Below are 56,655 nucleotides of genomic sequence, written 5' to 3'. Positions count from 1 at the left end.
GCGCCTCCCTCGCGCGGTGGATGGCGGGAGGCACTGTCATGCTCGAGGTTCTGTTCATCGGTCTCAGCCTGGGATCGATCCTGCTGCTGGTCGCGCTCGGCCTCGCCATTACTTATGGCGCGATGGGCGTCATCAATATGGCGCATGGCGAGATGGTCATGGTCGGCGCCTATGTGACCGTGCTGTCGGGCCTGTGGTTCGGCACCAACATCTTCATTGCTATCCCGCTCGCCTTCATCGTGACAGCGCTGCTCGGGCTGCTGATCGAGCGCGTCGTGGTCCGCAAGCTCTACGGCCGGCTGCTCGACACGCTGCTCGCGACCTGGGGCATTGCGATCCTGATCCAGCAGGCGGTGCGGCTCGAGTTCGGGCTGTCGTTCCTCGGCATCCACATTCAGGGCCTCGGGCCCGGCCTGCAGAACGTCAGCGTCCCCGACATCCTGCAAGGCACGTTTCGTTTCGCCGGCGCCGACATCAACCGCTATCGCGCCTTCATCATCCTGGTGACCGCCATGCTCGCCATCGCCACCTGGTTCGTGATCTATCGCACCGTGGCCGGCACGCAGGTTCGCGCCATCATCCGCAACCCGAAGATGGCCGCCGCCTGCGGCATCGACGTCACCCGCGTCAATGCGCTGACCTTTGCGTTCGGTTCGGGTCTTGCGGGTGTCGCCGGCGTGATGATGTCCGGCTTCAAGACCGTGTTCCCCGACATGGGGACCTCGATGGTGGTCGACGGCTTCCTCGTGGTCGTCATGGGCGGCGTCGGCAGCCTGCTCGGTTCGGTGCTGTCGGCCGGCATTCTCGGCGAGATCAACGGCCTGGTCGCCGCCGCGACCAACGACATCCTCGCCCGCGCCGTCGTGTTCGGCGTCGTCATCGCCATCATCGTGCTCAAGCCGAAGGGCCTGTTCGCCCTGAAGGGACGCTGACCATGATGTCGAAGCGCCGCATCGACTGGGCGATCTACGCCGCCTTCATCGTCCTGATCATGCTCGTGCCGCTGATCATGGACTCGTTCTGGCTCAACCGTCTCGCCAAATATCTCGTGTTCGGGATGCTGGGCATCGCCGTGGCGCTGTCCTGGGGCTATGCGGGCATTCTCAACCTGGGGCAGGGCCTGTTCTTCGGCGCCGGCGCCTACATGCTGGCGATGTCGCTGAAGCTCGCGAGCTCCACCAGCCTGCAGCAGGGCTCGGACAAGCCCGTGCCGGACTTCATGCTGTGGAACGCGGAGCCCGGCGCCAAGACCGAGCTGTGCTGCATCAACAAGGCGTCGTTTCTCTGGTTGCCGTTCCAGAGCCAATGGTTCGGCGTCGCCATGGGGCTGATCCTGCCGGTCGCCATCGCCTTCGTGCTCGGCTCGATCGTGTTCCGCAAGCGCATCGCGGGCGTCTTCGTCTCGATCATCACGCTGGCGCTGGTGCTGCTGGTCCGGCTCGTGATGATCGACGCCCAGCCGGTGACCAACGGCTTCAACGGCCTCACCGATCTCGGCTGGTTCAAGCTCGGCGGCTTCGAGTTCGATCCCTATGTGGTGCCGACTTATTACCTGATTGCCGTCTCGCTCGGCGTCGTGCTGATCGCGGCGCGGCTGATGGTCGAGACTAGGGCAGGGGTCATCCTGCAGGCGATCCGCGACGATCAGAACCGCGCGCGCTATCTCGGCTTCGATGTACCGGCCTACCAGACCTTCTTCTTCGCGGTGTCGGCGCTGATCGCGGGCTTCGCGGGCATGCTCTATGTCATCGTCTCGGAGTTCGCTTCGCCGACCTTCATGGATCTGAGCTTCTCGATCACCATGGTGGTATGGGCGGCGGTCGGCGGCCGCGCCTCGATCTTGGGCGCCTGTATCGGTGCGATCCTGATCAACATGATCTCGGCAACTGTCAGCGAAACCGAAGGCTTCGCGGAAGCGTGGAAGGCGATCATCGGCCTGATCTTCGTGCTGGTCGTGCTCTACATGCCGCGCGGCATCGCCGGTCTCGCTCATGACCTGATCGATCGGTTCATCACCCGGAGGCCGTCGACGCCGGCCCCGGCGGTGCGCGTCAACGATCCATCCTCGCAGCCGGCGGAGTAGCCCATGGCCCAGGCAGCGCTCACCATCGACGGTCTCAGTGTCGATTTCGAAGGCTTTAAGGCTGTCAACGGCGTCTCGATGATCGTCGAGGACGGCGAATTGCGCGTGCTGCTCGGCGCCAACGGCGCCGGCAAGACGACCTTGATGGATCTCATCTCCGGCAAGACCAAGTCGACCGGCGGCCGCGTCTTCGTGCACGACACCGAGATCACCAATTGGGAGGAGCACAAGATCGCCCGCGCCGGCATCGGCCGCAAGTTCCAGATCCCCAGCGTGTTCAAGGAGCTCACGGTCCGCCGCAATCTGGAGGTCGCGAGCTGCAAGAATCCCGGCGTGTTCGCCAATCTCGGTTTCGGCTTCTCGGCCAAGGCCAAGATCGACGAGGTGCTGGAGCTGATCGGGCTGACCGAGGAGGCGGGCCAGGTCGCCGCCTATCTCAGCCATGGCCAGACGCAGTGGCTCGAGCTTGGCCTGCTGATCACCCAGGATCCGAAGATCATCCTTCTCGACGAACCGACCGCGGGCATGACGCAGGCCGAGACGCACAAGACCTCACTGATCGTCAACAATCTCAAGGGCCGCCACACCATCATCGTGGTCGAGCACGACATGGCCTTCGTGCGCGAGATCGCCGAGCGCATCACGGTGCTGCATCTCGGCCAGGTTCTGGCGGAAGGCAGCGTCGCCGAGATCGAGAACGATCCCAAGGTGCGCGCGGCCTATCTCGGGTCGAAGGGGATCACCTGATGCTCGCTCTGTCCCATGTCGACAGCTTCTACGATCGCAGCCATATCCTGCACGACGTGTCGCTGGATGTGCCCGATGGCCAGGTGACGGCGGTGCTCGGCCGCAACGGCACCGGCAAGACCACCCTGCTCAAGACGCTGATGGGACTGACCGACCGCATGGATGGGCAGATCCGGCTGGGCGATCAGGAGATCGGGCGGGAGCCGACGTTCAGGCGTGCACGCGCCGGCATCGCCTATGTGCCGCAGGGCCGCGAGATCATTCCCGACTTCACCATTCGCGAGAACATCCTGATGGGCTCGTTCGCGCGCGCCGATGGCAAGCGCGAGATCCCGCCTTTGGTGGCCGAGCTGTTTCCGTATCTGATGAACAATCTCGATCGCAATGGCGGCGTGCTGTCCGGCGGTCAGCAGCAGCAGTTGGCGATCGCGCGCGCGCTGGCTGCAAACCCCAGGATCATCCTGCTCGACGAGCCCAATGAAGGCATCCAGCCATCGATCGTCGAGGAGATCGAGCAGGTCATCATCCGGCTCAACCGCGAGATCGGGCTGACCGTGATCCTGGTCGAGCAGAACGTCTCGTTCGCCCGCAATGCGGCGCATCGCTTCGCCATGATGGAGAAGGGACGCATCGTCGCAGCAGGCGAAATTTCGGAACTCACCGACGCGATGGTCCATCGCCACATGGCGGTGTGACGATCCGACGTCGTGGAGAAAGCTGGTGCGCAAGCCAGCGCGCCGGAACGCGAATGGCAGGTTTTTGACGGGTTGGTAGCAAGGAGAGCAAGATGCTGCATGGTGATATCACTTCGAGCAACGACACGATCGGCGTCGCCGTCGTGAACTACAAGATGCCGCGCCTTCACACCAAGGCGGAGGTGCTCGACAATGCCTGCAAGATCGCCGACATGATCGTCGGGATGAAGACCGGCCTGCCGGGCATGGATCTCGTGATCTTCCCGGAATACTCGACGCACGGCATCATGTATGACTCCAAGGAGATGTACGAGACGGCCTCGACCGTCCCGGGCGACGAGACGGAGATCTTCGCCGAGGCCTGCCGCAAGGCCAAGGTGTGGGGCGTGTTCTCGCTGACCGGCGAGCGGCACGAGGAGCACCCGAAGAAGGCGCCCTACAACACCCTGATCCTGATGAACGACAAGGGCGAGATCGTGCAGAAATATCGCAAGATCATGCCCTGGGTACCGATCGAGGGCTGGTATCCCGGCAACTGCACCTATGTCTCGGAAGGCCCGAAGGGGCTGAAGATCTCGCTGATCATCTGCGACGACGGCAACTATCCCGAGATCTGGCGCGATTGCGCCATGAAGGGCGCCGAGCTGATCGTGCGCTGCCAGGGCTACATGTATCCGGCCAAGGACCAGCAGGTGATCATGGCGAAGGCGATGGCCTGGGCCAACAACGTCTATGTCGCGGTCGCCAACGCTTCCGGCTTTGACGGCGTGTACTCCTATTTCGGCCATTCCGCGATCATCGGCTTCGACGGCCGGACGCTCGGCGAATGCGGCGAGGAGGATTATGGCGTGCAATATGCCCAGCTGTCGAAGTCGCTGATCCGGGACGCGCGCAAGAACGGCCAATCGCAGAACCATCTCTTCAAGCTCGTGCATCGCGGCTACACCGGCCTGATCAATTCCGGCGATGGCGATCGCGGCGTGGCGGCCTGTCCCTACGACTTCTACGCCAAGTGGGTGGCCGATCCTGAAGGGACCCGCGAAATGGTCGAGTCGTTCACCCGGTCCACGGTCGGCACCGAGGAATGTCCGATCGAGGGCATTCCCAACAAGAAGGTTGCCCACCGCTGATCCGAATGCTGGCCGGCGGCGGGCCTTGCCGCCGCCGCGCCCCCTCTTGCCATCGAGTGAACGGAGGCCTCTGCGATGCGACGTATCGAGCACGTGCTGGGGAGCAGGCTGGAGCCGGACATGTCCGAAGCGCTGCATCGTCTCGAACATCGGGGGGGAGTCGATATCGTCGCCGTGCCGGCGGCCGATCTCGCCCGCCGCCGGCTGTTGATCTCGACGCGCAGCGGCGAGGAACTCGCGATCGCGTTGCCTCGGACCGAGAAGTTGTTCGATGGTGCCGTGCTGCTCCTGGAGCGCGACCGCGCGATCGTGGTGCGGGCTGCGACCGAACGATGGTTGCGGCTCGAGCCGCGCTCGATTTCGGATGCCGTCGAACTCGGCTACCAGGTCGGAAATCTGCACTGGCGTGTCAGATTCGGCGGCGAGGTGTTGCTGGTGGCCCTGGAGGGCCGACCCGAGGACTACACCGCCCGGATCGAGAACCTGATCGCGGCGCGGCGGGTGGCCGTCACCGTGCTCGACGAGGAGGCCGTTGATTCACCGCCTTCCCACGAGGCCGCGCCGTCTCACAGTCACGGTGCGAGCCATGATTCCCACCCTCATCACCACCGCGACCACTGACCCATGCTCCCGTTGTTGCGCGCGATCTGGCAGGCCGATGCGGCGTTTCCAAGCGGTGCCTTTGCCTTCTCCTACGGCATCGAAGGAGCGCTGGCGTTGCGCCCCGACATGAGCCTGGGCGAGTTCGAACGTCTCTGCGCCGCGGTGCTGCAGCAGCGCTGGGCAGGCTATGATCGGATCGCGCTGCAACGGGCGTTTCGCGCCGGCAGGGATCTCGATGCGTTGGCCGCGGTGGATCGGGAGATCGAGGCCTCCACCATGATCGAGGCGCTGCGCGCCGGTTCGCGCCGCAATGGCGCGTCATTTCTGGCGGCGCATGCGCGGCTCGGACAGCCGCTTGCGCTCAAGCTGCGCGCGCAGGTGAAGGCCGGTGACTGCCTGGGGCATATCGCCGTGATGCAGGGCGCCATATGGGCGGCGCTGCAGCTCGATGAGCAGCACGCCGCCTTGTGCTCGGCCTACACGGTGGCGTCCGGCCTCATCACCGCGGCGGTACGGCTCGGCGCCGTCGGCGCCCTGCAGGGGCAAAGCGTGCTGCAGGCGCTGCTGCCGCTGATCGATGCCCTGGTCGCAACTCCGCTCGACGACGACGCCGAGCTCGAAAGCTTCATCCCCATCCTGGACATTGCGGCCGCGCGCCATGTCCACGCCGAATTGCGGCTGTTCGCCAATTGAGAGTGAGATCGCATGCTGCTGACGCCAACCGAACTCGAGCGCCTCACCATCTTCAACGCCGCCGAGCTGTCGCGCCGCCGCCGCGCCCGCGGGCTCAAGCTGAACTATCCGGAAGCGGTGGCCATCATCACCGACGAGATCCTCGAAGGCGCGCGCGACGGCCGCAGCGTCGCCGACCTGATCAGTCACGGCTCCACCATCCTGACCACCGATGACGTGCTGCCGGGCATCGCCGCGATGATGGACATCATCCAGGTCGAATGCGTCTTCCCGGACGGCACCAAGCTCGTGACCGTGCATGAGCCGATCCGGCCGGCTGCAGGTTCGGCTGCCGATCCCGAGCGCCCGGGCGAGATCAAGGCGCAGGCGGGCCAGCTTGCGCTCAATGCCGGCCGCCGCAGCATCACGCTCACCGCCGTCAACACCGGCGACCGGCCGATCCAGATCGGCTCGCACTTCCACTTCTTCGAGGTCAACAAGGCGCTCGAATTCGATCGTGCCGCCGCCTTCAACATGCGGCTCGACATTCCCGCCGGCACCGCGGTGCGCTTCGAGCCGGGCGCGTCCAAGCAGGTCTCGTTGGTGGAGTTCGGCGGCCGGCAGCATCTGTCCGGCCTCAACAATCTCACCGATGGCGCGGCTGCAGATCCTGCGGTGCGCAACGCCGCGCTGGCGCGCGCCAAGGCGCGCGGCTTCCGCGGCGCCTGACAGCTTCAAGGGAGACACCACGTGGCGACGATCGACCGGCGTGACTACGCCGCACTCTACGGCCCGACCACCGGCGATGCGGTCCGGCTCGGCGACACCTCGCTGTTCGCCGTGGTCGAGAAGGACCACGCCGTCTATGGCGACGAATGTCTGCATGGCGGCGGCAAGACCTTGCGGGACGGCATCGGCATGGCCGGCCTCACCAGCGCGGAAGGCGCGCTGGATTTCCTGCTCTGCAACGTCACCGTGATCGATCCCGTCATCGGCATCGTCAAGGGCGATCTCGGCATCCGCAACGGGCGCATCGTCGGCATCGGCAAGGCCGGCAATCCGGCGATCATGGATGGCGTCGATCCGCGCCTGATCGTCTCGACCGGCACCACGGTGCGCGATTGCGAGGGATTGATCGCGACACCTGGCGCGATCGATGTGCACGTCCATTTCGACAGCGCCGGCCTGGTCGAGCACGCGCTGGCGAGCGGCATCACCACGATGATCGGCGGCTCGCTCGGCCCGATTACCGTGGGCATCGACTCCGGTGGTCCCTTCAACACCGGCAAGATGCTGCAGGCGGCCGAAGCATGGCCGATGAATTTCGGCTTTCTCGGTCGCGGCAACTCGCATCGCGAGGCGCCGCTGATCGAGCAGCTGCAGACCGGTGTGATGGGCCTCAAGCTGCACGAGGATTGGGGCACGATGCCGGCGGCGATCGACACCTGTCTCAGGGTGGCCGATGCCCAGGATTTCCAGGTCCAGATCCACACCGATACGCTGAACGAGTCCGGCTTCGTCGAGAACACGCTGGAGGCGATCGGCGGCCGCACCATCCATATGTATCACACCGAAGGCGCGGGCGGCGGCCACGCGCCCGACATCATCCGCGTGGCCGGCGAGATGCATTGCCTGCCGTCCTCGACCAATCCGACCAATCCTTACACGGTCAACACCTTCGACGAGCATCTCGACATGACGATGGTGTGCCACCATCTCAATCCGGCGATTCCGGAGGACGTCGCTTTCGCCGAGAGCCGCATCCGCGCCCAGACCATTGCGGCCGAGGACGTGCTGCACGACATCGGCGCGATCTCGATGCTCGGCTCCGACAGCCAGGGTATGGGCCGCATCCACGAGGTGATCTGCCGGACCTGGCAGCTGGCGTCGAAGATGAAGGACCAGCGCGGCGCGTTGCCGGAAGACAGACCCGGCTTCGGCGACAATGCCCGCATCCGCCGCTACATTGCCAAGTACACGATCAATGCCGCTAAGACCTTCGGCATCGCCGATCACATCGGCTCGCTCGAGGACGGCAAGATCGCCGACATCGTGGTGTGGCGCCCGGCGTTTTTCGGCATCAAGCCGGAGCTCGTCATCAAGAGCGGCTTCATCGCCTGGGGCGCGATGGGCGACAGCGCGGCGTCGCTGATGACCTGCGAGCCGATGCTGCTGCGGCCGCAATGGGGCGCCTTCGGCCGCGCGCCAGCGGCATTGTCCGCCTGCTTCGTGCATCCGCTCGCGATCGCGCGCGGGCTGGCGGCCGAGCTCGGCCTGTCGAAGCAGCTCCTGCCCGTGAAGGGCACACGTGGGCTGACCAAGCGGGACATGGTGTGGAACGACACCTGTCCCACCATCCGGGTCGATCCCGAGACCTTCGACGTTTTCGTCAATGGCGAGCTCGCAACCTGCGAGCCGGCCCGCGAGCTGCCGCTGGCGCGCCGCTATATGCTGAGGTGACATCATGCTTCATGCGTTGAGGCAGGCCAAAGCGCAGGCGACGGTGGCGGCGCGGGTCGGCATTGGCGGTCCGGTCGGCTCGGGCAAGACCGCGCTGATCGAGGCGCTGATTCCAGTGCTGCAGCGTCGCGGCGTCGACTTCGCCGTCGTCACCAACGATCTCGTCACCAAGGAGGATGCCGAGCGGCTGCGGCGGTCCGGACTGATCGATCCCGACAGGGTGTCGGCGGTCGAGGCGGGCGCCTGTCCGCACACGGTGATCCGCGAGGATCCGACGCTCAACATCGCCGCCGGCGATGAGCTCGAGGCGCGCTTTCCGGGTGTCGAGCTGATCCTGTTCGAATCCGGTGGCGACAATCTCGCTTCGACCTTCTCGCTCGATCTCGTCGACTGGTGGATCTTCGTCATCGATGTCGCCGGCGGCGATGACATTCCGCGCAAGCGCGGGCCGGGTCTGCTGCGCTGTGATCTCCTGGTCGTCAACAAGATCGATCTCGCGCCGCATGTCGGCGTCGATCTCGATCGCATGCTCGCCGACGCACGGCAGGTGCGCGGCGGCAAGCCGGTGATTGCTACCAACTTGAAGGCCGGCACTGGCGTGGAGGCGGTCGCCGATGCGATCTCCGCAGCTGTCCTGTTCCGCATCTGAGGGCCGCGCGGTCGAGGCCGCGCTGTCCGTCGAGCATGCTGGCGGCCGCAGCATGCTGCGCCGCCAGCATGTCGGCTATCCGCTGCATGTCACGCGCGGATTCTATCTTGATGCCGCAAGGCCCGACCTGCTGACGCTCTACCTGCAATCGGCCTCCGGCGGGCTGTATGCCGGCGATCGGATCGGGCTCGATCTGAGCGTCGCGCGCGGCGCGGCTTTTCACCTGACGACACAATCGGCGACTGTCGTTCACGACGGCCGCGGCCGCGGCGCCGTGCAGCGCCTGGCAGTGAATGTCGAGGCCGGCGCATTCTGCGCCGTGACCTCCGATCCCTACGTGCTGTTTCCCGGCGCGGAGCTGGCCCTCGCAAGTGAAGCGACCGTCGCCGACGACGCGGTGCTCTGCATGGCGGACGGCTTTGCCGTGCATGATCCGCACGCGCGCGGCCGCAGCTTCACCGAGTTTTCCAGCCGCCTGCGGATCCGCCGCCCCGACGGCCGGCTCCTGCTGCAGGATGTCGGTCGCATCAGCGGCGAGGATCTGCAAGGCGCGCTGGGGCGGTTTGCGGCGGCGGCCAATCTCGTCCTCATTGCGCCGCCGGATCGGCTGCCGCCGGTCAAGGAACTCCAGCAGGCCGCCGATCGCTGCGGCGCGCTTGCCGGCGCCTCAGCGGCGCCGAACGAGTCCGGTCTCGTGCTGCGCGTCCTGGCTTCCGACGGAGGCACCTTGTCGCGCGCGATGGAGGCTGCATTCCATGTCGCCGCGGCGGGCGCGCTCGGTGTTGCGCTGGCGCGCCGGCGCAAATAGCCTCATCGTCGCGCCAGCCTGAAATACAGCTCCGACAGCCGCGCCGGCAGATCCTCGACACGGTGCACCAGCATGGTGTTGCGGCGGCCGAAGATGCGCGTTGCTGCCTCGACGCCGGCGCGTCCGAGCACGACACCATAAGCATCGATGCCCTGCGCATGCAGCCCAATTGCGGCGCGGCGGGCATCCTCGATCAGGTCGAAGGGATCCGGGACGTCGATATCGGACGGTTCGCCGTCGGTCAGGACGATGAGCAGCTTGCGGCTGGTCGATGCCTTGCCGAGGACGCCACCAGCGTGACGCAGTGCGGTGCCGAGCCGGGTGGACAGACCCGCAGACAGGCCGGCGAGTCGCGCGCGGCAATCGCGGTCATAGGCCTCGCTGAAGCGCTTGATGCTGGTCATCCGCACATCGTCGCGCCCGTCCGAGGAGAAGGCGAGAAGACCAAAGGTGTCGCCGAGCTCCTCCATCGCTTCAGCCAGCAGCGCGACCGCCAAGCGTTCGACATCGAGCACGGTGGCGCCGGACGCGAGACGGTCACGGGTGGATTCCGAGGTATCGATCAACAGCAGCGCCGACAGGTCGCGATGCAGCGCCTTGGCCGAGCGGAACACGCGCAGATCGGGCGTCTCGCCGCTGCGCAAGGCGATGCCGGCGTCGAGCATGGCATCGAGATCGAGGTCGTGACCATCCTGCTGGCGCTTGAGCCTGACGGTGCGGCCGAGGCGCACGCTGCGCACCAGCCGCGCCACGCGGCCACGCAGCACGCTTGCCTGCTCCAGCGCCTGGTCGATGCTGCCGGCATCGCCCAGGCTGGCGGCAACCTCGCGCACGGTGGTCCAGTCGGCGCGCTCGATCGCATCGACGCGGTCCCATTCCGGATAGCGGGCGATGACTACGCCACGCTCGTCGGGCCCCGCCGGCCGCGCCTTGCCGGGCTCGGCGGCCGCGTTCGCGGCATCCTGTTCACGTGGTGGGCCGTCGCTGCTCTCCTGCTGCTCCGGCCTGAGCGCCTCGATGAACAGCTCCAAGGTCTCTGCGGAAGACGTCGTGTCGTCGCCAAGGTCCCATAGCCCCAGGCCGTCGTCGCGATACAGCGGCTCGACCACATAGGTCTTGGCGTTGAACTGCACCCGCATCTGGCCGAGATCATTGCCGAGCAGCATGCCGATCTCGCGGCTGATGGCGTGCTCGTCGAGCCGCGGCAGCGCCGCGGCAAACAGTGCGCGGCCCTTGCCGACGAAGCCGTCAGCGTCGACGTAGTCCGGGTCGAACAGCGCTCGCGCCAGCCGCGCCAGCAGCATCGGCGCAGTGGCGACACCGGTCGGAGTCGCGACATGATAGGGCGCCCATAGCCGCCGCAGCCCGGGCAGGCGGCGCATCGCCAGCGTCTCGACGCGGGCATCTTCGATCAGATTGACCAGCGCGACCTGGAGCGGTTTAAGCTGGCCGATGGCAAAGCGGGCACGTCCGAGCGCAAGATGCGCCTGAGCATGGGCGGCCGCGGCACGGAACAGCGCGCGCGCCGCATCGTCCTGCACACCACGATAGATCTCCGGCAGCCGGATGAGGGGGCCTGCGATCGCCGCGCGCCGCTGCGGTGTCTGTGCGCTCTCGTCGGTCGAAATGCTCCGCAGCAGTGGCACCTCGCCATAAAGCGCGGTGAGGAACGCCTTCAGCTCGGTCTCCACGTCGCTGAACGTCACCGCACCGGGATCGCGGGCGACCATCCGTTGCGCCAGCTCATCCTGCAGCGAGAAGAAGGCAAGCCGTTTGCGTCGGTCACCGGCCGCGGTGCGCAACCCGGCGGCGACGAAACTCTCGAAGGCGGCGATCGTGCCCGGCCGCAGGATCTCGGCCATGTGGTGCGCGGTCGCTGCGAGTGACTCCGGGGCCTGTGTCGCCAGCTTTTCCATCGTGCGCCACCAGCGCGACAGAGCGGCGCCGGAGCCGAGCATGCGCCGCGCCGCGGACAGCGCCTTGAATGCGTCGGTCGCGGCCTGCGCGCCGGCGTGACGGCAGATCTCAGCGCCGGATCGCGCGGCGCCGAGCAGCGGTGCGATCTCCGTCGCGCCGTCGCTCGTGCTCGCGTCCCAATAGGCGATCAGGCAGGATGGTCCAGCATTGACATTGGCGAGATCGAGCACTGCGCCGGCCCAGGCGTCCATCTCGGCGGCATCGAATCGTTGCGACAAGATCTCCCACGTGGCGGTGAAGAGTGGCCGCAGCCTGTCGCGCTGGCGCATCCACAGATGCAACGTCCGGGTCGGCCCCTCCACACCGCTGACCAATTGCAGTTGCGCCGCGCTCACGGCAGGCACGCCTCGATCGCGTCCGACAGCGCGGCGCGGATGTCGGGATTGTCGGTGATCGGCAGCACGATTCCGGACTGCACCGCGACCGGCAGCGGCAGCCCGGCGCGCACCATGCGGCCGGTGTGGATCAGCATCCGCGTCGAGGCACCTTCGTCGAGTCCGTGGCCCTGCAGGTTGCGCGAGCGCTCGGCGATGGTGACGAGCAGACGTGCGAGATCGGCATCGGCGCCGCTCTCGCGCGCCACGATCGCGCTCTCGGTGGCCGGCGGCGGATAGCCGAAATCGATGGCGATGAAGCGCTGCTTGGTCGATTCCTTGAGGTCCTTGACCGCGCTCTGATAGCCCGGATTGTAGGAGATCGTGAGCTGGAAATCCGAATGCGCCGGCACGATCTCGTTGTGCTTGTCGAGCGGCAGGATACGGCGGGCGTCGGTCAATGGATGGATCACGACGGTGGTGTCCTGCCGCGCCTCGACGATCTCGTCGAGGTAGCAGATAGCGCCGTGCCGCACCGCGAGCGTCAGCGGACCATCGTGCCAGACGGTGCCGGAGGGCTCGAGAAGATAGCGGCCGGCGAGATCCGCCGCCGTCATGTCCTCATGCGCTGCGACCGTGATCAAAGGCTTTCCGAGCCGCCAGGCCATATGCTCGATGAAGCGCGTCTTGCCGCAGCCGGTCGGCCCTTTCAACATGATAGGCAGCCGCTCGTGATATGCGGCCAAGAAGGTCGCGATCTCCTGACCTTGCGGCTGGTAGTAAGGTTCCGTGGCGATGCGATAGGAGTCGAGGATCATGCTAATCTCCGCGTCCTTCGCGGAGACCGGCCAAGCACCGCCGTTCTCCGTGAAGGAGATGTGGCGATCATTGCCGTGGGAACACGCTGCGACCTCGGAGCGTGCAGAAGGCAGCTGTGCTGCGAGACGGATTAGAAACGAAAACGAGAGGTCCGACAAGACGAAATCAGGTGCGGCGGCGTCCTTGCCTGCATCAGTTACATGTAGCGAGCCACCATGGCCGCGATGTCCGGAGCGTGCTGCCGCAGGGCCTGCAGGCCGCGCTCTTCCATCGACATCGCATGGCCGGATCGGCGGCTGGCATGAGCGGAGACCGCTGGCTTGCTGCCCCCGCGCGTCTTCTGCGGTGCCTCATGACGCGCCGGCGGCGTCACCTTCGCGGTGGGCGTGGCGGCGATGGGAGTGGGCGCTGGCGGTGCAAGGTTCGGTACGACGGGCTGTGGCGGCTGCTTGGACGCGGGTTCGGTCGGTTTCGGCTCGTCGCGCTCCTGCATACGCTGGGCGGCGGCGACAACGGTTGACGCCTGAACCGGCTCTTCGGCAGCGGGCTTGACCGGAAGCGATGGCGGCACCGTCTCGATCGGCGCCGACGCCAGCACCGCGGCGACACTGGCATCGCGCTCTGCGGGTGCTGCGTCTTTTCCGACCGAAACCGGCCGCACCGTCGTCGGCTGCGCGCCCGCCACGCTGTGCTGCTCAGCCGGCGACTGGTCGGTCGCCACGATCGACGGCGCTGTTTGAGCTGCGGCCGGGGGCACTGCGCCGGACTCCTGGGAGAGCCGGCGCTGGATCACGGCATCGCGGGCCTTGGTCGCGAATTCGGACTGGGCCTTGGCCAGCCAGTCCTGCGATGAGCGCGCCGGCTGCGCCCCCCAGGCCATCGCGGCGACCGCTGCGATGCTTGCGACGCTGCTCATCATCCAGATCTTGCTCATTCTGCATCTCCCGCTCAGCTGCCGGGAAGATCGTCCGGCTCTGCGGCGGTGACTGTGACATGGATCACGCGACCATCATCCGCGTGCGCGGCCCCTCCCGCCACCGATCGCTCAGGCTTGCGCGAAAGCGAGCCCGCGGGCCTGAGAGACGGCGAACACATCCTGCGATGCAGCCCCTTCGCTCAACGCGAGCACCTCGCAGGATGATGCGTCGACGCCGGCGTGGCGGAAGATCGTCGGATCCGCCAGCAATTGCGTGCCACGACGCTCGGCCTGTGCCGCCAGGTCCGAGGCCACGTCGATGGCGACGCCGACCGCCGTCAGCGGCTTGGCCGGGCCGGCGCCAATCCGGCCGATATAAGCGGGTCCGCAGGCGAGACCCATCGCGGCTTTGACGGGACCGCCGAGCTCCGCGGCGAAGCGCTCGTTCAACCGGTCGAGCGCCACATCCATCACCGCGCTCGCCGCGACGGCAGCGCGGCAGGCGGCAGCCAACTCGCCGTCGCGGCCGAACACCGCGATGATGCCGCCGCCGGTCATGCCCGCGATCCAGCCGCCATGACTGGAGACCGCATCATGCGCCGCGTCGAGAAATGCGTTGAGCAGGAAGATCGCGTCATAGGCCGCGCGGCTCCGCGTCAGCACGGCGTGATCCTGCAGCTGGATGCGGAGTGCGGCGATCTGGCGCTCGATGCCGGCGGCGTCGATGTCGGGCTCGGCGACGGCGGCATCGCTGCGGGTCGCGAGGCGGGTGATGGTGAGCGAGGCGCTCGGCCTGATCTGGCAGGCCAGACGAATCCGGCTGTCGTCGGATCCCAAGAGGGCGCGCTCTGCTGCATTGGCGGGGGGCAAGGTGGCCGCGCTCTGCTCGATCCGGACACTGCAAGCGGTGCAGCGTCCGCGGCCGCCGCAGCCATCGCCATGGGCGACGCTGTTGCCATGGCTGATCTCGAGCAAGGTTGGTCCGATCGCCGTCTTGAGCGTCGGTCCGTTGACATAGGCCACCTCGATCTTCGGCGCGACGACGAGGCGAAGCAGCCGCACGACAAGCGCGGCGACGGCCGCCAACAGCACGATGCCGTAGCCCGCCAGGACGATCCACCGGACGCGCCCCAACGTGCTCTCGGCATCGCCCGACGGCCAGTGACCCAGGCTGCGGATCTGGGCCGCGACCGAGTCGTCCGCCATCAGCACGCCGGCAACGCGCGCCGAGGCGATCAGTCCGGCGATGGCCGCGATCGGCAAGGCGAGGGCGATGACTCCGAGCAGCGGCGCGAACCGCGCGTAGCCGGCGCGCGGCCGGAGCCATTGGTGCACCCCGAGACAGCCATGGGCCCACAGCAGCACGATCAGCGCAACGTAGAAAGGGGCGCGCTCCGGCCACAGCTTCGCCAGCCGGTACAGCGTGTCATCGGTGACACCGAACAGCATGGCGGCGCCGGCCGTATCGACCAGCGCGGGCAGCAGCAGGAGGGGGACGAGAATGCCGCTCAGGATTTCCGCAGCATCCGACCACGACATCCGCATGGTCGCGCGGCGGGCCGTCAGGGCCAACGTCGCGCCGATGTGGCACGCCAGCGCCAAGGCCAGGATCGCGAGGCCGGCGGCTGAGTGCAGGAGAGCGTCGCGCCAATCCGCAATGCGGCCCATCGCCTCGAGCGATACCACTCCGACGGCGTCGGTGCCGAGCTCGACCAGCGCAACGGCAAAAAGCACCAGGCCGGACCCGAGAGCCGACAGGCGCAGGGCCTGCGCAAATCGTTCGGCAGCTTGGCTCACGAGGCGCGCCGCCTCGTCGCGAATGCGGCGGCAATCGGTTCGGGACTGGCGTGGTCAAAGGCCATGGGCGCGACAAACAACCGGTGCGGTGCGGGTCAAAGGACGATCTCGATCACAATATGTGCGGCCAGCCATGCGTCACGTTCGACGATATTTCGTCTTGCCGGGAGACGAAAAATGCTCCTGCGGGGGCGGATCGGCCGCCACCGATATCTATTCCTTCCGATCGGGAGCGGATGCAAGCGCGGCCTTCGACTGGTCGTCGCGCTACCGTCAAGCCATCGCGGTCAAGCTGCGCCTCAGGACCGCAAGCCTGTCTCGCGCATGTCGTGCAGCAGGCTCGACGCGACCGCCTCCGCCTGGTCGGCGATGAAAAAGTGGTCGCCTGGGAACATTCTAACCACGCATGTGCCGCTCGTCTCGGACTGCCATCCACGAAGGGCCGCGATATCGGCGTCTTCATCATCGACACCACCATACACGGCAATGGGCACCGCGAGCTTCCGGTTCCAAGACGGCTCATATGTCTCGCACGCACGGAAGTCGGCGCGGAGCAGCGGCAGCAGAAGCTCCATCAATTCGCGGGTGGCGAGGATTTCGGGAGGGGTAGCGCCGAGTTCCCGAAGATGCGCGATAAACTGGTCGTCCGGAACGGCATGCATCGGCGGAGACGAGCGCGGCACTCTTGGCCCGCCATGACCGGACACTGCCAGCAATTCCGGGAGCTGCGCGCCATATCGCGCGAGTTGATGACACGCTTCAAATCCGACCAGGCTGCCCATGCTGTGTCCGAACAGAACGTAACGGGCGTGGCTTCTGGAGGCGATCTCCCGGGCAAGCCCATCGGCGATCCGATCAATCCGATCCAATAATGGTTCGCTTCGTCGTGCGCCATGACCGGGATAGTCGATGCAGCAAACCTTTATCTCAGGAGGAAACAGCTTCTGCCAATTGGCGAACACACGTCCGCTTCCTCCAGCATAGGGCAAGCAATAGAGATGAAGCGGCTCTTTGACGGAACCAGTGTGAGAGGTCGGCGCAGACGGTACGCCAAGCATCGACATTGCATACTTCCTGAGATGATTTCTGCGGGCTGAGAGATCACCCTATAGTAGTTGGTTGCGTCGCGGACGTTAGAAAACGGGACGGTGATTGATCAAAAAAAAGTTAGACCAACAATACAACCATAAGTAGAGAATTGATTTCTCGCGGCATTGCTGGAGGTAAGATGGTCGTGTATAAGTCGAAATACAACAACGGTCTCGTTGCATCCGGTTCGACGGGCAAGCTCGATGTTGGCGAAGACGTCGCTCACGGATGTTGGCTGCATGACCAAGGCGATGCGGCTCCGGAATGTCCCGAATGTCGAAAACCTCGTCGGATTTTGCGCGAACCTCCTGCTGCGGCTGATCAGGCCGATCGATGAATTGTCCGTCGCGAATTGGCCGTCGGATCCGCAGTCACTGCAGGCTGAGGGCCAGGCACACGACCGCTATCAGTGGCTCGATCTGCACCGATGGCTCGGTCTGCACAGATGTCTCGGCCTCCCCATGGATAAGCGGCTGCGCGATGCCGTCATCGTGTTCGAAAACGTTCCGGCCGCGGACGCGCCCGCAAAGCACGATGCAAAGAACAGACACGATGCGAAGGGCCGCGGCGGCATCGATGTCGTTTCGTTCGATCGTTTCGGGGCAGATGATCCGTTGTGTCTTGCCGTCGCTGGCGAGACAGGCCTCGGTCTCAGCCTGACCTTCGGCCGTCAGCGCTTCGATGCGCACGACCTCGCTCGTCTGCTTGACGACGTCGTTGAACTGATACGTGCCGTCGTTGCGGATCCCGAGCGACGGGAGAGCAGTTGTGGTCCGACCGTGAGCATCGCGGCCTACCGTGAAGCACGTTCTGATGCGAGGGAGGATGCTGTGCGCGCGGCATCGCGATGAGAACATGTCGATGGTCCGCACCGCGATAGCCAAGGCACAAATAGTAAAGGCACACATAGCCAAGATAAAAATAGCCAAGATAAAGATACCCAAGGCACAAGCCAGAGTCTCCCGCGCAACACCCGAGGCCCTGTCCGATGGGGTGCCCGAGCCGGTCGCGGCAGCTCCAGCGAAATCGCACCGGCCACCGCCGTCGCTGTGGTGGCCCATCCTGCGCTTCGCCCTTCCGCAAGGGGCCAGTGCGGCATTGCAACTGCTGTCGGGAACGGTGACCGCGGTTTATTTCGGCCAGCTCCTCGGCGTGTCCGCACTCGCCGCGGCATCGGTGTTCTTTCCGGTCTTCTTTCTCCTGATATCGTTCCTGATCGGCCTGATTTCAGGCGGCATCGTTCTTGTCGCGCGCGCTTACGGCGCCGGTGACATGCTGGCGGTCAAGGATGTCGCCGGAACGACGCTCTGTGCCAGCGTCTCGCTCAGTCTCGTCATGTCGATCATCGGCTACGCATTTGTCCCGGAACTCCTTGGTGTCATGTCGACGCCGGCCGACATTCTCGCGTCGGCGGTCGACTATGCGCGGATCACATTCGTATCCCTGCCAGCGCAGATCATCCTGCTCTCCTATGTCTTTCTGCTCAGAGGGACGGGAGATGCGAAGACGCCGTTCATCCTGATGGCCGTCTTCTTCGGCATTTCCCTGCTGCTGATGCCCGCCTTGATCCTGGGGTGGGGCGGTCTGCCCAAACTCGGCGTGACCAGCGCGCCATGGGCCAGCATCGGGGCCACCGCGATCTCGCTGCCCGGACTGATCCTGTATCTGCGCCGGAAGCAGCATCCGCTGGTCCTCGACGGCGAACTGATCCGGCGGCTGCGGATCAATCGCGAGGTGATCCGACCGTTTCTGGTGATCGGCATTGCCGGTGGCATCCAGGCCACGGTGGCGTCGCTGGCCGAGGTGGCGGTCGTCACGCTGGTGAATTCGTTCGGATCGAACGCCACCGCAGCCTATGGCGCCATCAACCAGGTGATCGGATATCTGGTCGTGCCGATGCAGGCGGTGGGGCTCGCGGCGAGCGTGATGGCGGCGCAGGCGATCGGAGCAAAGCGGCTTGGCCAGCCGCACCTCATCGCGCAAATCGCGGCGATCATGAATGTCCTGATCGGCGCGGTGAGCGTGGCGGGGCTGCTCGGCTTCGCGGACGGCATCCTGTCCTGGTTTGTCACCGACGCCACGACGTCGGCAGTCGCGGAGCGAGCCCTGCGCATGATGCTGTGGAGCTACATCCTGACCGGCATCTCGGACGTGCTCGCAGGCGTGATGCGCGCGTCAGGTACGGTGGCGTGGCCGACCCTGATCTCGCTGGGCGGGATTTGGCTGGTGCAGGTCCCCGTCGCGTATCTGCTGGCCGGAACAGCCGGGTTGGATGGCGTCTGGATGGGCTATCCTGCCGGCTTTCTCGCGGCGCTCCTCGCCCAATCGGCGTATTACGGCCTGGTCTGGCGGTCCCGCAAGATCGGGTGACTTCTCTTTCTCTCCAGAGCAGGCCCACGCCGGCCTCACCTCCTGCGCCGCAGCAAGCTACCGCGAGACGCGCTGTCGTCATTCTGCATGGCAGTGATTGGCGTGTACGCGCGCACGCCAGTCACCGCCGCCGCGGTCTGCTGGCGACGCCGATCAGCCCGGCCGCAAATGCTGGTGACGGGCATGGCGGTGATGTGCAATCTGCGGCCTGTGATAGGAGACCGGCCTCGGCCCGGCTCCGGAGAGAGTTGAGAGCGTGGTCGAAGCGATCGAGCGCATGGATCGAAAGCCGCTGGCGGCGATCGCGGGGGGAGAGCCGATGGGCGTCGCGGCTGGTCGAGGTCGCGCCCGATCTCTGCCTGTGAGGTCGTCCGCATCGTGGTCTCTGCCGGGGCGAACAGCTGAAGTCGCCGGGACATCGCGACAATCGAGAGAAGTTGGAGAGCTGCCATGAATGCCAATGTGAAACTGCCTGCCGCAAAGGGTGTCTTCATCGACAACAAATGGCAGCCCGCGCAATCCGGTCGTACCATTGCGATGCTGGCACCGGCGACCGGACAGATGATTGCCTCGATCGCGGCTGGCGATGCGGCGGACATTGATCTCGCCGTCGCGGCGGCGCGCCGCGCGCTCGAAGGATCGTGGGGGCGGCTTGCTGCGGTCGAGCGCGGGCGGCTGCTGTCGAAGCTGGGCCGGCTCGTCGAGGACCATGCGGAGGAGCTGGCGAAGCTCGAGGCCGCCGACACCGGCAAGCCGATGAAGCAGGCCAGAGCGGACGTGGTCGCGGTGGCGCGCTACTTCGAATATTATGGCGGCGCCGCCGACAAGGTTCATGGCGACACCATTCCATTCCTTGACGGCTTCTTCGTCACGACGGTCTATGAGCCGCTCGGCGTCACCGGCCACATCATTCCCTGGAACTATCCGGGACAGATGTTCGGCCGCACCGTTGCGCCGGCGCTGGCGATGGGCAACGCCACGGTGATCAAGCCCGCCGAAGAGGCCTGCCTGGTGCCGCTGCGGCTCGCGGAGTTGGCCGCGGAGGCTGGCTTCCCGGCCGGCGCGATCAATGTCGTGCCGGGTCTCGGCGAAGAGGCTGGCGCAGCCTTGTCGGCGCATGATGGCATCGACTTCATCTCGTTCACCGGCAGCCCGGAGGTCGGCACTCTGGTACAGACGGCGGCCGCCAAGAACCATATCGGCTGCACGCTGGAACTCGGCGGCAAGTCGCCGCAGATCGTGTTCGCTGACGCCGATCTCGAAGCGGCGCTGACCTCCGTTGCTGCGGCCATCGTGCAGAATGCCGGGCAGACCTGCTCGGCCGGCTCGCGCGTGCTTGTCGAGCGCACGATCTGGGATCGCTTCCTGGCCGATCTCACGCTGCGGTTCGAAAAGATCACGGCTGGCACGCCGGAGATGGATCTCGATCTCGGCCCGGTCATCAGTGCGGTCCAGAAGACGCGCATCGAGAGCATGCTGGCGCGCGCGGAAAGCGGCGGCGCCAGGCGCGTGGCCTCGGGCAGGATCGCCGAGGGCGTCCCGAGCGAGGGCTTCTACGTTGCTCCGGCGCTTTACCAGCACGTCGCGCGCGACTCCGAACTGGCGCGCGAGGAGGTGTTCGGTCCGGTGCTGGCAGCGATGCCATTCGATGACGAGGCCGACGCGATCAGGCTCGCCAATGCCACCGATTTCGGCCTGGTCGCCGGCGTCTGGTCGGGCGACGGCTCGCGCGCCATGCGCGTGGCGCGCAAGGTTCGGGTCGGTCAGATGTTCGTCAATGGCTATGGCGCCGGCGGCGGCATCGAGCTGCCGTTCGGCGGCATGAAGCGCTCCGGCCACGGCCGCGAGAAGGGTTTTGAGGCGCTGTACGAGCTTGCGGCGATGAAGACCCTGATCGTCAAGCACGGTTAGCGCTGCCGGACCGCAGCTCCGAACATCCGCCGGGCGGACGTCACGATGAACATCGCCCGGCAGCATTGTCGTCCGCAAGGCGTGGCGTGAGCTGGGCACGATCCGGAATGGTCCGAAACATCATGTGTCCATGACATCTGACACTGCAGAGAGGGAGACGAGTGAATGAGCGACGACAACGAGTTGTTCGAGAAGGGCCTGAAGGTGCGCCGCGAGGTGCTCGGCGCGGCCTATGTCGATGGCAGCCTCGCCAAGGCCGACGATTTCATGATGGCGTTCCAGCACATCACCACCGAAATGTGCTGGGGCTATGCCTGGACCCGGCCGGGCCTCGATCGGCGCACCCGCAGCATCATCAATCTCGCGATGCTGACGGCGCTCAGCAAGCCGAGCGAATTGAAGCTGCACGTCAAGGGCGCGCTCACCAACGGGGTCACGGTCGACGAGATCAAGGAGATCCTGCTGCACGCGACCGTCTATTGCGGCATTCCCGCGGGTCTTGAGGCCTTCAAGGCCGCGCATGAGGTGCTGCTCGCCGAAGGCGCCATCGCCAAGAAGGACGGCGCATGAGCGCGCCGCAAAGCGCCCTGTTCGTCGGCATCGGCAATATGGGCTGGCCGATGGCCGCGCGCCTGCTCGGCGCCGGCATCGCAGTCGCGGTCAATGACGCAGTGCCGGGCCGCGCCGCCGATTTCGTGCGGCAGGTCGGCGGCGTCGAAGCGGTGGATCTCGCGGCCGCTGCGGCGGCGGCCGATGTGGTCATCACGATGCTGCCGACCAGCAGGCATGTCGCCGACGCCGTCGCGGCGCTGCGTGCCGGCCTGAAGCAGGGTCACGTCGTCATCGACATGAGTTCCGGGGCTCCGGCGGCGACGCAGGCGATTGCGACCGATCTCGATGTGCTCGGCGTCACCATGCTCGACGCGCCGGTCAGCGGCGGCGTGTCGCGCGCGGTGACCGGTGAGCTCGCGATCATGGCGGGCGGCGATGCCGCCGCACTCGATCGCGTCGAGCCGTTGCTGCGCGCGATGGGCACCACCATCCACCGCATCGGCGGCCTCGGCTCCGGACAGGCGATGAAAGCGCTCAACAACCTCGTTTCAGCCGGCGGCTTCCTGATCGGCATCGAGGCGCTGCTGATCGGCCAGCAATTCGGCATCGATCCCGGCCTGATGACGGACGTGCTGAATGCGTCGACGGGCATGAACAATTCGACGCAGAAGAAGTTCAAGCAGTTCGTCCTGTCGCGCAAGTTCAACAGTGGCTTCGGGCTCGATCTCATGGTGAAGGACCTCTCGATCGCGCTTGAGGTCGCGCGCGCCAGCGGCGTCGCCGCGCCGTTCTCCAATCTTTGCCGCGAACTGAGCGCCAGCGCGCAGGCCCTGCTCGGGCCGGGCCAGGACCACACGGCGCTGGCAAGGCTGAGCGAGGCGCTGGCGGGCGTCGAACTCGGTCAGGAGTGATCGGCTGCCGATCGCGGTCGATTTCTGAAAAGTATAAATCTCTTGCGCTTTTTCGGAATTTGTGGTTGTCTTCACTTGCCCCGCCTCGAGCAGAGGGACGGACGCGTCGTCACGAACGTGGAGGTGGGCTGCGATGGACGTGACGGCTGCGCCGGACGAGCGCAGGCGTGACGGACGGCAAAGTCGTGTGGTCCTGGCCTCTCGACGCTGAGGTCTGCGCAACGCGCCACAAGCGCGTTGTCGCAAATGGGGGCAAGAACGCCGATCCCCAGGGAGAGCACGAAGGACACCGTTAAAACCGTCGCGCGGGGAAGGCCGGGTCTGTCCGGCTGGACCTGTGGTGACTGCCGCCTGCTTTCTTTGTTGCAGGCGGGCCACGGGGCATCAGCCGAGGCCCGGCCTTCCCCGCGCCCTCTCATTGTTCAGGAGGGCAAGATCGCTGCATCACCCGGGCATCACATGCCGCGGGACGAAAGACGCCTGTCTCCCACACCTGATGATGAGGCCGAAGATGTTGATCATTTGCCCCGCTGTCGTCCCGGACAAGCGCGCAACGCGCGCGCCGATCCGGGACCCATAGCCCCAGGGAGACGTGCGAGGCACCATTCGCCCAGCCAGGACCGCCAGGGTGTGGGTCCCGGGTCAGCGTCCGCCGCCGCTTTCGCGTTGCCGGGCTTGCCCGGGACGACATCTTCTATGGGGGCGGCTGCGGGGGGGGGGCAACGACAAGGCACGGGATGGACCGCCGGCGCCAATCATGTCCTGCGCTATCATCCCCCACCGGCGGGGAGCGGGCCCCGTTGAGCGGCGCTCTCTTAAGGGGATGGGCGGACGGGCGGCTGCGCGGGGGCGGAGAGACCGTAAAAAATCGGGGTCAGGTCCAAATATCAATAGATCTCAAAGGCTTGTGACTGTCATCTGAGTGTCATTGAACCTTTATAAAAGCGGCACCGAGGCCCCGTAAAGCGGCCGGGGAAGCGCGATCGGGCGCACATGGCGCTTCGCTTCCCGAGCATGGAGACCAGCTATGAATTTCGTCAAAGCTATCGTCGCTGCCGGCTTGGTCGCCGCATCGACGTCGGCATTCGCTGCCGACATCACCGGCGCGGGCGCGACGTTCCCGTTCCCGATCTATTCCAAGTGGGCTGACGCCTACAAGAAGGAGACCGGCAACGGTCTGAACTACCAGTCGATCGGCTCCGGCGGCGGCATCAAGCAGATCCAGGCCAAGACCGTGACCTTCGGCGCCACCGACGCGCCGCTCAAGGCCGAGCAGCTCGAGAAGGACGGCCTGGTGCAGTGGCCGATGGTGATGGGTGGTATCGTGCCGGTCGTCAACCTCGAGGGCGTGAAGCCGGGCGAGATGGTGCTGGATGGCGAGACGCTGGCCAACATCTATCTCGGCAAGATCACCAAGTGGGATGACGCCGCGATCAAGAAGCTGAACCCGAGCGTCAAGCTGCCGAGCGATGCCATCGCCGTGGTTCGCCGCTCCGACGGTTCGGGCACGACCTTTAACTTCACCTACTACCTCTCCGAAGTCAGCGCTGACTGGAAGAGCAAGGTCGGCTCCAACACCGCGGTCGAATGGCCGGTCGGCGTCGGCGCCAAGGGCAATGAGGGCGTGTCGGGCAACATCAGCCAGACCAAGAACTCGATCGGCTATGTCGAGTATGCCTATGCCAAGCAGAACAAGCTGACCTACACCGCCATGGTCAACAAGGCCGGCAAGACCGTGCAGCCGACCGTCGAGGCCTTCCAGGCTGCGGCCGCCAACGCCGATTGGGCCAAGGCTCCCGGCTACTATGTGATTCTCGCCAACCAGCAGGGCGAAAAGTCCTGGCCGATGACGGCCGCGACCTTCATCCTGATGCACAAGGAGCCGACCGACAAGGCGGCCTCCGCCGAAGCCATCAAGTTCTTCAAGTGGTCGTTCGAGAAGGGCGACAAGATGGCTGAGGAGCTCGACTACATCCCGATGCCCGACAACGTCGTGAAGCTGATCGAGAAGACCTGGTCCTCGGACATCAAGAGCTGACGCCTTTCGCGCCAGAACCCCCTCTCCCGTCACCGGGAGAGGGGGCATGATCGGGGTTGAAGCGTGCTGAAAAAACAGGGGGCAGAATTGGCAGACATGGCGGTTCAAACCGAAGTCAGCGATATCGCGGCTGCTGCCGGGCCCTATGACCGGGCGCGCGCGCTGAGCGCCTTCAAGCTCGGTGACGTCACTTTCTATTGGATCACGCGGCTCGCGGCGATCTCGGTGCTGCTGATCCTCGGCGGCATTATCGTCTCGCTCATCATCGGCGCCTGGCCGGCGATGAAGGCCTACGGTTTTGAATTCCTCTGGACGCGGCGCTGGGCGCCGTCGGCGGATCCGCCGGTGCTGGGTGCGCTCGGCCCGATCTACGGCACGCTGGTCACGTCCTTCATCGCCATGTTGATCGCCATTCCGGTCGGTCTCGGCATCGCGATCTTCCTCACCGAGCTGTGCCCGCAATGGCTGCGCCGCCCGATCGGCATCGCGATCGAGCTGCTGGCCGGCATTCCCTCGATCATCTACGGCATGTGGGGCTTCTTCGTGCTGGGCCCGTTCCTGGCCTATAATTTCCAGCCGTTCATGATCAGCCTCTGCGCCAACATTCCGGTGCTGCAGGACATCTTCGCCGGCCCGCCATCCTATCTCAGCCTGTTCAATGCCTCGCTGATCCTGGCGATCATGGTGCTGCCCTTCATCACGGCGATCTCGGTCGACGTGTTCAAGACGGTGCCGCCTGTGCTGAAGGAGGCGGCCTATGGCGTCGGCTGCACCACCTGGGAGGTCGTGCGCAGCGTCGTCATTCCCTATACAAGGGTCGGCGTGATCGGCGGCATCATGCTGGCGCTCGGCCGGGCCCTCGGCGAGACCATGGCGGTGACCTTCATCATCGGCAACTCGTTCCGGATCTCGTCATCGATCTTTGCGCCGGGCACGACGATCTCGGCCGCGATCGCCTCCGAGTTCCAGGAGAGCGACGGTCTGCACCAGTCGAGCCTGATCCTGCTCGGTCTCTTGCTGTTCGTTCTGACATTCTTCGTGCTCGCGGCAGCCCGTCTGATGCTGATGCGGCTCGAGACCAAGGCGGGGAAATAGCTCATGACTGCCATTGACGCTCAGCCCAGTCCCGTCAATCCGATCTACACGCGCCGGCGCCGCACCGACATCGTGGTCCGTGGCCTTTGTTTTGCTGCCGCCGCGTTCGGCGTCACCTGGCTGGCGCTGATCCTGTTCACGCTGTTCTATAACGGTCTGGCCGGGCTCAGCCTGCAGGTCTTTACCGCTGATACGCCGCCGCCGGGATCGAGCGACGGCGGTCTGCGCAACGCCATCGTCGGCTCGATCATGATGACCATCATCGGCGTCGGCATCGGCGCGCCGCTCGGCCTGTTCGCCGGCACCTATCTCGCCGAATATGGCCGCAACGACCGCCTGACCTCGATAATCCGTTTCATCAACGACATCCTGCTGTCGGCGCCGTCGATCATCATCGGCCTGTTCATCTACGGTGCGGTCGTGGTGCCGATGGGCGGCTTCTCGGCGATCGCCGGCTCGCTGGCGCTGGCGGTGATCGTGATCCCCGTGGTGCTGAGAACCACCGAGGACATGCTGCTGCTGGTGCCCAATCCGCTGCGTGAGGCAGCCTCGGCGCTCGGCCTGCCGCGCTCGCTGGTGATCCGGCGGATCGCTTACCGCGCCGCGCGCTCCGGCCTCATCACCGGTGTGCTGCTGGCAACCGCCCGTGTCGCCGGCGAGACCGCGCCGCTGCTGTTCACCGCGCTGTCGAACCAGTTCTGGAGCATGAACCTCTCCAAGACGATGGCGAACCTGCCGGTGACCATCAACAACTTCGTCCAGAGCCCCTATGCCTACTGGAAACAGCTGGCCTGGAGCGGCGCCCTTCTGATCACCTTGACCGTGCTGGCCCTGAACATCGGTGCGCGCATCCTGGGCGCCGAGAGGAGCTCGAAATGACCGACATGTCCGTATCCGTGAGCAGCCCGACGGCCGCCATTCCCGCCAAGTCGCTGCCGGAGGCGCCGGCCAAGGTGATCGCGCGAAATCTGAACTTCTATTACGGCGATCATCACGCGCTGAAGAACATCAACCTGTCGCTCGGCACCAACCGCGTCACCGCGTTCATCGGTCCGTCCGGCTGCGGCAAGTCGACTTTGCTGCGCATCTTCAACCGGATGTACGATCTCTATCCGGGCCAGCGCGCCACCGGCCAGCTGATGCTGGACAGCACCAACATCCTCGATCCCAAGCTCGACCTGAACCTGCTGCGCGCCCGGGTCGGCATGGTGTTCCAGAAGCCGACGCCGTTCCCGATGACGATCTACGAGAACATCGCCTTCGGCATCCGCCTCTATGAGAAGATCTCGAAGTCCGAGATGGACGACCGGGTCGAGAAGGCGCTGCGCGGCGGCGCGCTGTGGAACGAGGTCAAGGACAAGCTCAACGCCTCCGGCCTGTCGCTGTCCGGCGGCCAGCAGCAGCGCCTGTGCATCGCGCGTACCGTGGCTGTCAGGCCCGAAGTGATCCTGTTCGACGAGCCTTGCTCGGCGCTCGATCCGATTTCGACCGCCAAGGTCGAGGAGCTGATCCAGGAACTCTCGGAGAACTATACGATCGCGATCGTCACGCATAACATGCAGCAGGCGGCGCGTGTCTCCGACAAGACCGCCTTCATGTATCTCGGCGAGTTGATCGAGTTCGACGACACCAGCAAGATCTTCACCTCGCCGAGCGATCGGCGGACCCAGGATTACATCACCGGCCGGTTCGGCTGACGCCGACAGCATCATTGCCTTCAGGAGATCATCATGGCCAGTGAACATACCGCCAAGGCGTTCGACAGCGATCTGCAGGATCTGACCCGGCTCGTGTCGGAGATGGGCGGTCTCGCCGAGCGGCTGATTGTCGACTCCGTCGACGCACTGGTTCGGCGTGACGTCGCGCTCGGCCAGAAGGTCGTCGCCGCCGATGCCGAGGTCGACAAGCTGCAGCGCATCATCGAGGAGCGCGCCGTGCTGACCATCGCGCGCCGGCAGCCGATGGCGGTCGACCTGCGTGAGATCGTCGGCGCGATGCGCGTCGCCACTGATCTTGAGCGCATCGGCGACCTCGCGAAGAACATCGGCAAGCGGGTTGCTGCGCTGGAAAGTGATTTCCATCCGCTCAAGCTGATCCGTGGCCTTGAGCACATGACGGATCTCGTGCAGTCGCAGGTCAAGTCGGTGCTGGATGCCTATGCGGCGCATGACCTGCCGGCTGCGATGGCGGTGTGGAAGGGCGACGAGGAGGTCGATGCCATCTGCACCTCGCTGTTCCGCGAGCTGCTGACCTACATGATGGAAGATCCGCGCAACATCTCGTTCTGCATCCATCTGATGTTCTGCGCCAAGAATATCGAGCGGATGGGCGACCACGCGACCAATATCGCGGAGACGGTGTTCTACATGATCGAGGGCCAGGCGATGGTCGACAAGCGTCCGAAGGGCGACATGACGAGCTTCGCCACCACGGTCCCCGGCAACTGAGAGAGACTCGTTCGATATGACTGCGCGCATCCTGGTGGTGGAAGATGAAGAGGCGCTGACCACGCTCCTGCGCTATAATCTGGAGACCGAGGGCTACGAGGTCGAGACCGTGGGGCGGGGCGACGAGGCCGACACGCGGCTGAAGGAGCGCGTTCCCGATCTCGTGGTGCTCGACTGGATGCTGCCGGGCCTGTCCGGCATCGAACTGTGCCGCCGGTTGCGGACGCGGCCCGAGACCAAGCAGCTGCCGATCATCATGCTGACGGCGCGCGGCGAGGAGAGCGAGCGCGTGCGCGGTCTGGCGACCGGGGCGGACGACTATATCGTCAAGCCGTTCTCGGTCCCTGAGCTGCTGGCGCGGGTGAAGGGTCTGCTGCGGCGGGCGAGCCCGGAGCGGCTGGCGACGGTGCTGTCCTATGGGGACATCGAGCTCGACCGCGAGAAGCGCCGGGTGGCGCGCTCGGGCCGGCCGATCGATCTCGGCCCGACCGAATACCGCCTGCTCGAATTCTTCCTCGAGCATCCGGGCCGCGTGTTCAGCCGTGAGCAGTTGCTCGACAGTGTCTGGGGCCGGGATATCTATATCGACGAGCGCACGGTGGACGTCCATATCGGCCGCCTGCGCAAGCTGCTCAATCCCGGCCGCGAGCAGGATCCGATCCGCACGGTGCGCGGCGCCGGCTATGCGCTCGACGACCGCTTCGCCAAGAGCGAGCAGGCGTAAGCGCGGGGCAGCCGTTTTGCGCGCGGCCATGGGGCTGCCGTCTTGATCCGGTCTGCTGGTCTCCCCATCATGATGACCGGGATGCCGCGGACGCGATGATCAGGACAATTGCTCTCGTCTTAGCCGTGTGGCTCGCCGCCATTGTGCCCGGTTCGGCCGCCGAACTCGAGGAGGCCGTGGCCGCGGCGGCCAATGGCCAGCACGCCATGGCGATGCGGCGGCTGATGCCGCTGGCGGCCAAAGGCGATGCGCGGGCGCAGTTCGATGTCGGCTTCATGCAGGCGTTCGGCTGGGGTGTGCCGCGCAACCCTGCCGAGGCGATGGCCTGGTACCGGAAGGCGGCGGATCAGGGCCTCGCCGTCGCGCAGCATTATCTCGGCGTCGTCTATTACAATGGGGAAGGCGTCGCCCGCGATCATGGCGAAGCCAGCCGATGGTTTTCTCGCGCCGCGGCCCAGGGCTTCGCCCAGTCGCAATATATGCTCGGCCTGATGATGCTCGACGGGCGGGTGGTCGCGCAGGATGTCGTGCAGGGCTATGCCTGGCTGGTCATGGCGGGGCGAAATGGCGTGCGGTCCGCGGGCCGCGAGGTCCAGCGTGTCGCGTTGAGTGAGGCGCAGCGGCGACAGGCGGAGCAGGCCATCGCGGCCTGGCGGCCCAAGCCGGAAGCGGCCGATTCAGGCATTGCCAATCCGCGGCCCGAGCAACTGCTCGGGCTCGACCGGCACATCGGCGAGGTCGTGGATCCCACGGCGTGGCCGGCATCATCGATCGGCGTCGTCACCGTGGCCCAATACAGCACGGGCGGTTCGTGCACGGGCACGCTGGTGGCGCCGCGCCTGGTGCTCACGGCCGCGCATTGCGTCTTCAACGGCGTCGCCCAGGTCAGTCCCGGCAACGTCCACTTCCTGGCCGGCATGAACAAGGGCACGCCGGCAGCCTCGTCGATTGCCGACAAGCTGATCGTGGCGCCCGACTTCGCGCCGATCCAGCACGACAAATGGTCGCTTGACCGCTCGCGCGTCGATTGGGCCCTGATCGTCCTGAAGGATGCGCTGCCGTCGCGGCCGGTGGCGGTCACAGCGCTCACGCGCGAGCAACTTGCGGCTGCGACGGCGGCCGGGACGATTTCGGAGATCGGCTACGGCCAGGAGCGGCGTTATTCGCCGACCGGACAGCGCAATTGCAGCGCCGGCATGACTGAGGATGCTCGGCTGCTGACGGTGCATTGCTTGGCGAATTTCGGCTATTCGGGCTCGCCGATCCTGGCCGAGATCGGCGGCGAGACGGTCGTCGTCGGCATCTTCTCGGCGTTCCATGAGGAGACCCGGCTGATGTTCGCCGCGCCGGCCAGCGGGTTCGAGGCCGCTGTCAGGCGCGAGATCGCGGCGCAAAGCGCCTCGGTCCGGTGAGGCGGGGGCAAGCGAAGGTCTTCAGCGGCTGGTCATTGTTTGTGCGTGACCGGACAGCGGATTGCCACAGAGGCTGGCCGATCCAGGCGAGACGGGGGGTGAACGGCGCGAATTCGGCCTGATCTGGGCCGGGCGGAGCAAGGCTTGCCAATTGGCGCGAGACTTGCTCTCCTGCCTGAGTATGACGATTTTCCCAATTGATCATCCCCAGCCTCCGCGCGCAGCGCCGGCCTGGCTGCAGACCGCGGGCGGCCGCAATGTCGCGCTGCTGGCCGGTCTCGTGCTCGCCAACGCGCTTGCCTGGGCCTGGGCGTTTGCGCTCTATGCCGACCGTCCCGCCATCGTCGGCACGGCCATGCTGGCCTGGCTACTTGGATTGCGCCATGCGGTTGACGCCGACCACATCGCTGCGATCGACAACGTGGTCCGCAAGCTGGTGCAGGAGGGGGACACGCCGCGCGCTGCGGGTCTCTATTTCGCGCTCGGACATTCGAGCGTCGTCGTCATCGCCACCATTATCGTCAGCCTGGTCGCCGGCGCCGATCTGTTGAGCGGGGACAGCGCAATTCGGGCGATCGGTGGTGCCATCGGCACCTCGGTTTCGGCCGGCTTCCTGCTGCTGATCGCATTCGCGAACCTCGTTCTGTTCGTCAATCTGTGGCGGCGCCCGGCAGTGTCGCAGCAGTCCGAAATGGCAGACACGGCAAATGCAGGGCGGGGCGTTCTCATTCGTCTGCTGCGTCCTGTGCTGCGCCTCGTGGACCGCGCCTGGCACATGTATCCGCTCGGGTTCCTGTTCGGCCTCGGCTTCGATACCGCGAGCGAGATCGGTCTCCTCAGCCTTTCTGCGACCGAAGCAGCGCGCGGCGCGAGCCTCGCCCATGTGCTGGTGTTCCCGGCGTTGTTCGCTGCGGCGATGGCGACCGTCGATACGGCCGACAGCATGCTGATGGTCGGAGCCTATCGTTGGGCGCTGACGGATCCCGCGCGCAAGCGACGCTACAATCTGGTGATCACCGGAACGTCGGTCGCGATCGCGCTGGTGATCGGCGGCGTCGAGGCGGTGACGTTGCTGGCGCCACGGCTTGGCGCTCAGGGCGGCTGGACGGATGTCGCGGTGGCGCTGGGCGATGACATCGGCAATCTCGGGATCGTCGCGGTCGGCCTGTTCGGACTGATCTGGGCCGGCGCCGTGCTGCTCGGCCGTCGTCGTGGCTCCGAGCGCAGGCCGTGCGACGCGCTTGCCAGTACTCACGCTGCGGCGTTAAACCCGAGAGCACCACCAGGCGGAATGCCCGGCGCGAAATAGCAGCGGAACCCACGATGGTCGGCGCGGAGGGAATGACCAGGATGTTGTGGCTGCAGGGCGCGAGCTGCGGCGGCTGCACCATGTCCATTCTGGAAAGCGGCGCCTCCGGCTGGTTCGACGAACTGCGCCAGTCCGGCATCGATCTGGTGTGGCATCCCTCCGTCAGCGAGGAGACCGGCGAGGAAGCCGCGGAACTGCTCGAGGCCATCCGCGACGGGCGCGAGCGGCTCGATCTGCTGGTGCTCGAAGGCTCGGTCGCCCGGGGCCCTAACCTGAGCGGCCGCTTCAACATGCTGGCGGGCACCAACCGCTCAATCTATCATTGGCTGCTCGATCTCGCCCCGCTGGCCGACTATGTCGTCGCGGTCGGCAGCTGCGCGGCTTATGGCGGCATTCCCGCGGCCGGCATCAACCCGACCGATGCGGTCGGGTTGCAGTTCGAGGGGAGCGACGTCGGCGGCGCGCTAGGGGCGGGTTTCCGCTCGAAGCGCGGGTTGCCGGTGATCAATGTCGCCGGCTGCGCGCCACACCCCGGCTGGATCATGGAAAGCCTGCTTGCGCTCACGACTGGCGATCTCACCGCCGACGGCCTCGACGCCGTCGGGCGTCCCGCCTTCATCGCCAACCACCTCGCTCATCATGGCTGCTCGCGCAACGAGTTCTATGAGTTCAAGGCGAGCGCGGAAGCCATGTCGGAGCGGGGCTGTTTGATGGAGCATCTCGGCTGCCGCGCGACGCAGGCTGTCGGCGACTGCAATCAGCGGTCCTGGAACGGTGGCGGCTCCTGCACCAAGGGCGGCTATGCCTGCATCGCCTGCACCTCGCCTGGCTTCGAAAGCGCGCAGAACTATCTGCAGACTGCGAAGCTCGCCGGCATTCCCGTCGGGCTTCCGACCGACATGCCCAAGGCGTGGTTCGTCGCGCTCGCGGCCCTGTCGAAATCGGCGACTCCGCGCCGCGTGCGCGTCAATGCCACGGCTGATCACGTCGTGGTGCCGCCGAGCCGCTCGGGCGACAAGCGCAGTTCATGACCCGGATCACGGTCGGCCCGTTCAACCGCGTCGAGGGCGATCTCGAGGTCCGCCTGGATATCGAGAGCGGCCGTGTCGCACGCGCCGAGGTGACCGCGCCGCTCTATCGCGGCTTCGAGCAGATCCTGGAGGGGCGACCGCCGCTCGATGCGCTGGTGATCGCGCCGCGCATCTGCGGCATCTGCTCGGTGTCGCAGTCGATTGCGGCGGCCAGCGCGCTGCGTCAGGCCATGGGCGTCGTGCCGGCGCCGAACGGCGTGCTCGCGACCAACATCGCCCATGCGGCCGAGAACGCCGCCGACCATCTGACGCACTTCTACATCTTCTTCATGCCGGACTTCGCGCGCGAGGCCTATGCCGCGCACCCCTGGCACGGCGCGGCGGCGGAGCGCTTCACCGCGACCAAGGGATCGGCGGCGCGCGAAGCCTTGCCCGCGCGCGCGCGACTCCTGGAAATCATGGGCTTGATCGCCGGTAAATGGCCGCACAGCCTGGCGTTCCAGCCGGGGGGCACCACGCGCGCGATCGAGCTTGGTGAGCGTATCCGGCTGAATGCGATTGCCGGCTCGTTTCGCGGCTTTCTCGAACGTGTGGTGTTTGCCGATACGCTTGAGAATGTACTGGCGTTGTCGACGCCGTCCGAGCTCGATCGCTGGCGCGACGGACGCGCGGGCGATTTCGCACACTTCCTGCGACTGGCCGATGCGCTTGCGCTCGCGGATCTTGGCAAGGGGCCGGGGCTGCTGATGAGCTTCGGTGCCTATCACGATGCCGATGGCGCCAACTTCCGCGCCGGCCTGCGCGCCAGCGATGGAATGATCTCAACCTTGCCGTCGGACCTGATCACGGAAGATGTCTCGCATGCCTGGATGCGTGAGACATCGCGCGATCCGGCGGCGAGCCGCTCCGTGCCGGACGCCGACAAGGCTGACGCCTATAGCTGGTGCAAGGCGCCGCGGCTCGCCGGCGAGCCGGTCGAGGTCGGCGCAATTGCGCGACAGGCGGTCGATGGTGAGCCGCTGATCACCGCGCTGCTTGCATCCGATAACAGCAACGTCCGCAACCGCGTGATCGCGCGGCTGATCGAGACGGCGCGACTCGCGCTGTCGATCGAAGGCTGGATCAAGGCGCTGCGCCTCAGCGAGCCGTTCTGCGAGACCAGCGGTGAAATGACGGACGGCCGCTTCGTCGGGCTCGTCGAGGCGGCGCGTGGCAGCCTTGGTCATTGGCTCGCGGTCGGCGGTGGTCGCATCGAGCGCTATCAGATCATCGCGCCGACGAGCTGGAACTTCTCGCCGCGCGATTCCGATGGGGTTGCCGGGCCGCTTGAACAGTCGCTGGTCGGAACTGAGGTCGGTGACGCCGGCGCGCGGGCCGTCAGCATCCAACACGTGGTCCGATCGTTCGATCCCTGCATGGTCTGCACAGCGCATTGAGTGCGTTGCGTCTTGGCGGAAACAAGCTTGTCGGGTGCAAAGCGCTTGATTTCCGATTGTCACCCGCGATCAGGCGCTGAACCGCCTGCGGCGTCGGCTCTCTGAATCCAAGTATCTGGAATCATTATGATTCAAATTCAGAAATGATGCTGGCCCGCATCTTGCTGTCCCTCTTTGCCAGATCGCGATCGGATGATCGCCAACGCGATAGCAGGGGGAGGACTCATGGGCGCGACGACAGAAACCTTTTACAGCGTCATCCGGCGCCAAGGCATCACGCGGCGCAGCTTCCATAAATTCTGCAGTCTCACCGCGACGAGCCTCGGGCTCGGGCCGGTCGCTGCCAGCCGCATCGCCAATGCGCTGGAGACCAAGCCGCGCACGCCGGTCATCTGGATGCACGGGCTGGAATGTACCTGCTGCTCGGAGAGCTTCATCCGCTCGGCGCATCCCCTGGTGAAGGACGTCGTGCTGTCGATGATCTCGCTCGACTATGACGACACGATCATGGCGGCGGCCGGACAGCAGGCCGAGGAGATCCTCGAGGAGACGCGCGCCAAGTACAAGGGCCAGTACATCCTCGCCGTCGAAGGCAATCCGCCGCTCAACGAAGGTGGCATGTTCTGCATCGACGGCGGCAAGCCGTTCGTCGAGAAGCTGAAGGTGATGGCCGAGGATGCGATGGCCATCATCGCCTGGGGCGCCTGTGCGTCCTGGGGCTGCGTGCAGGCCGCCAAGCCCAATCCGACGCAGGCGACCCCGATCGACAAGGTCATCACCAACAAGCCGATCATCAAGGTGCCGGGCTGTCCGCCGATTGCCGAGGTGATGACCGGCGTCGTCACCTTCATCACCACCTTCGGCAAATTGCCCGAGCTCGACCGCCAGGGCCGGCCGAAAATGTTCTACTCGCAGCGCATCCACGACAAATGCTATCGCCGGCCGCATTTCGATGCCGGCCAGTTCGTCGAGGAGTGGGACGACGAAGCTGCGCGCAAGGGCTACTGCCTCTACAAGATGGGCTGCAAAGGCCCGACCACCTACAACGCCTGCTCGACGGTGCGCTGGAATGGCGGCGTGTCGTTCCCGATCCAGTCGGGGCACGGCTGCATCGGCTGCTCCGAGGATGGCTTCTGGGACAAGGGTTCGTTCTACGACCGGCTCACCACCATCAAGCAGTTCGGCATCGAGCGAAATGCCGACCAGATCGGCATGGTCGCGGCGGGCACGGTCGGAGCTGCGGTCGCGGCGCATGCCGCGGTGACGGCCGTCAAACGACTCGCGACCAAGCGCGACGACGCCAAGCAAGACCATTAAATCCAGTCAAGGCAGGCAACGATGGGCATCCAGACTCCCAACGGCTTCAATCTCGACAATTCCGGCAAGCGCGTCGTCGTCGATCCGCTCACGCGCATCGAGGGACATCTGCGCGTCGAGGTGAATGTCGACTCCAACAATGTCATCCGCAACGCAGTGTCGACCGGCACGATGTGGCGCGGCATCGAGACTATCCTGCGCGGCCGCGATCCGCGAGACGCCTGGGCCTTCACCGAGCGGATCTGCGGCGTCTGCACCGGCACCCACGCGCTGACCTCGGTGCGCGCGGTCGAGAATGCACTGGGGATCATGATCCCCGACAACGCCAATTCGATCCGCAACATCATGCAGCTCTGCCTGCAGGTGCACGACCATCTCGTGCACTTCTATCACCTGCATGCGCTGGATTGGGTCGACGTCGTCTCGGCGCTCAAGGCCGATCCGAAGGCAACCTCTGCGCTGGCGCAGTCGATCTCGGACTGGCCGCTGTCGTCGCCGGGCTATTTCAAGGACCTGCAGATCCGGCTGACGAAGTTCGTCGAGTCCGGCCAGCTCGGTCCGTTCAAGAACGCCTATTGGGGCCACGCGGCCTACAAGCTGCCGCCCGAAGCGAACCTGATGGCGGTCGCGCATTATCTGGAGGCGCTCGACTTCCAGAAGGAGATCGTCAAGATCCACACCATCTATGGCGGCAAGAATCCGCATCCGAACTGGCTGGTTGGCGGCGTGCCCTGCGCCATCAATGTCGACGGGACCGGTGCGGTCGGCGCCATCAATATGGAGCGGCTGAATCTCGTTTCCTCCATCATCGACCGCTCGATCGAGTTCGTGCAGAAGGTCTATCTGCCCGACGTCGTCGCCATCGGCTCGTTCTACAAGGACTGGCTCTATGGCGGTGGCCTCTCGGGCAAGAGCGTGATGTCCTATGGCGACATTCCGGAGAACGCCAACGACTATTCGGCCAAGAACCTCAAGCTGCCGCGCGGCGTGATCCTCAACGGCAATCTCAACGAGATCCTGCCGATCGATCACGGCGACCCCGAGCAGATCCAGGAGTTCGTCACCCATTCCTGGTACAAATATCCCGACGAGAGCAAGGGGCTGCATCCCTGGGACGGCGTCACCGAGCCGAACTATCAGCTCGGCCCCAATGCCAAGGGCACCAAGACCGACATCAAGGAGCTCGACGAGGGCGGCAAGTACTCCTGGATCAAGGCGCCGCGCTGGCGCGGCAACGCGGTCGAGGTCGGCCCCCTGGCGCGCTACATCATCGGCTATGCGCAGAACAGGCCGGAGTTCAAGGAGCCGACCGACAAGCTCCTGAAGGCGCTGAACCTGCCGGTTACGGCGCTGTTCTCGACGCTCGGTCGCACCGCCGCGCGTGCGCTCGAATGCGACTGGGCCGCGACCCAGATGCGCTACTTCCAGGACAAGCTGGTGGCGCGCATCAAGGCCGGCGATTCCTCGACCGCGAACATCGAGAAGTGGAAGCCGGAGAGCTGGCCCAAGGAGGCCAAGGGCTATGGCTTCACCGAGGCGCCGCGCGGCGCGCTGGCGCACTGGATCAAGATCAAGGAGACCAGGATCGACAACTACCAGTGCGTTGTGCCGACCACCTGGAACGGCTCGCCGCGTGACCCCAAGGGCAATATCGGCGCCTTCGAGGCGTCGCTGATGGATACGCCGATGGCGGATCCGGAGAAGCCGCTGGAGATCCTGCGGACGATTCATTCGTTCGATCCGTGCCTTGCGTGCTCCACCCACGTGATGAGCCCGGACGGCCAGGAAATGGCGACCGTCAAGGTCAGGTAGTGGGAGACGCACCATGATGGATGCAGTTGCTCGTCCCGCCGAGGCCGAGCCCAACCTTGCCGCGATCGCGGCCGACGCAGCCGGCGAGCATGCGGTCGGCCGGCCTACGGTCTATGTCTACGAAGCGCCCGTGCGCATCTGCCATTGGGTGAACGCGTTTGCGATCATCGTGCTGATGGTCACCGGCTATCTGATCGGGACGCCGCTGCCGAGTGTCGAGGGCGAGGCGTCGGCAAGCTTCGTGATGGGCTATATCCGGTTTGCGCATTTCGCGGCCGGGCAGGTGCTGGCGGTGTTCTTCCTCGCCCGCATCCTCTGGGCCTTTGTCGGCAACCACCATTCCCGGCAGATCTTCTACATTCCGGTGCATCGCAAGCAGTTCTGGAAGGAGGTGCTGCACGAGATCCGCTGGTATGCGTTCCTGGAGCGCGAGCCGAAGATGTATGTCGGTCACAATCCGCTGGCGCAGACGGCGATGTTCACCGGCTTCACGCTGTTCGTCGCCTTCATGATCGTCACCGGCTTTGCGCTTTATTCGGAGGGCACCGGCATCGATAGCTGGCAGCACAAACTGTTCGGATGGGTGTTTGCGATCTGGCCGAACAGCCAGGACGTGCACACCTATCATCACCTCGGCATGTGGGCGCTGGTGATGTTCGTGACCGTGCATGTCTACGCCGCGATCCGCGAGGACATCATGTCCCGTCAGAGCATCATCTCGTCGATGATCTCGGGCGAGCGGCAGTTCCGCGAGTGAGGAGGGGGCCGAGATGACGGACCACGCGAAGCTCGATCGCATCCTGGTGCTCGGCATCGGCAATATCCTGTGGGCGGATGAAGGCTTCGGCGTGCGGGTGGTGGAGGAATTCCACCGCCGCTACGCCGTGCCCGACAACGTCACGATCCTCGATGGCGGCACCCAGGGACTCTATCTGGTCAACTATGTCGAGGAGGCGGACGGCCTGATCGTGTTCGACGCGATCGACTATGGACTTGCGCCGGGCGAGCTCAAGCTCGTCCGCGACGACGAGGTGCCGCGCTTCACCGGTGCCAAGAAGATGAGCCTGCACCAGACCGGGTTCCAGGAGGTCCTGAGCGCAGCCGATCTGCTCGGCCGCTATCCGCGCCGGCTCGCCTTGATCGGCTGCCAGCCGCTCGATCTCGAGGATTGGGGCGGCCCATTGACGGCGCCGGTGCGCGCGCAGATCGGGCCGGCGATCGAACTGGCCTGCGCGCTCCTGGCAGAATGGGGCGCGCCAGCCGCGCTGCGAAGCGAGCCGGTCGCGGCCGATGCGCGGCTGCTCGCCAATGACATCGATCACCAGAGCTACGAGATGCGCGCCCGTCCGGCAGAGTGATTGCCGTGCGGCTGTGAAGGAGTCTGCCATGTGCCTGGGCCTGCCGATGACGATCGTAGAGACCGATGGCGTCACGGCGCTGTGCAGCTTCGACGGTGAGGAACGCCGCGTCTCGGTGCTGCTGCTGTCGGATCCGCCGGTTGGCGCCAAGGTCCTCGTCTATCTCGACAACGCCGTCCGTCTGCTCGACGACGAGGAGGCGCGGCTCATTGCCGACGCGCTGCGCGGACTGCATGCCGCGATGAACGGCGAGAATTGCGATGACTTCTTTGCCGATCTGATCGGCCGCGAGCCGCAGCTGCCCGACCATCTGCGCTGACGCATCGCCGTTATCGCCGCGGGGCAGCTGTTCGAAATCTGACAATCTGATTTCCAATCGAAATGTAAGTTTCCAGACCGGCCTGGAAAGCTGCTTCACTATTGTTGCAATGCGATATCGAGCGTCAAAAATAGTCGCGTAATTTCAGTATATTGCGCGTGGTCATCGCCTTCTTGAACTGGCACATCGATTGCTAACCATCAAGCGTCAGACGGAACGACAACTGGTCAGGGGAGAGACGTCGATGGATGTTCAGCAGCGCGCAGCGGCGCGGAGGCAGGGCGGCTTGCCGGAGGTCGATGTCAGCACAGTCGATGCGTTTCTCGCCGACGTGGATAGCGCTGGTGCCGTGGCGGTGCTGCTGTCAGCGGGCGATCCCGCGCGCTTTCCAGAGGCGCTCGATGTCGCCATCGTGCTGCCGGAGCTGATCACCGCGTTTCAGGGCCGGCTGCGGGGCGCGTTGATCGCGCGCGAGGCTGAGGCCGAGCTCGGCGCGCGCTTTGGCGTGCGTGTGCAGCCGAGCCTGATCTTGTGTCGTGGCACCGAACCAATCGGCCTGATCGCCAAGATCCAGGACTGGTCGGTTTATGTCGATCGCATATCGCGCCTGATCGATCGGCCGGTCGGTGCGGCTGCGACCGTGGTTGCCAGCATCGTGCCAGCGCACCAGACCTCGGGAGCTGGCCGATGAAGCCCGGATTCTGGATTGCGCCGGAAGGCGCGGAGCAGCCCGTCAGCGTGTTTCCGATCGGTGAGGAAGCGCTTGATGCACAATACAAGGGCCTGACCGCCTCGGGCGCGCTGGCCAAGCTCGCTTCCATGGATTCGGAGGCGCTAGCGCGCAGCTGCCCGCGCGCCGTCGAATTGCTGTCGACCATGGCGGCGGCGATCGCCGCGCAGACCGCTGATGCGCAAACGCAGCTGTTCCGGCTCGACGGGCTCAATGATCTTGAGCGCCGCCTGATCGAGGACGTGCTCGGCGAAGGTGAGGTCGCCGGCGTCGTCGCGTTGCCCGACGGGCGGCTCGCGCAGATCCAGGAGTCGGTGCTGGCGGGCATCTGGCGGGTGCGGCTGGAGGCGGATGAGAGTCACGACTACATCGAGATTGGCTCGGTTCCCGAGATCGTTGCGCGCGCGGCCGTCGATCTGACGGCCGACGACATCGTCATCGGGCCCGCGCCGGAGGACACGATGAACGCGCTGCCGGTGCTGGCCGAGATTCGCGAGCGCGCGCGCGCCTGGCAGCCCGGCCAGCGATCGCAGACCATCAACTTCACGCTGCTGCCGATGAGTCCTGCCGACATGGTCTTTCTGCAGCAGACGCTCGGCAACGGGCCGATCCAGCTGGTCTCGCGCGGCTATGGCACCTGCCGGGTGCTCGCGACGGGGATCCGTAATGTGTGGTCGGTGCAGTTCTTCAACGCCATGGACACGATCATTCTCGACACGCTGGAAGTCGGCGGCGTGCCGGTGGTCGCGCTTGCAGCCAGTGAGGATTTCGAGGATTCCGCCGAACGCCTGCAGCAGATCATCGAGGCCTATTTCACATGAGTGGCTTCGAGAATTTCGGCGTCCGCAGCGATCTCGCCGATGATGTGCTGCTGGAATGCGGCATCTGCTGGACCCGCTACGATCCGGCGGAGGGCGATGGGGTTGCGCAGATTGCGCCGGGCACGCCGTTCGCGATGTTGCCGGACGACTGGCGCTGCCCGAACTGCGATGCGCCGAAGGCCAAGTTCATGGTGGTCGAGTCATGAGCGCCGTCCTGGCAGGGCAGGGCACGATGGAGCTCGCACCGGCCGCGTGGGGCGAGCATCTCGCCAGCATCTATCGCGAGATCGGCGGACGCGCGATGCGCGAGCTGCCGATCTATCACGATGCGCTGACTGTCGAGGCCGTGGGCTTCGACAGTTTCGCAGGAATGACGATCGGCATCGTCATCACGCCGTGGTTCATGAACGTGGTCACGCCGGCCCGGCATGGCGCACCTGGAGCCTCCGTCGCGATTGAGCTGCCGGCTGGGACGTTCGAGTTCACCGTCGGCGATGTCGAAGGCTTTGGACGCATCGCCAGTTGCTCGCTGTTCTCGCCGATGTTCCAGTTCGAGGACATGGCGGCGGCGCGCGCCGCGGCCGAGGCCGCGCTGGCGACGCTGCTGACGGCGCCCGACGCGGAGGAATTGCCGAGATCTGCCGCCGCGAGCGCGATCGACCGCCGCTCCTTCTTGCGCGGCACCTTGTCGGAGCGCCGCGCATGACCCTGGCGTTTCGCAACCACATCGATGTCACGCTGTCGGTTGCAGCTCAGATGATCGTCGGTGTCACGATCGAACCGCGCTCGCGGCCGCCGCTCGGTCGGCTGTTTGCCGGCAAGCCGGCCGAGACGCTGCTGGCGGCGTTACCGCGGCTGTTCTCATTATGCGCCATCGCGCATCAGGTCGCCCTTTTGTCTGCGCTCGAAGCTGCACGTGGCCATCAGGCGCCGCCGCTGACGCGGCATCGGCGCATCACCGCCGTGATCATGGAGCGGTTCGCCGAGTTGCTGCGTGGCGTTCTGGTCAGCCGTCTCGCTTGCGATCGCACCGCCCTGGCGCAGCTGCAGTTTCTGCTGCAGGCGGTGGCCTCGCTCCAGGTGTCCGCGGGCGCCGGAAACGCGCGGCAATCTCGCAGCGCAACCTTGTCGCAGATCAAGATGGCCCTGGCCGCCCTGGGTTTAGGATCGGTTGCGGAACCCGTGGTGCGGGGAACTCCGCTTGCGTCGATCATGGATGCGGCCCGCAGGGCCGAAGCCGATGGAGGATGGAAGCAGATGCCGGCCGAGCACGGTGTCCTGTCGGCCGCCGACGATGACACCGTCGTGGCTCGACTGATCGATCCGCAGGCCGCCTTCGCCGAGGCGCCCGAGCTCGCCGGGCGTGTTCCGGAAACCGGAGTCTGGGCGCGGCAAGCATCGCGTCATCGGCATTCATCCGCGGGGTCCGTCGAGCGGCTCTTGGCAAAGTTGGCCGAACTCGCCGAGCTGCTGTGCTGGATCGAAGCCGGCGAGGCCGAAGATGAAGCGGCCGACCAGGACGTCGTTGCAAGCTATGCGCTCGGCCCAGGGCGCGGTGCGGCGGCCGTCGAATGCGCGCGCGGCCGGCTGCATCACGCGATCGAGCTGGATGCGGAAGGCCGTGTCCGCCGGTTCGAATTTCTCGCGCCGACCGAATGGAATTTTCATCCCCGCGGCCCGGTTGCCGGCAGCCTGACTGGGGCTCGGCTTTGCGGCTCCGCCGATCGTGCCGCGATCGAGGCGATGATCAGTTCCTTCGATCCCTGCGTCGGCTACAGTCTCGCGGTACGGGAGATGGCCGATGCATGAAATGGCGCTGTGCGAGGGCATCGTCGATATCGTTGAGCAGGAAGCCCGCAAGGGCGCGTTTTCCAGGGTCAAGACCGTCTGGCTCGAGATCGGTACGCTCAGCCATGTCGCTCCCGATGCGCTCCGTTTCTGCTTCGAGGCGGTGACGGCCAATACCATCGCGCGCGGCGCGGCGCTGGAGATCATCGAGCAACGCGGCACGGCCTGGTGTCTGTCCTGCTCGCGGAGCGTCGAGATCAGCCAACGTTACGATCCTTGCCCCGCCTGCGGCAGCCATCAGCTGCAGGTGACGGGCGGCGAGGATATGCGGGTCAAGGAGCTGGAGGTCGAGTGATGTGTACTGTCTGTGGGTGCGGTGACGGCAAATCCTCGATCGAAGCGGGTGATCATCATCATGATCACGACGGTGACCATCATCACGATCATGGCCATGATCATGCTGGTCATCATCACCATCACGGTCATCATCATCATGGTCATGCCCACGATGGTCATCATCACGCGCATGACCATGATCATGATCATGACCACCATCATGATCATGGCCCTGCCGACCGCATCGATTGTTCGGCAAACCCCGCCGGCCAGGAGATTGCCGGCCTGTCCAGCGGCCGCATCATCCAGATCGAGCGCGACATTCTCGGCAAGAACGACCGCCTCGCGGCGGAAAACCGCGCGCGCTTCGCCGCGCATGACGTGCTGGCGTTCAACGTCGTCTCCAGCCCTGGCGCGGGCAAGACCTCACTGTTGGTCCGCGCCGTCTCCGATTTGAAGCCGAGCCGTCCCGTCGCGGTGATCGAGGGCGATCAGCAGACGTCGAATGATGCCGAGCGCATTCGCGCCACCGGCGTGCCGGCGATCCAGATCAATACCGGCAAGGGCTGTCATCTCGATGCGGCGATGGTCGGCGAAGCCTATCGCCGCTTGCCGTCAATGCGCGGCGGGCTCCTGTTCATCGAGAATGTCGGAAATCTCGTCTGCCCGGCCGCCTTCGATCTCGGCGAAGCCTGCAAGATCGTCGTATTCTCGACCACTGAGGGCGAGGACAAGCCGCTCAAATACCCGGACATGTTCGCCGCCTCGGCGCTGATGCTGATCAACAAGATCGACCTGGCGCCGGTGCTCGATTTCGACCTGGCACAGACCATCGAATATGCCCGACGGGTCAATCCCAGGATCGAGGTGCTGACGATCTCGGCCAAGACCGGAGAGGGCGTCTCGGCGTTCTACGCCTGGATCAGGAAGCAGACAGACCGGATGCGGGCCGGCACGCTCGGGACCGTTCAGGGATGAGCACGTCCGGGCCGACATTGGCGCTGCAGCCCAGGCGTCTCCGGCTCCGCGTCCGCGGGGCCGTGCAGGGCGTGGGCTTTCGCCCCTATGTCCATGGTCTGGCCCGGCGCCATCATCTTGGGGGCTTCGTCGCCAATGACGCGCAGGGCGTCGTGATCGAGGTCGAAGGCGAGGAGGTGGCGCGCTTCGTCGAGGCGCTGCCGCGGCAGGCCCCGCCATTGGCGCGCATCGATGACATCGCGGTCGAACCCGTTGCGGCCCAGGCCAGCCGCGACTTCCGCATCTCGGAAAGCGTCGGCGGCCGGGTGACGACGCGGATCGTGCCGGACGCCGCCATGTGCGATCAGTGCCTCGCCGAACTGTTCGATCCCGAGAGCCGCTTCCATCGCTATCCCTTCGTCAACTGCACCCATTGCGGTCCGCGCTTCACGATTGCGGAGCGTCTGCCCTACGATCGCGCGACCACGGCGATGAAGCGGTTTCCGCTGTGCGAGGCGTGCCGTGCGGATTACGAGACTCCGGACGGTCGCCGCTTCCATGCCGAGGCGATTTCGTGCCCGCGCTGCGGGCCGCGTCTGAGTCATGGCGTCGACGACATCGCGGCAGCGCTGGCTGCCGGCCAGATCGTCGCCATCAAGGGGCTCGGCGGCTATCAGTTGCTCTGTGACGCTCATGATGAGCAGGCCGTCCGGCGTCTGCGCGAGCGCAAGCGGCGCGACGGCCGGCCGTTCGCGGTGATGCTGGCCTCGGTGGCTGCGGCCATCGAGATCGCCGACATCGATCCGGCTGAACGCGCGCTGCTGGAGCAAATCGCACGGCCGATCGTGCTGGTGACATCGCGCGGCGGCATTGCGCCCTCCGTCGCACCGGGGCTCGCCAAGGTCGGCGTCATGCTGCCGGTCGCACCGCTGCATCATCTGATCTTCCATGAGCTCCACGCTCTGCATGGCCAGACGGCGCGGGCGCTGGTCTGCACCAGCGCCAATCTGAGCGGCGAGCCGCTGCTGACCGGCAATGACGAGGCCCGTGCCGGATTGGCTGACATCGCCGATCTGATCGTGACGCATGACCGTGATATCGTGATCCGTGCGGATGATTCCGTTGCGGCGGTCATCGCTGATGCGCCTCGCTTCATCCGGCGTGCACGCGGCTATGTTCCCGAGCCGATCCGGCTCGCGCATGCCGTGCCGCCATGTCTTGCCGTCGGCGCACATCTGAAAGCGACGGTGACGGTGACGCGCGGTGACGAGGCGTTCGTGTCGCAGCATCTCGGCGATCTCGACACGGCGCAAGCGATCCGCTTCTTCGAAGAGACGATCGGCCACCTCACCGCCATTCTCGATGTCGCGCCGGTCTTGATCGCGCATGATCTGCATCCCGACCTGGCCTCGACGCGCTATGCGCAATCCTGCGGCTTGCCCAGCCTGGCGGTGCAGCACCATCATGCACATGCCGCCTCGGTGATGGCCGAGCACGGATTGACGGAACGTGCGCTTGCGCTGGTACTCGATGGCTACGGCTATGGCAGCGATGGCGGCGCTTGGGGCGGCGAGCTGCTGCTGTGTGAGGGCGCTCGCTTCCAGCGCCTTGGTCATCTCGCGCCGCTGAACATGCCGGGCGGCGACCGGGCCGCCCGCGAGCCGTGGCGGATGGCGGCCGCCGTGCTGCACGAGATGGGACGCGATGCGGAGATTGCGTCGCGCTTCGCCGCGCAGCCCCAAGCACCTCACCTCGCGATGCTGCTGCAGCGCGCCGATGCACCGGCCACGACCAGCGCCGGCCGGCTGTTCGATGCCGTCGCGGGACTGCTCGGCGTCAACATGGTCCAGAGCTATGAGGGCGAAGCTGCGATGAAGCTCGAGGCGCTCGTGCGTGAGCCGGTGACGCTGGCGCGCGGCTGGAGCATCAGGGATGGCGTGCTGTCGCTGCGTCCCCTGCTTGCGCATCTGATCGAGGGCAATCTCGAGGCCGCCGAGGCGGCGGCGCTGTTTCACGGCACTTTGGCCGCGGCCTGTGTCGATCTGATCGCGACCGCGGCCCGTGCGACCGGCATCGAGATCGTCACGCTGAGCGGCGGCTGCTTCCTCAATGCGCATCTGGCGACGCAGATCATCCGCGGCTGTCGCGCTGCCGGCCTCGATGCGCGGCTGCCGCGCCAACTGCCGCCGAATGATGGCGGGCTCAGTCTCGGGCAGGCCTGGATCGCCGGTCAGCGTGTCATACAAGACCAAAAAATCTCTGGAGGGAGCGTCTGATGTGCCTGGCCATTCCTGCCGAGGTGATCAAGTTGTTGGCCGACGACATGGCGATCGTATCGATCGATGGCGTCAGCAAGGAGGTCTCGGTGGCGCTGATCGAGGAGATCGCCGTCGGCGATTACGTCATTCTTCATGTCGGCCACGCGCTGGCCAAGATCGATCCCGAGGAGGCGCGCGAAACGCTCGACCTGCTCCGGCAGATGGGTGCGGTGACGGCGGAGGTTTCCCCATGAAATATGCCGACGAGTTTCGCGACAAGGAGCTGGCGACGGGTCTTGCGCGCGCCATCCGCGCCAAGGCCGATCCATCGCGCGCCTATCGCTTCATGGAGTTCTGCGGCGGCCATACGCATGCGATCGCACGCTATGGTCTGGAGGACATGCTGCCGGACAATGTCCGCATGATTCACGGTCCGGGCTGTCCTGTCTGCGTGCTGCCGGCGGGGCGCATCGACATGGCGATTGCGCTGGCCGAGCGTCCCGACATCATCCTCTGCGTCTATGGCGATCTCATGCGCGTGCCGGGATCGCGCGGGTCCTCGCTGCTCAAGGCGAAAGCGCGGGGCGCCGACATCCGCATGGTCTATTCGACCTTGGACGCGATCGCACTCGCCGAGCAGAATCCCAGCCGTGAGGTCGTGTTCTTCGCCATCGGCTTCGAGACCACGACGCCGCCCACCGCGGTGATGATCCGCGCCGCTGAAAAAAAGAGCCTCACCAATTTCAGCGTGTTCTGCAACCACGTCCTGACGCCACCGGCGATGCGCGCGATCCTCGACAGCGACACGCCGATCGAGATCGACGGCTTTGTCGGACCGGCCCATGTCTCGACCGTGATCGGCACCGAGCCTTACGCGCCATTCGCGCGCGACGATCGCAAGCCGGTGGTGATCGCCGGCTTCGAGCCGCTCGACATGATGCAGGCGATCCTGATGCTGATCGAGCAGGTCAATGACGGCCGCCACGAGGTCGAGAACCAGTATCGCCGCGCGGTGGCCGGTGGCGGCAACCAGCGCGCAATCAAGGAGGTCGCCGCGCTGTTCGAGCTGCGCGACCAGTTCGAGTGGCGCGGTCTCGGCAGCATTCCAGCGAGCGCGTTGAAGCTGCGTTCGGCCTTCGCGCATCTCGATGCCGAGTTGCGTTTCGCCATGGCAGAACGAGTCGTCGCCGACAACCCGGCCTGCGAATGCCCGGCGATCCTGCGCGGACTCAAGAAGCCGGTCGACTGCAAGCTGTTCGGCACGGCGTGCACGCCGGAGACGCCGGTCGGCTCCTGCATGGTCTCGTCGGAAGGCGCCTGCGCGGCACATTGGACCTATGGCCGCTTCCGCGACCATCAGCGGAGGCTCGCATCATGAGCATGCATCAGCGCCGACTCGATCTGAAGAATGGCTGCGTCGATCTCTCGCACGGCGCCGGCGGCCGCGCCATGGCGCAGCTGATTGCCGGTCTGTTCCACGAGGCATTCGGCAATGAATGGCTGGCGCGCGGCAATGACCAGTCGGCGTTCGATGTCGCCACCGGCCGGATGGTGATGACGACCGACGGTTATGTCGTGTCGCCGCTGTTCTTCCCGGGCGGCAATATCGGCTCGCTCGCCGTGCACGGCACGGTCAACGACATCGCGATGGCCGGTGCCAGGCCGCTTTATCTGTCGGCCAGCTTCATCATCGAGGAGGGCTTCCGGTTCTCCGACTTGAAGCGCATCGCAGATTCGATGGGCGAGGCGGCGCGCGAGGCCGGCGTCGCGATCATCACCGGTGATACCAAGGTGGTCGAACGCGGCAAGGCGGATGGTGTCTTCATCTCCACCGCCGGCGTCGGCGTGCTGCCGGACGGACTCGACCTGTCGGCCGATAAAGCGAGGCCGGGCGATCGCGTGCTGCTGTCGGGCAGCCTCGGCGACCACGGCGTCGCCATCATGTCGAAGCGGCAGAACCTCACCTTCGACACCGAGATCGTCTCCGACTCGGCCGCGCTGCCCGGCTTGGTCGCAGCCATGGTGGCAGCCGGGGGCCAAGGCCTCCGGCTGATGCGCGACCCGACCCGCGGTGGGCTCGCCGCGACCATGAACGAGATCGCGCAGCAATCCAATCTCGGCTTCCGGCTGCAAGAGGATGCCATTCCGGTCAAGCCGGCGGTGGCCGCTGCCTGTGAGCTGCTGGGATTGGACCCGCTTCATGTCGCCAATGAAGGCAAGCTGGTCGCGGTGGTCGCACCGGAGCAGGCCGATACGGTGCTCGCCGCGATGAAAGCGCATCCGCTCGGGCGCGACGCGGCTCAGATCGGCGAGGCTGTCGCCGATGATCATCGCTTCGTCCAGATGGCAACCAGCTTTGGCGGCGGCCGCATCGTCGACTGGCTGTCGGGCGAGCAACTGCCGCGGATCTGCTGAGACGGCGTGATGGGAATCCAGGGAACGATATTGGTTGTGGACGACGAGGTCCGGTCGCAGGAGGCGCTGCGGCGCGTCCTGAACCAGGACTTCGAGGTCCTGTGCGCCGGCAATACGACCGATGCCGAGAAGCTGCTCGAGGGCGAGATCGTCCATGCCGTGATCTGCGATCAGCGCATGCCGCAGGAATCCGGTGTCAGCTTCCTGAAGCGCGTGCGCGAGCTGTGGCCGGATCCGGTGCGGATGATCATCTCCGGCTATTCGGATTCTGAGGACATCATCGCCGGGCTCAACGAAGCCGGCATCTATCAGTACATCACCAAGCCCTGGCAGCCGGATCGCCTGATCGAGATCGTGCGCGAGGCCGTTCAGCTCTACCGGCTGCAGAAGGAGACCGAGACTGCCGGTGTCGACGTCAAGGCGACGCCGGCGCATATCAAGCAGGTCGTGTCCGTCAAGCGCGGCGCGGCCAAGAAGCTGTACGATTTCGACCGTATCGTGCACTCGGCCGCAAGCCCAATGCGCAACGTGATCGAGCTCGGCCGCCGCGCCGCCGACTATGACATCTCGGTGCTGATCACCGGCGAGTCCGGCACTGGCAAGGAACTGCTGGCGCGTGCGATCCACTATGGCTCGGCGCGCGCGACCAAGGCGTTCGTGGTCGAGAATTGCGGCGCGCTGCCGGATGAGCTGCTCGAGAGCGAGCTGTTCGGCTGCAAGAAAGGCGCGTTCACCGGCGCCTATCAGGATCGCATCGGCCTGTTCGAGGTCGCCGATGGCGGCACCATTTTTCTCGACGAGATCGGCGAGACATCGCCGGCGTTCCAGGTGAAGCTCTTGCGCGTGCTGCAGGAGAGCGAGATCCGGCCGCTCGGAGCGCAGCGTGTCCGCAAGGTGGATGTCCGCGTGGTCGCCGCGACCAACCGGGATCTCGAAGCCGAGGTCGAGGCCGGGCGCTTCCGTCGCGACCTGTATTACCGGCTTGCCGCGTTCCCGGTGCACATGCCGGCGCTGCGGGACCGCCCGATGGACATTCCGTTGATTGCCGAAGGAGTGCTGTCGGCGGTGAAGACCTCGTTCAACCGGCCGCATCTGCGCTTCGCGCCGCCCGCGCTGGAGGAGTTCTGCCGTTACCATTGGCCCGGCAATGTGCGCGAGCTGCAGAACGAGATCCAGCGCATGGCGGTGCTTGCCGATGCCGACGAGCTGCGCTGCCCGCCTTTCGCCGGGCGGCGCAACGGCCGCCGCGCCGCGCCTGCGGCGACCCATGGCAAGCTGAACGGGACGGCAAGCCTGAAGGACCGGGTGGAAGATCTCGAAAAGACCATCATCGTGTCCTGCCTGGAGAAATATGATGGTAACATCAGCCGGGTCGCGAGCGAGCTCGGCCTCTCGCGGGTCGGCCTGCGCAACAAATTGTCGAGATACGATCTGAAGAAAAATGGCAAAGGCCACGCACTCTCCTGAGGCCTCGGGGGCTGATACGCTTCTCAAGCTGATCGCGAGCAGCAGCACGCTGGAGCTCGACAGCGAGCGCGAGGGCGTGTGGATCGAAGTCATCCGCAAGATGGACGAGGTCTATTCCGACCTGCTGCGCTACGAGGTCGACCTCGAGCACAAGAATGCGGAGCTCGAGGAGGCCCAGGCCTTCGTCACCAATGTCATCGAATCGGTTTCCGACATCCTCGTCGTCTGCGACGCCAAGGGCTCCGTCCAGCAGGCCAACTCCGCATTCCTGCAGACCTCGGGACGGAGCCTGGCTGATATCAGCGGCCGCAACATCGCCGAGATGATCGATTTGCCGCACCGGACGCAACTGCCGTCGCTGCTGAAGCCGCGCAGCAGCGCCGAGGTCGTCGATGGCGAGCTGCGGTTTGCCGCCGGCGGTTCAAGCTCCGACCTGTTCGCGATCAACAGCTCGCCGCGGCACGACCACCGCGGCCGCTTCATCGGCGTGGTGCTGACCGGCCGTCCTATCGGCGAGCTCCGCCGGGCCTATGAGGCGCTGCACAAGGCGCATCAGGAGCTGCAGCGGGCGCAGCGGCAATTGGTCGAGCAGGAGAAGATGGCGAGCCTCGGGCGGCTGGTGGCCGGCGTCGCCCATGAGCTGAACAATCCGATCAGCTTCGTCTACGGCAACATCCACACCTTGATGCGCTACCGCACCTCGCTGGTCGGCTATCTCGATGCCGTGCATGAGCAGCCGGTGGCGGACGAGCTCGCCGCGCTGCGCTCGGATCTCCGGATCGACGCCATCCTCGAGGATTTCGGACCCCTGATCGAGGGCACGCTGGAAGGTGCGGTGCGGATCAGCGAGATCGTCAAGAACTTGCGCCGACTGTCATTCTCCAAGCTCGGCGAGGTCGAGCGCGTCAATATCGAGCGGCTGATCAACACCGCCGTGCTGTGGGCAGGACGCACCAAGCAGCATCGCGTCGACATCCAGATCGAGGTCGAGCCGGATGTGTGGATTTCCGGCAATGAGGGCCAGTTGCATCAGGTGATCGTCAATCTCGTGGAGAACGCGATTGACGCCATGCGGTCGACCGAACAGCCACGTCTCCTCGTCGCGGCGGGGCGCCAGGGCAACGAGATCGTGTTCAGAATCGCCGACAACGGACCCGGCATCGACCAGGACCATCTGAGCCATATCTTCGAGCCGTTCTTCACCACCAAGCGCGTCGGCGAGGGCACCGGCCTCGGACTGTGGATCAGCTATGGCATCGTCCGCGAGCATGGCGGCGAGCTGATCGCGAGCAATGCGTCGGAGGGCGGCGCGACCTTCTCTTTCGCTCTGCCGGCAGCGTAGGCTGCGCGTCAGCTCTGAGCCGGGACGGCGCTGCGCTCGCGCTGCTTGGTCATTCTTGCCAGCAGCACGCCTGCGGTCCGCGTGATGTGTTGCCGCGCCAGCTCCTCGGCCTTCGCGGCGTCTCCTGCGATCACGGCCTTGAGGATGTCCTCGTGCTGATCCCAGATTCGCCGCGGGGTCTCGTCGCGCATCAGCACTTCGCCCATCAGGCGGCGCAGATGCAGCCAATGCGGCTGGGTGGTGTCCTGGATGATCGCGTTGCCGGAGATCTCGTAGAGAAATTCGTGAAACTTGACGTCGGCCTCGATCAGACGCTCGACCGAATGCTCGCGCTCGGCGCGGCGGCCGTCCTCGATCAATTTCGGACCTTCCTTGGCAGCGCGTTCGGCGCCGCGGGTTGCGGCGAGCCCGCAGGCGAGGCCTTCGGCGACGGCGCGGATTTCGTAGAGATTGCGGATGAAGTCAGTATCGATCGGCGCCACTTCCAGTCCGCGTCCCGGCGCCTCGCGCACAAAGCCCTGATTGCGCAGCAGCAGCAGCGCCTGCTGCACGGGCTGGCGCGACACGCCAAGGTCACGCGCCAGATCGTCCTGGATCAGGCGGGCCAGTTCCGGCAGTTCGCCGCCGACAATGTCGGAAAGGATGCGCTGATAGACGCGTTCGGTCAGATTGGGCTGGGTCTTCAGCGGCGGCACGTGAACACCCGCTCAACGGGATGCGGCGCGCCTGTGGCGCGGTGATCCTGCGTTTCCCGCACGCGCGGTTCGCGATCCATCATGATTCTAGCGACACTTTTCGCGCAGCGAGCGTACGCCGCTGCTTCGGCTTGCTGTCCTGCTGAGCCTCGAGGTGATGCACGAACACGCGCGCCGCCCGGGTGATGTGCTCGCGGCTCAGGCGTTCGGCGTCGTTGCTGCGGCCCTCGATCACGGCAGCAAGAATCTCCTCATGTTCGTCCCAGACCGTCTGCGACATCCCGACTTCCTTCTGCAGCACGTCGGACATCACGCGCTTCAGATAGGGCCAATGCGGTGCCATGGTCTCGTTGATGAGGGTGTTGCCGGAGAGCTCGCTCAGGAAGCGATGGAAGGCGATATCGGTCTCGATCTTGCGGCTGACCAGACCGCTCCGCACGGCCTCGTGCCCGGCCGCGAGATAGGCCGGCCCTTCGCTGGCGGCGCGATGGCTGGCGCGCTCAGCGGCGAGCCGCGCGGCAAGACCTTCAAGGACGGCCCGCATCTCATAGAGATCGCGGACCGAGCTCGGGTCGAGCGGCGCCACGATCAGGCCGCGGCCCGGCGCGCTCTGCACCAGCCCGCATCCCCGCAACAGCATCAGCGCCTGTTGCACCGGCTGGCGCGACACGCCGTAAGCCTGCGCCAGATCGTCTTGGATCAACCGTGAGCCGGATGTGAGCACGCCACTGACGATCTCGTCGGTGATCGCTTCGACGACTTGGTCAACCAGGGAGGGGGCAGGAGGTACGATTCTCATGGGGCATCACAATTTCGCGCACAATAACACGTCAAGCGCGAAAATCCATTTGCGAAGAATTCGAATTCAGAGTACGAATTCAAAAAAATGAAGCCACGCTTAACGGCTTCTCATCGGGGAGGGTGTCCGTGTCGGATCAACCGGCTCGTTCGAAGCGAGACCAGAATTGCTCGGGCGCCCTGGAGGGCAGCATGCGCGCGTTTGCGCGCATCATTGGCGGATGCCTTGCCGCGCTGGCCGGCCTCATGGTGCTCGATGCGCGAAGCGTCGCGGCGGCGGGCGAAGGTCTGACTCTATCGGACGCCTGGGTTCCTGCGGCGCCCGAGGTTGGCCGCGATATTCCGCTGCTGCTGACGATCAAGAACGAGACCTCCGCGCCCGAAGCCTTGATGCGCGTGCGCTGTCCCATCGCCAATTTCTCTGAGCGTCACACTGTCGATCGCGGCGAAGGCGCGCCGGCCATGCGTTCGATCCCGAATATTCCGGTCCCCGCCGGCAGCACCTTGGTGCTGTTGCCGACCGCCTATCACGTGATGCTGCTGCAGACACGCGAGCCGCTCGAGCCCGGCAAGCGCTTCACCTGCACGATCGTGTTCCAGAAGGCAGGGTCCATCGAAACGGAGGTCGAGGTTCGTCAATTCCCTTAGCTTGCTTGTCGCCTGCTGCCTCTCCGCTGCAAGGCGGAGTGGGTCCAACAAAGATTCAAAAATCACAAAGATTCAAAAATCAAAGTGGGAGAAGGAAACGATGAGGAATCACGTCAGGTCGAAATTGCGGGCGGTTCTGCTCGCCAGCGCAGCCTTCGCCTGTTTCCAGCTTGCCTCGCCGGTGCGCGCCGCCGACGAGATCACGCCGGAGCGGCTGCTGAATGCCGACAAGGAAGACGGCAATTGGCTGCACCATCATAAGAACTACTCCGGCACGCGCTTCTCGGCGCTGAAGGAAATCAACAAGGACAACGTCAAGAACCTGAAGGTCGCCTGGACCATGCATCTCGGCGGCGTCGAGGGCGGCGGCATCTGGAGCCATGGCGGTCTGGAAGGCACGCCGATCGTCGAGAACGGCATGATCTATGTCACCGACGGCTGGGGCTCGGTCTACAAGATCGACGCGCGCGGCGGCAAAGGCCAGCTGGTCTGGAAGATGGATCCGAAGACGGATCATGACTGGGCCGGCGCGATCGCCTGCTGCGGCGTCGACAATCGTGGCGTCGCGCTGTGGGGCAATCTCGTCATCTCGCACACGCTCGACGGCCGCCTGATCGCGACCAACAAGGAGACCGGACAGGTCGCCTGGCAGCGCCAGGTCGCCGATCCCGACAAGGGCGAGGTCATCACCGGCGCGCCGCTGATTGTGAAGAACATGGCGGTGTCAGGAGTCGCCGGCGCCGAATACGGCATCCGCGGCTGGATCGCGGCGACCGATCTCACCTCGCAGAAGGAAGTCTGGCGCACCCACACCATTCCGGCCAAGGGCGAGCCCGGCAGCGAGACCTGGAAGGACAGCAACGACGCTGCTGCGGCCGGCGGCGGTTCGACCTGGGTGACAGGCACCTATGACCCGGCGACCGACACCATCATCTGGGGCGTCGGCAACCCCGGCCCGGACTGGGACAACGCCTATCGTCCCGGCGATAACCTTTACACCGACAGCTCGCTGGCGCTGGATGCCAACACCGGCAAGATCAAGTGGCACTATCAGCACACGCCGAACGATCCTTACGACTATGACAGCGTTGCCGAGAACGTCCTGGTCGACGTGCCCGCGCCGAACGGATCAACGCTGAAGCTCGCGCTCGAGGCCGACCGTAACGGCTTCGCCTATGCGATCGACCGCACCAACGGCAAGTTCATCTGGGGTCTGCCCTTCGTCAAGAAGGTCACCTGGACCAAGGGGCTCGACGCCGAGACCGGCAAGCCGATCGAGTACGATCCCAAGAACCCGGTGCAGCGCTACAATGCTGCGGTGACGCCGCATCGTGAGAACAAGGTGGCGGACATCTGCCCCGGCAATATGGGCGGAAAGAACTGGCCGCCGACCTCGTACAATCCCGACCTGAAGCTCTGGTACATCCCGGTGATCGAGAGCTGCAACCGGATTACCGTCGAGGAGGCGACCAAGGACAAGCTGAAGGCGCGCGAGTTCTGGACCGGCGGCGGACCGAGCCAGCCGTTCAAGATCACGGGCAGCGTGACCGCGATCGACGTCACCACCGGCAAGATCGCCGGCAAGATGGAGACGCCGTTCCCGAATCTCGGCGGCATGCTGTCGACGCCTGATCTCGTCTTCACTGGCCAGCCCTCGGGCGAGGTGATGGCGCTCGATGCCAAGACCCTGCAGAAGCTCTGGGAGTTCAACACCGGCGGTGGCGTCAATGCGCCTCCGGTGACGTTCTCGGTCGATGGCAAGCAATATGTCGCGATCCTGGTCGGTCTTGGCGGCGCCTGGGACAAGTGGTTCATCGAATCCACGCCCGAGCTGAAGAAGATCCAGCCCGGCTCGATGCTCTACGTCTTCGCGCTGTGATGTCGATGAGGGAGCGGAGGCCTGGCCTCCGCTCCCTCCGTGTCCCCTGTTCGACAAGAAGATCAGATGAAATTCACTGCGATCACGTCCGCGGCGGCGTTGGCCTTCGTTCTCGTCTCTGCGTCCTTGGCGTCGGCGCAATCAGCCGCTCCGGCGGATACGACCGACGCTGGCAAGGCGGTGTTCAAACGCGCCAACTGCGTCGGCTGCCACAAATGGCACGGCAATGGCGGCGGCGGCTATGGCGGTGATGCGCTGTCGCTGCGCAAGACCGAGCTCGACCGTCAGCACATCATCGAGACCGTCACCTGCGGCCGCCCCGGAACCGGCATGCCATATTTTGCGCGCGGCTCCTATGACACGGCGAAGTGCTACGACATGACTCGCCAGGACGTCGGCGAGCGCATGCCGCCCGAAGGCGGCACGTTCCTGCGGCCCAACGACATCGAGGCGGTCGCGGACTACGTGCTCGCGCATATCAAGGGCCGCGGTGAGCCGACTTACGACGAGTGCACGGCCTTCTTCGGCAACACGTCCCGCGTCTGCGACATCTACAAGGCGAATGCCACCAAGCCTGCGAACGAGCCATCCAAATGAAACGGACATCCTTCGCTGCCATCTTCGCAATGGTCCTGCTGCCCTTCGTCATGCACGCGGCCGCGGCGCAGGCCGTGCCGAGCTATGATCTGCGCGACATCACCGTCGGCATGCCGGTCGGCGATCTGCCGAATGAAGGCTATGTCAATCTGACCTGCGCCAAGGATCCGGGTCGCAAGCTCGCGACGTGGTCGGCGTGGCGCGACTGCCCCGCTGACGAGCAGGCACGCCACGCGGTGCGGTTCGATTTCGATCCGGAGACCAGCCAGGATGGCACCAAGGTGGCGGGACACCCCGTGCTGCTGACCGTTCTAGTTGACGACAAGGGCACCGTCACCGGCCTGACCATCGAGACCGACCCGAAGGCACGGCTCTACATCCGCAAGAAGGCGTTCCTGCTCGGCAACCAGGTGAAGTCGCGCTATGGCGCCGAGGGCTGGGATTGCAGGGAGCAGCAGCCGACCGCGAATGAGCAGCCGGTGGGCGGCGTGTTCCTGCGCGAGGTCTGCAGGAAGACCGTTCCGGGACGGATGGTCACGGTCGAGCGCGAGCTGTTCCGCAAGCCGGATCAGGACGCCAAGAGCTTCGTCGACCAGACACTGGTTCGGATCACGAAGCAGACGAATTAGGCAAATTCGTGCCTCGCCTCGCCAGCGAAGCACATGCGGGTCGAGCTTGCCATCGCCGGGCACGGAGAGTTGCCGGAGATGCAGGTGGCCGCTGGTAGCGCGGCAATGATCATCCTCTCCGGGAGAACGCGCATGAGCTGGACTGCCCCCAAGATCGTCGAAGTCGCCGTCGGGATGGAAATCAACATGTACGCCTGCGCGAGCAGGCAGGCGGCTCAGCGCAAGAGCTGAGCGAAGACGTACGAACATCTGCCGTGGCAGCGACCGCAGCCCTTGTTGTCGCTGCCACGCGACTGAGACGGCAATTCACCATTCGGACAGCGCGCGGGCGATGGGGCGCCGTGCGGCCGAGATGAGCCGGAACGCCGATGGGCGTTCGCTGCAGAGCAAATCCGTCCCGTAAGGAGGTTCTTGGCAATGGCGAAACTCAGTATCAACGGCAGAGACGTCTCTGTCGACGCGGCGAATGACACGCCGCTGCTATGGGTCATCCG

At 65.5% G+C, this 56,655-nt stretch carries 56 protein-coding genes; 48 read left to right on the top strand and 8 right to left on the bottom strand.

Annotated features, from left to right (window positions below; all coding sequences use genetic code 11):
- Positions 1-38 precede the first annotated feature (38 nt).
- The 11 genes from urtB (at position 39) to HL671_RS27865 (ending at position 9,847) form a co-directional block, all read left to right on the top strand.
- A complete protein-coding gene (gene urtB / locus HL671_RS27915) occupies positions 39-932 on the top strand; it encodes an urea ABC transporter permease subunit UrtB (protein WP_172240655.1) in 894 nt (297 codons plus the stop codon).
- 2 nt (positions 933-934) lie between these two features.
- Positions 935-2,083, top strand: coding sequence for an urea ABC transporter permease subunit UrtC (gene urtC / locus HL671_RS27910; RefSeq protein WP_172240652.1), 1,149 nt, complete (start codon positions 935-937; stop codon positions 2,081-2,083).
- Positions 2,084-2,086: 3 nt separating this feature from the next.
- The gene (gene urtD, locus HL671_RS27905; RefSeq protein WP_012042179.1) at positions 2,087-2,830 is read left to right on the top strand and encodes an urea ABC transporter ATP-binding protein UrtD; all 744 of its coding nucleotides are present in this window, start codon (positions 2,087-2,089) and stop codon (positions 2,828-2,830) included.
- Positions 2,830-3,525 (top strand): urea ABC transporter ATP-binding subunit UrtE, encoded by a 696-nt coding sequence (gene urtE / locus HL671_RS27900; protein WP_012042180.1) that lies wholly within the window; start codon positions 2,830-2,832, stop codon positions 3,523-3,525. The genes urtD and urtE overlap by 1 nt, the downstream gene beginning before the upstream one ends.
- Before the next feature lie 92 nt (positions 3,526-3,617).
- Positions 3,618-4,655: an aliphatic amidase gene (locus HL671_RS27895; protein ID WP_172240649.1), complete on the top strand. Its 1,038-nt coding sequence runs from the start codon at positions 3,618-3,620 to the stop codon at positions 4,653-4,655.
- 75 nt (positions 4,656-4,730) lie between these two features.
- Positions 4,731-5,276, top strand: coding sequence for an urease accessory protein UreE (gene ureE / locus HL671_RS27890; protein ID WP_172240646.1), 546 nt, complete (start codon positions 4,731-4,733; stop codon positions 5,274-5,276).
- A 3-nt stretch (positions 5,277-5,279) separates the two neighbouring features.
- Complete coding sequence (locus tag HL671_RS27885; RefSeq protein ID WP_172240643.1) at positions 5,280-5,951, top strand: urease accessory protein UreF; 672 nt, start codon at positions 5,280-5,282, stop codon at positions 5,949-5,951.
- A gap of 12 nt (positions 5,952-5,963) precedes the next feature.
- Positions 5,964-6,659 (top strand): urease subunit gamma, encoded by a 696-nt coding sequence (locus tag HL671_RS27880; RefSeq protein ID WP_012042184.1) that lies wholly within the window; start codon positions 5,964-5,966, stop codon positions 6,657-6,659.
- Positions 6,660-6,680: 21 nt separating this feature from the next.
- On the top strand, positions 6,681-8,390 hold the full coding sequence (ureC, locus tag HL671_RS27875) for an urease subunit alpha (RefSeq protein WP_172240640.1): 1,710 nt from the start codon (positions 6,681-6,683) through the stop codon (positions 8,388-8,390).
- A gap of 4 nt (positions 8,391-8,394) precedes the next feature.
- Positions 8,395-9,039, top strand: a complete 645-nt coding sequence (ureG, locus tag HL671_RS27870) for an urease accessory protein UreG (RefSeq protein WP_172240637.1) — start codon at positions 8,395-8,397, stop codon at positions 9,037-9,039.
- Entirely contained in the window at positions 9,005-9,847 is an 843-nt protein-coding gene (locus HL671_RS27865) for an urease accessory protein UreD (RefSeq protein ID WP_172240634.1), read from the top strand. The genes ureG and HL671_RS27865 overlap by 35 nt, the downstream gene beginning before the upstream one ends.
- 2 nt (positions 9,848-9,849) lie before the next feature.
- Here HL671_RS27865 and HL671_RS27860 read toward each other — a convergent pair whose 3' ends face one another.
- From HL671_RS27860 to HL671_RS38060, 6 genes are all read right to left on the bottom strand, one after another.
- Positions 9,850-12,159 (bottom strand): nitric oxide reductase activation protein NorD, encoded by a 2,310-nt coding sequence (locus HL671_RS27860; RefSeq protein WP_012042188.1) that lies wholly within the window; start codon positions 12,157-12,159, stop codon positions 9,850-9,852.
- A complete protein-coding gene (locus tag HL671_RS27855; protein ID WP_012042189.1) occupies positions 12,156-12,956 on the bottom strand; it encodes a CbbQ/NirQ/NorQ/GpvN family protein in 801 nt (266 codons plus the stop codon). Before HL671_RS27855 ends, HL671_RS27860 begins: the two co-directional genes overlap by 4 nt.
- A gap of 197 nt (positions 12,957-13,153) precedes the next feature.
- Complete coding sequence (locus HL671_RS27850; protein ID WP_172240631.1) at positions 13,154-13,891, bottom strand: hypothetical protein; 738 nt, start codon at positions 13,889-13,891, stop codon at positions 13,154-13,156.
- 111 nt (positions 13,892-14,002) lie between these two features.
- Entirely contained in the window at positions 14,003-15,670 is a 1,668-nt protein-coding gene (locus HL671_RS39010; RefSeq protein WP_172240628.1) for a 2Fe-2S iron-sulfur cluster-binding protein, read from the bottom strand.
- A 299-nt stretch (positions 15,671-15,969) separates the two neighbouring features.
- The gene (locus tag HL671_RS27840) at positions 15,970-16,734 is read right to left on the bottom strand and encodes a thioesterase II family protein (protein ID WP_172240625.1); all 765 of its coding nucleotides are present in this window, start codon (positions 16,732-16,734) and stop codon (positions 15,970-15,972) included.
- 396 nt (positions 16,735-17,130) lie between these two features.
- Positions 17,131-17,631, bottom strand: coding sequence for a hypothetical protein (locus HL671_RS38060; protein ID WP_210264132.1), 501 nt, complete (start codon positions 17,629-17,631; stop codon positions 17,131-17,133).
- On the opposite strand from HL671_RS38060, the gene HL671_RS27830 reads away from it, so the two are divergent.
- From HL671_RS27830 to HL671_RS27675, 32 genes are all read left to right on the top strand, one after another.
- On the top strand, positions 17,615-19,129 hold the full coding sequence (locus HL671_RS27830) for an MATE family efflux transporter (protein WP_246705985.1): 1,515 nt from the start codon (positions 17,615-17,617) through the stop codon (positions 19,127-19,129). The genes HL671_RS38060 and HL671_RS27830 overlap by 17 nt on opposite strands.
- A gap of 450 nt (positions 19,130-19,579) precedes the next feature.
- Entirely contained in the window at positions 19,580-21,040 is a 1,461-nt protein-coding gene (locus tag HL671_RS27825; protein ID WP_172240619.1) for an aldehyde dehydrogenase family protein, read from the top strand.
- A gap of 165 nt (positions 21,041-21,205) precedes the next feature.
- On the top strand, positions 21,206-21,610 hold the full coding sequence (locus HL671_RS27820; RefSeq protein ID WP_012042205.1) for a carboxymuconolactone decarboxylase family protein: 405 nt from the start codon (positions 21,206-21,208) through the stop codon (positions 21,608-21,610).
- Entirely contained in the window at positions 21,607-22,503 is an 897-nt protein-coding gene (locus HL671_RS27815; RefSeq protein ID WP_172240616.1) for an NAD(P)-dependent oxidoreductase, read from the top strand. Before HL671_RS27820 ends, HL671_RS27815 begins: the two co-directional genes overlap by 4 nt.
- Positions 22,504-23,530: 1,027 nt before the next feature.
- Positions 23,531-24,541 (top strand): phosphate ABC transporter substrate-binding protein PstS, encoded by a 1,011-nt coding sequence (gene pstS / locus HL671_RS27810; protein ID WP_172240613.1) that lies wholly within the window; start codon positions 23,531-23,533, stop codon positions 24,539-24,541.
- A 96-nt stretch (positions 24,542-24,637) separates the two neighbouring features.
- Positions 24,638-25,636 (top strand): phosphate ABC transporter permease subunit PstC, encoded by a 999-nt coding sequence (pstC, locus tag HL671_RS27805; RefSeq protein WP_012042208.1) that lies wholly within the window; start codon positions 24,638-24,640, stop codon positions 25,634-25,636.
- 3 nt (positions 25,637-25,639) lie between these two features.
- Positions 25,640-26,515: a phosphate ABC transporter permease PstA gene (pstA, locus tag HL671_RS27800; protein WP_172240610.1), complete on the top strand. Its 876-nt coding sequence runs from the start codon at positions 25,640-25,642 to the stop codon at positions 26,513-26,515.
- Positions 26,512-27,333, top strand: coding sequence for a phosphate ABC transporter ATP-binding protein PstB (pstB, locus tag HL671_RS27795; protein WP_041750510.1), 822 nt, complete (start codon positions 26,512-26,514; stop codon positions 27,331-27,333). Before pstA ends, pstB begins: the two co-directional genes overlap by 4 nt.
- A gap of 33 nt (positions 27,334-27,366) precedes the next feature.
- A complete protein-coding gene (gene phoU / locus HL671_RS27790) occupies positions 27,367-28,083 on the top strand; it encodes a phosphate signaling complex protein PhoU (protein ID WP_012042211.1) in 717 nt (238 codons plus the stop codon).
- 16 nt (positions 28,084-28,099) lie between these two features.
- Positions 28,100-28,807 (top strand): phosphate regulon transcriptional regulator PhoB, encoded by a 708-nt coding sequence (gene phoB / locus HL671_RS27785; RefSeq protein ID WP_012042212.1) that lies wholly within the window; start codon positions 28,100-28,102, stop codon positions 28,805-28,807.
- Positions 28,808-28,902: 95 nt separating this feature from the next.
- On the top strand, positions 28,903-30,219 hold the full coding sequence (locus HL671_RS27780) for a trypsin-like serine protease (RefSeq protein ID WP_172240607.1): 1,317 nt from the start codon (positions 28,903-28,905) through the stop codon (positions 30,217-30,219).
- A 181-nt stretch (positions 30,220-30,400) separates the two neighbouring features.
- Positions 30,401-31,528, top strand: a complete 1,128-nt coding sequence (locus HL671_RS27775) for a HoxN/HupN/NixA family nickel/cobalt transporter (RefSeq protein WP_172240604.1) — start codon at positions 30,401-30,403, stop codon at positions 31,526-31,528.
- Between the two features lie 14 nt (positions 31,529-31,542).
- On the top strand, positions 31,543-32,559 hold the full coding sequence (locus tag HL671_RS27770; RefSeq protein WP_012042215.1) for an NADH-quinone oxidoreductase subunit B family protein: 1,017 nt from the start codon (positions 31,543-31,545) through the stop codon (positions 32,557-32,559).
- A complete protein-coding gene (locus tag HL671_RS27765) occupies positions 32,556-33,995 on the top strand; it encodes a nickel-dependent hydrogenase large subunit (RefSeq protein ID WP_172240601.1) in 1,440 nt (479 codons plus the stop codon). The genes HL671_RS27770 and HL671_RS27765 overlap by 4 nt, the downstream gene beginning before the upstream one ends.
- A 225-nt stretch (positions 33,996-34,220) precedes the next feature.
- Complete coding sequence (locus HL671_RS27760) at positions 34,221-35,312, top strand: hydrogenase small subunit (protein WP_012042217.1); 1,092 nt, start codon at positions 34,221-34,223, stop codon at positions 35,310-35,312.
- Positions 35,313-35,333: 21 nt separating this feature from the next.
- The gene (locus HL671_RS27755; RefSeq protein ID WP_172240598.1) at positions 35,334-37,124 is read left to right on the top strand and encodes a nickel-dependent hydrogenase large subunit; all 1,791 of its coding nucleotides are present in this window, start codon (positions 35,334-35,336) and stop codon (positions 37,122-37,124) included.
- Positions 37,125-37,137: 13 nt separating this feature from the next.
- A complete protein-coding gene (cybH, locus tag HL671_RS27750) occupies positions 37,138-37,881 on the top strand; it encodes a Ni/Fe-hydrogenase, b-type cytochrome subunit (protein ID WP_012042219.1) in 744 nt (247 codons plus the stop codon).
- A 13-nt stretch (positions 37,882-37,894) separates the two neighbouring features.
- On the top strand, positions 37,895-38,482 hold the full coding sequence (locus tag HL671_RS27745; protein WP_012042220.1) for a HyaD/HybD family hydrogenase maturation endopeptidase: 588 nt from the start codon (positions 37,895-37,897) through the stop codon (positions 38,480-38,482).
- Positions 38,483-38,510: 28 nt separating this feature from the next.
- On the top strand, positions 38,511-38,801 hold the full coding sequence (locus HL671_RS27740; RefSeq protein ID WP_012042221.1) for a HypC/HybG/HupF family hydrogenase formation chaperone: 291 nt from the start codon (positions 38,511-38,513) through the stop codon (positions 38,799-38,801).
- A gap of 244 nt (positions 38,802-39,045) precedes the next feature.
- Positions 39,046-39,492 (top strand): thioredoxin domain-containing protein, encoded by a 447-nt coding sequence (locus tag HL671_RS27735; protein WP_012042222.1) that lies wholly within the window; start codon positions 39,046-39,048, stop codon positions 39,490-39,492.
- A complete protein-coding gene (locus HL671_RS27730) occupies positions 39,489-40,352 on the top strand; it encodes a hydrogenase expression/formation protein (protein WP_012042223.1) in 864 nt (287 codons plus the stop codon). Before HL671_RS27735 ends, HL671_RS27730 begins: the two co-directional genes overlap by 4 nt.
- On the top strand, positions 40,349-40,558 hold the full coding sequence (locus tag HL671_RS27725) for a rubredoxin (RefSeq protein ID WP_012042224.1): 210 nt from the start codon (positions 40,349-40,351) through the stop codon (positions 40,556-40,558). Before HL671_RS27730 ends, HL671_RS27725 begins: the two co-directional genes overlap by 4 nt.
- Positions 40,555-41,058 carry a [NiFe]-hydrogenase assembly chaperone HybE gene (gene hybE, locus HL671_RS27720; RefSeq protein ID WP_172240595.1) on the top strand — a complete coding sequence of 168 codons (504 nt, stop codon included), beginning with the start codon at positions 40,555-40,557 and terminating at the stop codon, positions 41,056-41,058. Before HL671_RS27725 ends, hybE begins: the two co-directional genes overlap by 4 nt.
- Positions 41,055-42,161, top strand: coding sequence for a nickel-dependent hydrogenase large subunit (locus HL671_RS27715; RefSeq protein ID WP_172240592.1), 1,107 nt, complete (start codon positions 41,055-41,057; stop codon positions 42,159-42,161). Before hybE ends, HL671_RS27715 begins: the two co-directional genes overlap by 4 nt.
- Complete coding sequence (gene hypA / locus HL671_RS27710; protein ID WP_041750511.1) at positions 42,154-42,495, top strand: hydrogenase maturation nickel metallochaperone HypA; 342 nt, start codon at positions 42,154-42,156, stop codon at positions 42,493-42,495. Before HL671_RS27715 ends, hypA begins: the two co-directional genes overlap by 8 nt.
- On the top strand, positions 42,495-43,454 hold the full coding sequence (gene hypB / locus HL671_RS27705) for a hydrogenase nickel incorporation protein HypB (protein WP_172240589.1): 960 nt from the start codon (positions 42,495-42,497) through the stop codon (positions 43,452-43,454). The genes hypA and hypB overlap by 1 nt, the downstream gene beginning before the upstream one ends.
- Positions 43,451-45,709, top strand: coding sequence for a carbamoyltransferase HypF (gene hypF, locus HL671_RS27700; protein WP_172240586.1), 2,259 nt, complete (start codon positions 43,451-43,453; stop codon positions 45,707-45,709). Before hypB ends, hypF begins: the two co-directional genes overlap by 4 nt.
- Entirely contained in the window at positions 45,709-45,945 is a 237-nt protein-coding gene (locus tag HL671_RS27695; RefSeq protein WP_041750512.1) for a HypC/HybG/HupF family hydrogenase formation chaperone, read from the top strand. Before hypF ends, HL671_RS27695 begins: the two co-directional genes overlap by 1 nt.
- Positions 45,942-47,069, top strand: coding sequence for a hydrogenase formation protein HypD (hypD, locus tag HL671_RS27690; protein ID WP_172240583.1), 1,128 nt, complete (start codon positions 45,942-45,944; stop codon positions 47,067-47,069). Before HL671_RS27695 ends, hypD begins: the two co-directional genes overlap by 4 nt.
- Positions 47,066-48,106 carry a hydrogenase expression/formation protein HypE gene (gene hypE / locus HL671_RS27685; protein WP_172240580.1) on the top strand — a complete coding sequence of 347 codons (1,041 nt, stop codon included), beginning with the start codon at positions 47,066-47,068 and terminating at the stop codon, positions 48,104-48,106. The genes hypD and hypE overlap by 4 nt, the downstream gene beginning before the upstream one ends.
- 9 nt (positions 48,107-48,115) lie before the next feature.
- Positions 48,116-49,573: a sigma-54-dependent transcriptional regulator gene (locus HL671_RS27680; RefSeq protein ID WP_012042233.1), complete on the top strand. Its 1,458-nt coding sequence runs from the start codon at positions 48,116-48,118 to the stop codon at positions 49,571-49,573.
- Entirely contained in the window at positions 49,548-50,915 is a 1,368-nt protein-coding gene (locus HL671_RS27675) for a sensor histidine kinase (protein WP_172240577.1), read from the top strand. The genes HL671_RS27680 and HL671_RS27675 overlap by 26 nt, the downstream gene beginning before the upstream one ends.
- Before the next feature lie 8 nt (positions 50,916-50,923).
- On the opposite strand, the gene HL671_RS27670 is transcribed toward HL671_RS27675, so the two are convergent.
- On the bottom strand, positions 50,924-51,610 hold the full coding sequence (locus HL671_RS27670) for a GntR family transcriptional regulator (RefSeq protein ID WP_012042235.1): 687 nt from the start codon (positions 51,608-51,610) through the stop codon (positions 50,924-50,926).
- A gap of 79 nt (positions 51,611-51,689) precedes the next feature.
- A complete protein-coding gene (locus tag HL671_RS27665) occupies positions 51,690-52,409 on the bottom strand; it encodes a GntR family transcriptional regulator (protein ID WP_012042236.1) in 720 nt (239 codons plus the stop codon).
- Between the two features lie 245 nt (positions 52,410-52,654).
- Here HL671_RS27665 and HL671_RS27660 point away from each other — a divergent pair, with 245 nt between their 5' ends.
- The 5 genes from HL671_RS27660 (at position 52,655) to pqqA (ending at position 56,392) form a co-directional block, all read left to right on the top strand.
- Positions 52,655-53,056, top strand: coding sequence for a copper chaperone PCu(A)C (locus HL671_RS27660; protein WP_172240795.1), 402 nt, complete (start codon positions 52,655-52,657; stop codon positions 53,054-53,056).
- Positions 53,057-53,156: 100 nt separating this feature from the next.
- A complete protein-coding gene (locus HL671_RS27655) occupies positions 53,157-54,935 on the top strand; it encodes a PQQ-dependent dehydrogenase, methanol/ethanol family (protein WP_012042238.1) in 1,779 nt (592 codons plus the stop codon).
- 99 nt (positions 54,936-55,034) lie between these two features.
- A complete protein-coding gene (locus tag HL671_RS27650) occupies positions 55,035-55,532 on the top strand; it encodes a c-type cytochrome (RefSeq protein WP_012042239.1) in 498 nt (165 codons plus the stop codon).
- Positions 55,529-56,161, top strand: coding sequence for a hypothetical protein (locus tag HL671_RS27645; RefSeq protein WP_012042240.1), 633 nt, complete (start codon positions 55,529-55,531; stop codon positions 56,159-56,161). Before HL671_RS27650 ends, HL671_RS27645 begins: the two co-directional genes overlap by 4 nt.
- Positions 56,162-56,293: 132 nt before the next feature.
- Positions 56,294-56,392, top strand: coding sequence for a pyrroloquinoline quinone precursor peptide PqqA (pqqA, locus tag HL671_RS27640; protein WP_012042241.1), 99 nt, complete (start codon positions 56,294-56,296; stop codon positions 56,390-56,392).
- The last annotated feature ends 263 nt before the right edge of the window (positions 56,393-56,655 follow it).

The sequence above is a fragment of the Bradyrhizobium denitrificans genome (genome assembly GCF_013179005.1).
GTDB lineage: Bacteria > Pseudomonadota > Alphaproteobacteria > Rhizobiales > Xanthobacteraceae > Bradyrhizobium > Bradyrhizobium denitrificans.
Note: the sequence above shows the minus strand (reverse complement) of the source record. Positions and strands in the feature narration are given on the sequence as shown.

Excerpts from the sequence above, each read along its gene's own strand:
- ureE (WP_172240646.1), top strand. The coding sequence starts at position 4,731 with ATGCGACGTATCGAGCACGTGCTGGGGAGCAGGCTGGAGCCGGACATG.
- hypE (WP_172240580.1), top strand. The coding sequence starts at position 47,066 with ATGAGCATGCATCAGCGCCGACTCGATCTGAAGAATGGCTGCGTCGAT.
- HL671_RS27885 (WP_172240643.1), top strand. The coding sequence starts at position 5,280 with ATGCTCCCGTTGTTGCGCGCGATCTGGCAGGCCGATGCGGCGTTTCCA.
- HL671_RS27665 (WP_012042236.1), bottom strand. The coding sequence starts at position 52,409 with ATGAGAATCGTACCTCCTGCCCCCTCCCTGGTTGACCAAGTCGTCGAA.
- pstB (WP_041750510.1), top strand. The coding sequence starts at position 26,512 with ATGACCGACATGTCCGTATCCGTGAGCAGCCCGACGGCCGCCATTCCC.
- ureG (WP_172240637.1), top strand. The coding sequence starts at position 8,395 with ATGCTTCATGCGTTGAGGCAGGCCAAAGCGCAGGCGACGGTGGCGGCG.
- HL671_RS27740 (WP_012042221.1), top strand. The coding sequence starts at position 38,511 with ATGTGCCTGGGCCTGCCGATGACGATCGTAGAGACCGATGGCGTCACG.
- hypF (WP_172240586.1), top strand. The coding sequence starts at position 43,451 with ATGAGCACGTCCGGGCCGACATTGGCGCTGCAGCCCAGGCGTCTCCGG.
- pstA (WP_172240610.1), top strand. The coding sequence starts at position 25,640 with ATGACTGCCATTGACGCTCAGCCCAGTCCCGTCAATCCGATCTACACG.
- HL671_RS27865 (WP_172240634.1), top strand. The coding sequence starts at position 9,005 with ATGCGATCTCCGCAGCTGTCCTGTTCCGCATCTGAGGGCCGCGCGGTC.
- phoB (WP_012042212.1), top strand. The coding sequence starts at position 28,100 with ATGACTGCGCGCATCCTGGTGGTGGAAGATGAAGAGGCGCTGACCACG.
- urtC (WP_172240652.1), top strand. The coding sequence starts at position 935 with ATGATGTCGAAGCGCCGCATCGACTGGGCGATCTACGCCGCCTTCATC.
- HL671_RS27695 (WP_041750512.1), top strand. The coding sequence starts at position 45,709 with ATGTGCCTGGCCATTCCTGCCGAGGTGATCAAGTTGTTGGCCGACGAC.
- hypD (WP_172240583.1), top strand. The coding sequence starts at position 45,942 with ATGAAATATGCCGACGAGTTTCGCGACAAGGAGCTGGCGACGGGTCTT.
- HL671_RS27880 (WP_012042184.1), top strand. The coding sequence starts at position 5,964 with ATGCTGCTGACGCCAACCGAACTCGAGCGCCTCACCATCTTCAACGCC.
- urtE (WP_012042180.1), top strand. The coding sequence starts at position 2,830 with ATGCTCGCTCTGTCCCATGTCGACAGCTTCTACGATCGCAGCCATATC.
- HL671_RS27660 (WP_172240795.1), top strand. The coding sequence starts at position 52,655 with ATGGTGCTCGATGCGCGAAGCGTCGCGGCGGCGGGCGAAGGTCTGACT.
- HL671_RS27780 (WP_172240607.1), top strand. The coding sequence starts at position 28,903 with ATGATCAGGACAATTGCTCTCGTCTTAGCCGTGTGGCTCGCCGCCATT.
- pqqA (WP_012042241.1), top strand. The coding sequence starts at position 56,294 with ATGAGCTGGACTGCCCCCAAGATCGTCGAAGTCGCCGTCGGGATGGAA.
- HL671_RS27755 (WP_172240598.1), top strand. The coding sequence starts at position 35,334 with ATGGGCATCCAGACTCCCAACGGCTTCAATCTCGACAATTCCGGCAAG.
- HL671_RS27735 (WP_012042222.1), top strand. The coding sequence starts at position 39,046 with ATGGATGTTCAGCAGCGCGCAGCGGCGCGGAGGCAGGGCGGCTTGCCG.
- pstC (WP_012042208.1), top strand. The coding sequence starts at position 24,638 with ATGGCGGTTCAAACCGAAGTCAGCGATATCGCGGCTGCTGCCGGGCCC.
- HL671_RS27675 (WP_172240577.1), top strand. The coding sequence starts at position 49,548 with ATGGCAAAGGCCACGCACTCTCCTGAGGCCTCGGGGGCTGATACGCTT.
- HL671_RS27655 (WP_012042238.1), top strand. The coding sequence starts at position 53,157 with ATGAGGAATCACGTCAGGTCGAAATTGCGGGCGGTTCTGCTCGCCAGC.
- HL671_RS27715 (WP_172240592.1), top strand. The coding sequence starts at position 41,055 with ATGACCCTGGCGTTTCGCAACCACATCGATGTCACGCTGTCGGTTGCA.
- HL671_RS27855 (WP_012042189.1), bottom strand. The coding sequence starts at position 12,956 with ATGATCCTCGACTCCTATCGCATCGCCACGGAACCTTACTACCAGCCG.
- HL671_RS27760 (WP_012042217.1), top strand. The coding sequence starts at position 34,221 with ATGGGCGCGACGACAGAAACCTTTTACAGCGTCATCCGGCGCCAAGGC.
- HL671_RS27770 (WP_012042215.1), top strand. The coding sequence starts at position 31,543 with ATGGTCGGCGCGGAGGGAATGACCAGGATGTTGTGGCTGCAGGGCGCG.
- pstS (WP_172240613.1), top strand. The coding sequence starts at position 23,531 with ATGAATTTCGTCAAAGCTATCGTCGCTGCCGGCTTGGTCGCCGCATCG.
- HL671_RS27830 (WP_246705985.1), top strand. The coding sequence starts at position 17,615 with ATGTCGATGGTCCGCACCGCGATAGCCAAGGCACAAATAGTAAAGGCA.
- hybE (WP_172240595.1), top strand. The coding sequence starts at position 40,555 with ATGAGCGCCGTCCTGGCAGGGCAGGGCACGATGGAGCTCGCACCGGCC.
- urtB (WP_172240655.1), top strand. The coding sequence starts at position 39 with ATGCTCGAGGTTCTGTTCATCGGTCTCAGCCTGGGATCGATCCTGCTG.
- HL671_RS27820 (WP_012042205.1), top strand. The coding sequence starts at position 21,206 with ATGAGCGACGACAACGAGTTGTTCGAGAAGGGCCTGAAGGTGCGCCGC.
- HL671_RS27645 (WP_012042240.1), top strand. The coding sequence starts at position 55,529 with ATGAAACGGACATCCTTCGCTGCCATCTTCGCAATGGTCCTGCTGCCC.
- phoU (WP_012042211.1), top strand. The coding sequence starts at position 27,367 with ATGGCCAGTGAACATACCGCCAAGGCGTTCGACAGCGATCTGCAGGAT.
- HL671_RS27775 (WP_172240604.1), top strand. The coding sequence starts at position 30,401 with ATGACGATTTTCCCAATTGATCATCCCCAGCCTCCGCGCGCAGCGCCG.
- HL671_RS27730 (WP_012042223.1), top strand. The coding sequence starts at position 39,489 with ATGAAGCCCGGATTCTGGATTGCGCCGGAAGGCGCGGAGCAGCCCGTC.
- HL671_RS27840 (WP_172240625.1), bottom strand. The coding sequence starts at position 16,734 with ATGTCGATGCTTGGCGTACCGTCTGCGCCGACCTCTCACACTGGTTCC.
- urtD (WP_012042179.1), top strand. The coding sequence starts at position 2,087 with ATGGCCCAGGCAGCGCTCACCATCGACGGTCTCAGTGTCGATTTCGAA.
- HL671_RS27825 (WP_172240619.1), top strand. The coding sequence starts at position 19,580 with ATGAATGCCAATGTGAAACTGCCTGCCGCAAAGGGTGTCTTCATCGAC.
- HL671_RS27745 (WP_012042220.1), top strand. The coding sequence starts at position 37,895 with ATGACGGACCACGCGAAGCTCGATCGCATCCTGGTGCTCGGCATCGGC.
- HL671_RS27725 (WP_012042224.1), top strand. The coding sequence starts at position 40,349 with ATGAGTGGCTTCGAGAATTTCGGCGTCCGCAGCGATCTCGCCGATGAT.
- HL671_RS27895 (WP_172240649.1), top strand. The coding sequence starts at position 3,618 with ATGCTGCATGGTGATATCACTTCGAGCAACGACACGATCGGCGTCGCC.
- hypB (WP_172240589.1), top strand. The coding sequence starts at position 42,495 with ATGTGTACTGTCTGTGGGTGCGGTGACGGCAAATCCTCGATCGAAGCG.
- HL671_RS27850 (WP_172240631.1), bottom strand. The coding sequence starts at position 13,891 with ATGAGCAAGATCTGGATGATGAGCAGCGTCGCAAGCATCGCAGCGGTC.
- HL671_RS27680 (WP_012042233.1), top strand. The coding sequence starts at position 48,116 with ATGGGAATCCAGGGAACGATATTGGTTGTGGACGACGAGGTCCGGTCG.
- cybH (WP_012042219.1), top strand. The coding sequence starts at position 37,138 with ATGATGGATGCAGTTGCTCGTCCCGCCGAGGCCGAGCCCAACCTTGCC.
- HL671_RS27765 (WP_172240601.1), top strand. The coding sequence starts at position 32,556 with ATGACCCGGATCACGGTCGGCCCGTTCAACCGCGTCGAGGGCGATCTC.
- hypA (WP_041750511.1), top strand. The coding sequence starts at position 42,154 with ATGCATGAAATGGCGCTGTGCGAGGGCATCGTCGATATCGTTGAGCAG.
- HL671_RS27815 (WP_172240616.1), top strand. The coding sequence starts at position 21,607 with ATGAGCGCGCCGCAAAGCGCCCTGTTCGTCGGCATCGGCAATATGGGC.